Origin of the sequence: Vibrio sp. 11986-1-5, assembly GCF_963878025.1 — a bacterium.
In the GTDB taxonomy this organism is placed as follows: Bacteria; Pseudomonadota; Gammaproteobacteria; order Enterobacterales; family Vibrionaceae; genus Vibrio; species Vibrio injensis.
The window spans coordinates 173,015-230,685 of record NZ_CAWNVW010000022.1 but is presented as its reverse complement, the minus strand read 5'-3'; the positions used below and the strand labels follow the sequence as shown (position 1 = coordinate 230,685).

The following is a 57,671-nucleotide window of genomic DNA, read 5'->3' as shown; positions in this document are numbered from 1 at the left end:
TCGTAAAATAAGAAATCAACATCATAAATACTTTTATCGCCATAGCGGTCGACAAAGTACAACAAACTGTCACCAATCCCATAAATCGCTGGAATGCTCAATTCCATCGGCCCTATTTCACCTTGATAAGCCTTGGCTCCACAACTTAAGGCATGTTGCAATGCGCTTGCTGCATCCTTGACTCGAAATGCCATACCACAGACCGAAGGGCCATGCAGCTTTGCAAAGTCAGCCGCTTGACTATGAGGTTGAGCATTGATGATGAAATTGATATCCCCTTGACGATATAGCCAAGCTTGTTTAGAGCGGTGTTTCGCGATTTCAGCAAAACCTAAAGAAGTGAACAGCTGTTTTAGTGCTTCAATCCCCTGCGCATCCGCTGCCGTGTATTCAACAAACTCAAAACCATCGGTACCAAGAGGGTTACTTATTGATGTCATGTCTAGGTTTCCTTTATAGGGTCGAAATCTCTATTAACCATGGCACGATTCAATAAAGTCGCAACGATCAGCCAATACCTAATACTGCCCCTAAAAAACACCAACAATGTAACATTTTTGTTACATTGAAAAGCCATAATCCGTTTAAGCCGCCAGTGGCTCATCAATCTCGTTGTCATTTTACTGACAAACCTCGCTCGAAAGAGCCGAGTTTAGTGAGTATAAATATCTATACAGGTGTAAAAAATGAAGGATTTAACTACTTAGCAAACTTAATGCAGGGTTATTTTTTAATCTTGCCTTAGATGACGCAACAAATAACGGATTGGTGAAATCAATGATTGCGCACTATCTTTAATCGATACGTGTATACAACCGCATAAAAAAACGGAACCTTCGATAAGTTATGCCTTGTGCCTTGGCTCGCTTGCTCTATAATGCGCAATCTGTGTACAATCCGTTTCAAATTTAAGACGAAGTTAGAAATACAGGTCAAAAGCATTGCAAAATAAAAAAAGAGTCCTACTCAAAAAAATATTATCTGCTTGTCTTATCCCTATCCCGATCGTTTTTTTTTACGCTTACTACACCAGCGTCACAAGCATTAATAGCCAACTGAATACGATTGCTGATTCATACGCCAAACGAATCGATAGTCTGGTCGCTGATCTCCATGATGAAAATGCCAAAGCGTTATACAGCAACAAAAGCTGCGCTCAGATTCAAGAAGACTTACTGTTTGAAAGTTTATTGCGTGAAATGTTGATCGTTGAAGATCAACAGATCGTTTGTTCATCCAAACGAGGAGAAATGCAGTCAGACATCAGCTACTACTATCCAGATGGTATTATCACCAGTAAAGAACGCTTCTTTGACTTGCAAAACGATCCAGCCATGCGCACTTTATTAGTCATTGATGCCGATAAAAACAATTCCTATCGTGGTGCCATTTCTGTTGTCGATCAAGGTTATATTCAAGCTCGTCTCGGTTATCATACCGATACTCGTATCGCGAAATTAATCGTCAAAGTCGGTAATGAATACTATCCAGCTAATAGTAAATTTATTACTAAGCAACATAATGTAAAAGTGAATTCCGCTAATAAACTGTTTACGTTACAAATTGTCGCTAGTGACTCTTTTGTCACCGAACAGATAACCTTTTATCTACTGAGTGCCCTTCCAGCTTCGATTGCGCTGTCTTTCTTTATTTATGCACTATTTTTATTTTTTACTGGCCGAACTAGCCTACTCGATGATCTAAAAAGAGGATTAGAACGACACGAGCTATTTTTAGTCTATCAACCAGTGATCGATAGCCAGAAACAAAATGTGGTCGGCTATGAAGCGTTACTGCGTTGGATTAATCCTAAATTGGGTTTTGTTAAACCCGATACGTTTATTCAAATTGCAGAAGAGTATGGCTTAATTAATAAAGTCACCGATTATGTGATTAATCAAGTCCAAAAAGACGCTCAGTATTTACCTAACCATCAGCAATTACACCTTAGCATTAATGTTCCGCCTTGTTATCTTTCGCATCAAAAACATATTCATCGTTTAATCCTTTGTGCCACTCATCTGGCGACTCAAGGAATTCAATTAGTGGTTGAAATTACTGAACGCCAACTGCTGGATCAAAAAGGACAAGCCGTTTTACATGAACTACGGCAAGCTGGCGTGATGATCTCTATTGATGATTTTGGCACAGGGCAAACCTCGTTATCGGTTCTGCAACATATCGCTTTCGATTATTTAAAAATCGATAAATGCTTTATTGATTCGATTGGCGTGCAATCGGTTAGTGCGCCAATTTTAAACACCATTATTGAGCTGGCTCATCAGCTGAAAGTCAATATCGTCGCGGAAGGAGTGGAACATGCCGCTCAAGCCAAATACCTTGCCAACAAAGGGGTTCAATATCAACAAGGCTATTTCTACTCTAAACCCCTCGATCTTTCGACAATAACAAAGGGGAAAGCATCCTCATCCTAATGAAGACCAGCCAAAACAACACCAAGGTTACACCTTCTGTTGTGATAGGGATTTGCGCAACCAGTGTATATGCGGAACAAATCCCCCTTGCTGATAAAAATGTTGCGCCGTTTGATTAAACTCCCACACCTCAACAAACATTTCTTTGACGCCATAGTCAACGAATGTCTGCTCTAAATGAGCAAGAAGCGAGGCTGCGACTCTTTGTTGGCGATAACAGGGAACAACATATAGCTCATCAATACTGCCCATCGGAATGGGCTGACTGACACTCGAAATTAACTCACAAAAATGCCCAGTAATAAAACCAACGATTTGAGCCCCCTGTTTAGCAACGTAAACCAAACATTCCGGATCATCTAAATAACGGGCAATGCTCTTCTCTTGCTCAATCTCATGAGCGGTTTTGAAATAAGCTGGGCAAGCACGGTGATGCTCGTCGTGTAACTCAAACATCAACTGATTGAGTACTTCTAAATCATTTACCTGAGCCGCTGATAGGATAATTGCTGACATTGTCTTGCCATCACAGAAATAAAAACTATCTGAATTCTATCTAATAAAGGTAAAAAAAAATACGCTCAACACCGATTAGTGTTGAGCGCATGGGTCAGCATCAAAAAGTAAATGGCGCTACTCTGTGGCTGGCGCTTTTACGGTTAATGCATCTCGACGCAGCTTGAGAATAGTCAGTAGCATGGCACAAAGTGCTAGAACACTCATGCCGATATAAACCAAGCTAAAGCCTTGAGCTAACACATGGCTAGCAACTTGCGCCTGCTCAGCGCCATGCTCACTCACCGTCACGTCTTGGGGAACTCGTAGATAGAATAACGCCGAGCAAAATGCCACCCCTAATGCCCCACCTAACTCACGACCAAAATTAAATAACGACATGCCAATACCACGATCGCGAGCAGGCAACACACTTTGCACGACAACGCTGAGTGCGGGCAAGGTTAAGCCAAGTCCAATTCCTGCAAAACCGAGCGCGAAATTAACCCAAATATCATAGTGAATTTGCCATAGCGCAATCATCGCCAAAGCAAAACCTAACGCTACCAACAATTTATAACGAGCAAACTTAGCAACTAACTTACCGCCAACATAAGCCCCCGCCGTGATACAAAACATGAAAATGACCATCACAACACCACTTTGTGATGGAGAAAGCCCCTTCTGCCATTGCAGTTGTAACGGTAAATAAACTAACAGCGCAAACATCAACATTTGCGATCCCATCACCAACATAATGGCGGTTAAGTAGTTGGGTAAACGCGCTAAACGAGCGGGTAAAATAGGATCGCTCACACGTTTTTCTACTAACACGAGCATGACAAGGCTTGCCAATAAAATAAACGCGCCCCAGCCATTCGGCATAAACGAGTGTGATGAAAGCAATAGCAGCAACATGGTAGTGGCGATCATCAATAATCCGGCACCAAGCCAGTCAAAACGGCTATTACGGCGTTTATTCAAGTGGCTGAGGTAACGATTAACCATCCATAATGCTACCAAACCAAGAGGCAAGTTGATTCCAAATACCCAGCGCCACGTTAAATGATCGGCAAAATAACCGCCCAATAATGGCCCAGCAATACTCGATACCGCATACACCGCGGAAATATAACCTTGGTACTTGCCTACTTCACGGGCAGGAATCGAATCCGCAATCACGGTAAAGGCGAGAGCAATTAAGCCACCACCACCAATACCTTGAATAACACGAGCACCAATTAAACTCGGTAAATCAATCGCAAACGTACAGAGCGCCGAGCCAATCATGAAAATGACAATGCTGATATTGAGCATGCGTACCCGACCAAATAGATCGCTCAACTTACCATAAACGGGTAGCACTGCTGTCGCGGCCAATAAGTAAGCGGTAATCACCCAAGTAAGCGCTTTTCCAGCCGATAACTCCTGCCCAATCAAAGCTAAGGGTGTGGTGACAATGCTTTTTTCTAAAGAGCCTAAGGCAATCACCAGCGCTACACTGGCAAATATAATTTTCGGATTAGCTGAATAAGTCGAATCGGTTGACATAAATCCTCTGGTATTAAACGATACCAATACAACATAACGTTATGGGTAAGTGATCAGCGAATGAGCGCAGAGGGTGCGCAGCTTCGGTAACTCAAGATTGAAGAAAATGCAGTCTATCGCGCATCACGATAAGATAACTGAATATCATTCTATCTAAAATAGGATAGAATGGGATCGTCAATTGCAAATATGGGATTATGATGAAATTAGACGATCTGGCGCTTTTTCTTACGGTGGTACGCTGCGGCAGCTTCGCCTTAGCCGCTAAGCAAAAAGCGCTCTCTAGCAGCACTCTAAGTCGCCGAATCCAACAGCTTGAGCATGATATAGGCAGCATCTTGCTGATCCGTAGTAGTAAAGAAATTGTTTTAACCAAAGAAGGGGAACAATTATTTGAGACCTATGCCGAGCTCTTTGCTGAGATCGAATCGAAACAAGAAATCGCCTTACGTGCCAAACAAGAATATCGTGGCACGATTGTCATTAATGCACCGATTATCCCCTTACGTCATCAACTGAGCCCACTTGCATTAGAATTTTGTCAGCAACATCCCAACGTTAATATCCATTTTCAAGTCGGTGCCGGCATGGATTACTTCACGCGTCACGATATTGATATCGCTTTGCGTTTTGGTCCTCAGCCTCATTCCGACTGGGTCGCTCGTAAGCTAGCCAATAATCCATCACAGCTCTGCTCGACTCCCAGTTACGCCGCTACCTTAACCTTAAATCACCCTGAACAGTTGCAATCATTACCGCTACTGACACTGAATACTAAACAGGCTTGGGTGTTTAAACATCGGCTCACCGGAGAACAATTTCAATTTACCCCCCGAGCTCGCTTAAGTTCAGAAGAGTTAGATACGATTTTACAAGCGACACTCCTAGATATGGGAGTCGCTCGTTTACCGAAAGGATTGATTAGCCAAGAACTGACGCAACAGCAATTAGTTCCTTTATTGCCAGAATGGGATATTGAAGGGGCTGATGTTTATTTACTGCACCCTCAACGGCGATTTTTACCAGAAAGGACCCAAGCTTTTATTGACTACATTAATGCACATTGGCCAAGAGTGGCGTTCAGTCATTGGTTAAATACATAATTGACGAGAATAAAACGCCCTTGGAGAAAAACAAAACCTCCAAGGGCGTTATTGATGTTTTATCAACTGAGTGATAAACCGATTTAGCGACTAACCGCTAAAGCGATTATAGAAAATGGAAAGTCGCGTTAAAGGAAAGCACACTGACATCTTTCTTGTCGAGCGTATAACGATGGTAACCCGCGCCTACCGAAAAAGGACCCATAATAAAATATTCAGCGCCTACGCCATACATGATATCGAAACCATCATCATCTTTACTGTTGTTGATTTCTGTTTTCCATGAATGGATACCACCACGCGCATAAATATGCAAAGGGCCAAAATCAATGCTTGGCTTTAGTGCGGCATACATGGTTGAAGCAGAGGTCTCAATACCATTAATTTTAAAATCGCCTAATTTTGTGTAACCACCTTCAACCGCAAAAAATGGCAGAATTCCGGTCCCGACATGCAAATTGTAAGCCGTACTGCTATCACCACGGTAATCAGATTGGCCAACCGATGCACCAGCGTAAACCAAAGCATCTGCCATTGCTGCAGAAGAGGCTCCCAATAGCGCGAGGGCAAGTAACGTTTTTTTCATAATTAACCTTTTGATAGTTGTCTGGCCGCTTGCTGCTAAGCCAATGTTATGCATTACCGGAAATTATAGAATCATCTTCACTGCACCTCAAGGAACGAAAGGACAGATAGTGAATAAAGATCAATAATATATCCGCTTATCATTTGAAGTCACCGCCCGATGGGCGGTGACTTGTAGCTTGCCTAACAGGCATCAATCGCTTGTTTGACCCGTTTATCCGAAATCGGATAAGGCGTGCCGAGTTGCTGAGCAAAATAACTCACTCTTAGCTCTTCAATCATCCACCGGATCTCTTTGACCGATTCAGGCACTGCCATCCCTTTCGGGATTTTATTTAATAAGGCTTTATATTCCTGAACCACAGATTCAATTTTCAACATGTGCAAACGATCTTTATTGGGATCAACTGGCAGCTTTTCCATCCGCCGTTCAATGGCCTTCATGTAGCGCAAAATATCCGCCAGCTTTTTCCAGCCACATTCGGTAGCAAAGCCTTTAAAAATCAGTCCTTCCATTTGTGCTTTGATATCCGATAAAGCAAAAGCCATCGTGAAATCGACTTTGCCTTTCAAACGCTTATTAATGTTGTACGCGGTGGTTAAAATGGTTTCTACTTGCTGGGCAATCTCGACCACCGTATCCCCCAGTTCAGCGCGAACATATTCTTTCAGCGCTTCAAAGGCTTCTGGCTGCCAAACCATGCCCCCATGCTGCTCGATAAGCTTATCAACGCCACAAGCAATACAATCATCAATTAAATCCAGCACTTTACCGTAAGGGTTAAAATACAAGCCAAGCTTGGATTTATTAGGCAAGTTACTGTGTAAGTATTTGATCGGTGATGGCACATTAAGCAAAATTAATCGTCTTTGGCCGGCTTGCATCGCAGTTTGCTGCTCACTTTCCGTTTCAAATAGCTTAATTTCAATGCTGTCTTTATTGTCCACTAGCGCAGGATAGGCTTTAACCTCAAAACCGCCGCGTTTTTGCTGATAAACTTTCGGCAGCTCACCAAACGACCAAGTGTGGAGATCTTTCTGCTCAATATCATCATCCGCCACTTGCGATAAGGTTTCTTGGACCTTAGCTTTCAAACTTTCTTTCAATGCGTATAAGTCTTTATCCTCATTGAGTTTTCGCTGACGGTGATCCACTACCCGATAAGTCACTTTTAAGTGATCAGGCACTTGCTGCCAATTCCAATCTTCGCGCTCGATAGCCACGCCTGTCATTCGCTTCAGCTCTTTTTCCAGCGCATCCAGTAATGGCATGTCTAAGGGCGTGACCCGCGCTAAAAAGGCATCAGCATAGTTTGGCGCTGGTACAAAATTCTTACGCAGCGTTTTCGGTAGCGATTTAATCAAACTGACCACTAATTGATGACGTAACCCCGGAATTTGCCAATCAAAGCCTTGAGGCTCAATTTGGTTAAGGATCGGTAGTGGAATATGCACGGTGACACCGTCACTATCAATGCCCGGTTCAAACTGGTAACTGAGCTTTAACTTAATCCCATTTTGGTGCCAGAAATTAGGGTAATCGAGTTCGGTGATATGGCTGGCATCGCCTTTAACCAGCATCTCTTTTTCAAAATTGAGTAGATCCGGGTTATCACGGCTGGCTTTTTTCCACCAAGCATCAAAATGACGTCCTGAAACCACCTCCGCGCCGACTCGTTGATCATAAAATTGGAACAGCTCTTCATCATCCACCAAGATATCTCGGCGACGCGATTTATGCTCTAACTCTTCTACCTCAAGTAACAAGGCACGATTTTGCTTAAAGAAAGCGTGTTTAGTTTGCCAATCACCTTCCACCAAAGCACTGCGAATGAAAATCTCTCTGCTCAATGGCACGTCAATCGCGCCATAATTCACCGCACGTTTGGCAACGATAGGTACGCCATAAAGAGTCACTTTTTCATACGCCATCACCACAGCACTTTTCTTCGACCAATGTGGTTCGCTGTAACTGCGTTTGATCAAGTGCTTAGCAAGAGGCTCAATCCATTCCGGTTGAATTTTGGCGACAATCCGCGCCCACAGTTTCGAGGTTTCAACCAATTCTGCCGACATCACCCACTTTGGCTGTTTTTTAAATAAACCAGAAGCTGGGAAGATATTGAATCTTGCGTTACGAGCCCCTTGATACTCATTTTTTTCAGCGTCTTTACTGCCGATGTGTGACAGCAGACCCACCAAAATGGCGCTGTGTAGACTGTCATAATTGGCCGGCTGATCGTTGAGCCTATAATCCATTTCACGCATCGATTGATGAATTTGGAAATAAACATCTTGCCACTCACGAACGCGCAAATAATTTAAATAATCCTGTTTACATTGACGACGAAAAGCATTGCTATTCAAGGCCTTTTGCTGCTCTTGTAAGTAATGCCACAGATTGATTAAGGTAACAAAATCCGAGTCTTCATCGACAAAACGGCGATGTTTTTCATCTGAGGCTTGCTGCTTATCACTCGGCCTTTCTCTTGGGTCTTGAATCGATAACGCTGAGGCAATGATCATCACCTCTTTTAAGCAGCCGAGCCGCGGCGCTTCTAGCACCATTCGTGCTAAACGTGGGTCAATCGGTAAACGAGCCAACTGGCGTCCAATCGTGGTCAGGCGTTTTTTCGGGTCGCTGATCTCAGGGTTCATTGCCCCCAACTCTTCCAACAAGCGAACCCCATCTTGAATATGACGTTTGTCTGGCGCTTCAACAAATGGGAACGCCTCGATATCGCCTAAGCCTAACGCGGTCATTTGTAGAATGACTGACGCTAAGTTGGTGCGTAAAATTTCCGGATCGGTAAACTCAGGACGAGATAAAAAATCTTCTTCTGAATAAAGACGAATACAGATCCCTTCTTCAACACGTCCACATCGTCCTTTGCGCTGATTAGCACTGGCTTGAGAAATCGGTTCAATCGGTAAACGTTGCACCTTGGTGCGATAGCTGTAACGGCTGATCCGCGCGGTGCCCGGATCAATAACATACTTGATCCCTGGCACCGTTAATGAGGTTTCCGCCACGTTGGTGGCAAGTACGATCCGCCGGCCGCTATGAGGTTGGAAAATCTTATTTTGTTCACCAGAGGATAAACGGGCATACAAAGGCACAATCTCGGTATCTCGTAACTTACGTTTGGCCAACGCATCCGCAGTGTCACGAATTTCCCGTTCACCATTCATAAAAATCAGGATATCCCCTAAACCTTCAAGGCACAGCTCATCCACCGCGTCAACAATACCTTCGAGTTGATCGCGATCGCTGTCAGTTTCGGAAACCAATGGGCGGTAACGAGTTTCTACCGGAAAGGTTCTGCCTGATACTTCAATGATCGGCGCATTATCAAAGTGTTTCGAAAATCGCTCAGGGTCGATGGTTGCCGAGGTGATGATCACCTTGAGATCAGGGCGACGCGGTAGTAACTGGCGTAAATAACCGAGAATAAAATCAATGTTTAGACTGCGCTCGTGGGCTTCATCAATAATGATGGTATCGTATTGATTGAGATATCGGTCATGTTGAATTTCTGCCAGTAAAATACCGTCAGTCATTAATTTGATTTGGGTTTGTTCCGAGATCTGATCGTTAAAGCGAACCTTATAACCAACCACTCCGCCGAGCTCACACTGCATCTCTTCAGCAATACGATTCGCTACCGAGCGAGCAGCTAAACGACGTGGCTGGGTATGGCCAATCAGCCCATATTTGCCGCGCCCAAGTTCAGCGCAAATTTTCGGTAACTGAGTGGTTTTACCAGAACCGGTTTCCCCTGCGACAATCACCACTTGATGCTGCTCAATCGCCCGCGCAATATCATCCCGCTTTTGACTAACGGGTAACTGTTCTGGGTATTCGATAGTCATCTTTTGCGCTTCTCGCTGCGAAACCACCATCATTGAACGAGCAATATCTAAAGCAATCTCATCAAAGACTGCCGTTCTTGCTTGCTCTTTAACAATTTTACTGGCACCGATGATCCGCTTGTTGAGACGAAAACGATCTTTGATTAAACACTGTTGCAGCGCTTGTTGTAGTGATTTGGCTGTATTGGCTTTTGCCATTGTGTTTTTTTCTGAATGAGGCTGTGACTGAGTCAAAGCGTTACCTATTCTTTTCTTTGCATAAAATTGTCTGAATTGTATCACAAACTTGTGGATTGTTCGGTACTTCGTATTGAGCAAATCATACGGACTTAAGCCACTAACCAGCAAAGAAATGCATTTCGACGATTAATTGTTCGTTTAAGGCCCATTGCATACAAGAAGGTTTAGTTTTATTGTCATTTGGCCGCTAAAATAGAAAGATACCTAACCAAGTAGAAAATATTGTGAAAGCTTCTGAACTGAAACTGAGATTGGATGATCTGCCTGCTGATTGTGACCCTGAAGTCGTTATGGGAGAACTTTGGCTGCCCGAACGTTTAGTCGGCACTCAGCATGATAACGATATGCTGTTTTTGCAATTTGATAATGCTCCTGAAGAAGGAGAAGGCGAAGAAGAAGGCCGCGGCTTTGTCCAGCATGAAATTAATCTGATCCGCGAGCGTATTACTCAATTGCTCAATGAACCTAATCCGCAGAGCGTTCAGGTTGAAGCCTTGGTCGCCCTACTGCTGCTTGCCCATGAACAAAGCAGTTCAGAGTTTGTCGAAATGGTCAGTGACTGGGAACTCTAGGTATTTGAATGGTTCACCACTTAAATCACCACTCTCTTTCACCCTATTCTGTAACGACAAGGGAACTGTGGCTCCATTTTCTCCTCCAATAGTTAGGGTTCACCGATAGCGCATACAGAAAAGGTTTTTTATGTTTAATACTATTACCGCCTTATTTAAACAACTCCTCGACGGGCAAGATCTAAGTCAACCCTCTCCTAGCCCTAATTTTGCTATCGCTTGTTTATTAAGCGAGGTCGCTGGCTCAGATCAAAAAATAACCCCCACAGAACGACAAGCTAAGCTAGCCTTACTGCAACGCTTACTCGCGGTAGAAGAGAATGAAGCACAAGCTTTGATTACCCGTGCTGAGCAGCAAATACGCCAATCGGCATCACTGTATGAATTTACTTCCCAGTTGCGAGATCTAACCCAAGATAAACGATTTGAGTTAATAAAAGCGATGTGGGAAGTGGCCCACGCCGATGGCGAAATTGATCCGCTGGAGGATGTGGTGATCCGTAAAACGGCCGAGTTACTGTACGTTGACCACAGTCAGTTTATTCGCGCGAAATTGATGGTTGTTAATCCGAAAAAATAAAGCGAAGTTCTCGAATTAACGCGACCTTCGCTTGATGGTTTATTTGTTTGCTGTTTTTACTTTCTTTAATGTTGAATTCCACGATGACCTTGATGGGAGCTAAGCAATAAATACACCCATCAAGGCCTCTAAGACCGTTCGTTAATATTTAAACTGATTTAAACGCGAACTCACCGCACTCACCCGATTCGCCGCGTCGCGACTCTCTTGATTCGCCGCGCTGGCACCATTATCAATTTCATTCGCCGCATCATTAATCGCCACAATATTGCGATTAACCTCTTCAGTCACCGCCGCCTGCTCTTCTGCTGCGGTAGCGATTTGATGCGCCATGTCTTGAATACGTTCACTTTGCGCGCGAACCTCTTTTAAAGCATCGACAGCACGTTGTGATAACGCTTGGCAGTTATTACTCTGTTCACGACTTTCATTCACTGTGGCCACCGCTTTTTTACTGCGCTGACGTAAAGTATCAATCATGGTTTGAATTTCATCGGTGGACTGCGCGGTGCGCGTGGCAAGGTTACGCACTTCGTCAGCCACCACGGCAAAACCACGTCCCTGATCGCCAGCACGCGCCGCTTCGATCGCTGCGTTTAATGCTAATAAGTTAGTCTGCTCAGAGATGGCTCGAATGACATCCAAGATTGACCCCACTTGCTCACTTTGCGCTTCCAGCTCTTCTATCTCTTGCGCAGATTTGAGAAGATCATTAGCTAGACGTTTCAATCCTTCAGCACTTTGTTCAACTTCGCGCTGGCTTTGGTTAATTTCTTGCTGAGCTTGAGTCACCGCGCTGGCGGTTTCTTGAGCATTGTCAGAAACGCTGTGTGCGGTAGAGGACATCTCATTGGTTGCTGTCACCACCTGCTCGATTTCTGCTCGTTGATGTCGAATTTGATCGACCCCTTGTTTCGCATAAGAAGCCGAACGCTGAGTACTTTCGGTTAAACCCTCCATTTGTTGTGCAACATCAGAGACTATCGAACGAACATTACCGACAAAGGTATTTAAATGATGAGCCAATTGCCCGGTTTCATCACGGCGATCAATTTTAATCGTTTGAGTTAAATCTCCGCCAGATTGGGTGAGTTTTTCAACCAAACCGACCAGCTTTTGAATCGGACGACTGATTGACAATGCCATAATCCACATCGCGATAATGCCTAGTAGAATGAGTAAACCACCGACCCAAAGCTGGCCTTGAAGGTTAGCGGAGAAGCCCTGATCTAACTGCTGCGAAATCACAGCGGCTTGAGCTAGTGCTACAGAAACGGGCAGGATAACAATAACTTCCCAATGATCATTCACGCCATGAGCACGAAACTGTGCTGATGCAATCACGGAATTATCTTCAATCCGGCTTTGTCCAACCACACGCTTACTGATCAGTGGAGCCACACCCGTCTGCTGGAGGGCTTTACCAACATTTCCGGCTTCTGAACTATCGGCACTCACGATATTTTTCGGGCTGAGGATGATCACTCGCGCTTGACGGTCAATATGCTTTTGGGTATCAGCAGCAATACGTTGCAGGAAGTTTAACGAATAATCGACGCCAACCATACCAACCGCTTTACCATTAACCATCACGGGGGAAACAAAAGAACTCAATAAGGTTTGTACCCCTTGGATATCGTAACTCGCTGGGTCAATCACGCAATTTCTGCCCGTTTCGATAGGGCATAAATACCATTCAGAATTACGTACACCTGTCGCAGAGACGGTTTTATCGTACATATTGCCTAGTGGGCGCATCCCTAATTGCCCCGAAGCTGAACGGTTCCAATAAGGGGCGAATTGACCATTATCTTTACTATGCGGTAACCCGAGAGAGAAAATATCATCGCCATCGAATTGATGCGCTTCCCAGCCAGTATAAATACCCAGCAGATCGGGGTGCTGAAGAAAAACACTGCGCAGCATCTCGGTGACCACTTCACGGGAAGGTCGTTCACCTTCTAAGCTACTCGATAACGACTGTGAGATCAGCATTGCTTGATCAAAACGACTTTTGACTCCAGACGCCTCCTGATTGGCGATAAGTTGCATATTTTGCAACGCTTGACGACGCAGCTCTTGATCAACCTGTTGATTAACAGAAGCGGATAAAGCTTGACTGCTATGATAACTAAAACCAATCACCGCAAGAGTAATTGATAGAAGGGCTAACACACTGAAGGTTAAAACCTGTTGGCGAATACTGGTAAATTTCATCCTGATAACCTTACTTATCCATTGATTACTTCCAGTTTAAGTCAGATTTTTCCTTTGAGCATTGTCATCGCGTTTTTATTGAGAGATTTGCCATAGAAACAACGCAAAAACCAGCTTTAAAGCATGGTTAGTGCCAGTTTAGCGAGGTTATAAGCGTCCACATAACCGGAATGCTGTCGCCCTTCCCAATCAATGCCTTGTGCTTCTTGCGCTGCTCGGTGCCCGATTCGTTTATCTTTTAAACGATGTTGAAGACGGTATAATGTCGCTAAATTGATACATTCGTGGATCGGCATGGGCAGACCTTTTTCAGCGCACTCTTTGGCTAAGATCAAATCGTCTCTTCCCCAACACGCGTAAATCTTCTTACTGCCTCCAAAATTTTTCACCATCGAACGCAACACATCGGCCAATGGGCGTCCTTGTTTAGCCACTGTACGCGGAGTAATACCCGTTAGTTCAACGCAAAACTCAGAAATTTTATCCTGCTCTGGTTGTACATAATATTGAGCTCGCTTAACAATTTTACCCGCGGTGAGATCGATTTCAGCCAACCCCACTTCGATGATCTCTCCGGTAGTGCCGACACCATTCTCATTCCAACAACACATTTCAAGGTCAAAACACACCACTCGGTTGTAGTTCATTCGCTTATTCCGTGATTAGACTCAACTAGCTGCAAATATTACCCAACTCTCTGCCAAAACTCGACGATTAAACCGTAACACCATGATTGGTTGCCGCAATTTTAAAACGATTGTCGACAAACTCAGCAAATCACCACGTTAAGCGCCTAAAAAGCGAACGAATAGTCGTTCTCTCCCCCTGAAAACACCGATTTAACCATGCCTCATCGGTTGAATATGCTAATATCTGCCCTTATTTATCAAGCTATTCTGATCATCAAAATACCGCAGCACGCTGTATTTGTTAGACCTAATATTGAGAATTCATCATGAACTTCGATTTAAGCGCTATGCCAACCACTATCGACATGCTCCACGCTGTCCTTGCTATTTTGAGTCTATTTTTTGTTTTATTACTGATTCTTCGTAAACCGCGTGTGATAGAAACCCTCGTTGAAAAACCGATTGAGAAAATCGTCGAAGTGGAAAAACCGGTGGAGAAGATTATTGAAGTCGAAAAGATTATCGAAGTAGAAAAAGTGGTCGAGAAAGTGGTCGAAGTTGAATCTAAACTTGCCACGACATCGACTGACTCTGCACTGCAATTGCTGGCTATTTTGCAAAAAGAAGCCCGATTCATTGACTTTTTACAAGAAGAACTCAGCGCATTCTCTGACGAAGAAGTCGGTGCAGCGGCTCGCGTTATCCATTCGGGTGGTCAAAAAGTTCTCAAAGAATATCTAACTTTAGTGCCGATTCGTCCGGAAGACGAAGAAACACGCATCACCATTGAACAAGGCTTCAACTCGCAAGCGATTCGTTTGGTCGGCAATGTAACGGGACAAGCACCGTTTACAGGTACGTTGATCCACAAAGGTTGGCAAGCCAGCGCCATTCATTTACCAAAACTGGCTGAGCATTATGATGCCTCGATCATTGCCCCAGCAGAGGTAGAGCTATAATGGAACATCAACACGATCTCTCCACCCAATCATCAGCAACTTTTAGTGTCGGTATTGATTTAGGTACGACTCACTGTGTGATTGCTTATAGCGATACACGAAACGAACACGCGAGTGTACAAGTCATGCCGATTCCCCAGCTTAGCGCACCGGGTAGCGTCGAATCACTCAATCAGCTTGGTTCTTTTGTCTATCAACCCCATGAGCACGAAATGAATCCTGCGTCTCGTGTGTTACCGTGGACAGATAAACCCCATGCCTTAGTCGGAGCGATTGCCCGTAATCTTGGGGCGAAAACGCCGATTCGTTTGGTAGCCAGTGCTAAATCTTGGTTATGCCATGGCGGCGTTAATCGTCGTGAAGCATTTTTACCCGCTGGTAGCCCCGAAGAAGTCGAGAAAATATCCCCTCTCCGCGCTACTGAGCTTTACCTTGAACACTTAAAACAGGCGTGGGATCACGCTCATCCCGATCATCCACTGAGCGATCAAGACGTCACTATCACCGTGCCAGCCTCGTTCGATCCGGCAGCACGAGACCTCACGGCTGAAGCTGCGCGGAATATTGGTTTACACCATCTGACTTTACTCGAAGAACCTCAAGCGGCATTGTATAGCTGGATCGATAATAGCCATGAGCAATGGCGCGATCAGGTCAACGTGGGTGATATTGTATTGGTGGTCGATATTGGTGGCGGAACAACTGACCTATCACTGGTTGAAGTGACCGAAGATGAAGGGACATTAACTTTAAAACGCATCGCCGTCGGTGAGCATATTTTACTTGGGGGCGATAATATGGACCTCGCTCTTGCTTACCATTTAAAAATGAAACTAGCCAAAGAAGGTAAAGAGCTACAACCTTGGCAAGTGCAAGCCATAACTCACGCTTGTCGTGATGCTAAAGAAGCGTTATTGAATGACCATCAACGGCAAGCCATGCCGATTGTCGTACCAAGTCGCGGATCCAAACTGCTCGGTAGCACCTTGAAAACCGAATTAACGCAGCACGACGTTCAACAAATGTTGGTTGAGGGCTTCTTCCCTAAAGTGACGATTAATGATCATCCACAGCAACGTAACCGTGGTGCATTGACCCAAATGGGCCTACCTTATGCGCAAGATGCCGGAATTACTCGCCATATTGCCGCATTTCTTGCCAAACAAGCGAACGCAACCACAGAGGCAACAGACCAAGAATTCAACCCGTTTCTTGGTGGTATGCCCGGCCAAGCATCACCATCAAACGCTTTTATTAAACCAACCGCAATATTGTTTAATGGCGGGGTGTTAAAATCATCCCTTCTGGCAGAGCGTTTGCAAGACACCATAAATCAATGGTTAATCGAGGCTGGCGCTCCAATCGCTAAACGCCTAACTGGTGTTGATTTAGACTTAGCGGTTGCCAGTGGGGCGGCTTATTATGGGGCCGTACGTCGTGGTCAAGGGGTACGGATTCGTGGTGGTATAGCTTCGAGTTACTACGTCGGCATTGAAAGCGCCATGCCAGCGATTCCCGGTATGGCTCCACCGATGGAGGCGCTCTGCGTTGCGCCATTTGGCATGGAAGAAGGCTCGAACGTCGACGTCCCCAGCCAAACTTTTGGTTTGGTGATTGGTCAACCGGTTAACTTTCAGTTTTTTGGTTCGACAACCCGCCGCGATGATATCGCAGGGACTCATCTGGATCATTGGCAAGAGGATGAGTTAGAAGAGCTGCCAGAAATTCAAGTTACCTTACCAGTATCAGAAGGCCGTCGCGAAGGTGAGATTGTCCCCGTCACTTTAGCCGCCCGAGTCACTGAATTAGGCACTTTGCGCCTTGAGGCTATCGCCGCGGATAATGGCCAAACGTGGCATGTTGAGTTCAATGTGCGTGAAGAGGCTCAACCGACCGCTTAGTCATCCATTACCAAACGGCACTTTCAGAGTGTCGTTTTTATTAACGAAAAAGGTTGTCATGACATCTCCTCGTTTTCTGGTGGGCATTGACTTAGGCACCACCAACACTGTCGTCGCGTATTGCGAGTTAAATACAGATTTACAGCATTCTCCAGTGACGCTGTTCGAGATTGATCAATTAATTGGTCCTGGTGAGGTAGTGCGTAAACCACTGTTGCCTTCTTTCCGCTATCATCCGGCAGCCGATCAAGTCAATATTGCTGATCTTACCCTACCTTGGCAACATCAACCGGTCAGCGGTGATCTTCCTCAGGTGATCATTGGTGAATGGGCTCGATCGCTCGGTGCCAAAGTTGAAGGTCGCCAAGTAGCGAGTGCCAAAAGCTGGTTATCTCATCCTAATGTTGATCGACACTCCGCGATTTTACCTTGGGCTGGAGCGAGCGATGTCGAAAAAGTCTCCCCCGTCATTGCCAGTGCCAGTTACCTAAACCATATCCGTCAAGCGTGGAATCACCGCCATCCAGGAGATCGCTTAGAAAATCAAGAAGTTGTGGTCACAGTGCCAGCCTCATTTGATGAAACAGCACGGCAACTCACTCTTTCTGCAGCGCAATTAGCTGGCTTATCTAAAATCATCCTCTTAGAAGAGCCACAAGCGGTTTGCTACGATTGGTATGCTCGGCACTCTGCTACAGCCAGCGAACAACTGCGTGATCTACCGTTGATTTTAGTTTGTGATGTCGGCGGCGGTACCACTGATCTGAGCTTAATTGAAGTCAATCATCAGCAAAGCTTAAGCCTCAATCGCATTGGTGTCGGTGAACATTTAATGCTCGGCGGTGATAACGTCGATCTTGCCCTCGCTCATCTCGCAGAACAACGCTTCAATAATAATCAAAAACTGAGTGCAGCGAGCCTGAGTAAATTGATTCAGCAAACCCGACAAGCAAAAGAACAATTACTCTCTCATGATGCGCCAGAAAACATCAAAATCACCCTACTCGGCAGCGGTTCTAAATTGCTCGGCGGCAGTAAAAGCGTCTCACTCACTCGCCAAGAAGTACATCAGATTGCTCTGGAGGGATTCTTTCCACGGTCTGAATTCTCTCAGTTGCCTGATAAGCGGCGTCGTGCGGTCGTCGAATTTGGCTTGCCCTACGTCGCCGACCCTGCGGTAAGTAAACATATTGCTAAATTTCTTCATCAGCACCAATCTGTAGCAATCTCAGCACTCGATCAACTGACCGCTCACCAAGCGGCCATACCGGTTGGCTTATTACTCAACGGTGGGGTTTTTAATAGCCCGTTAATTACTGAACGTCTTACCCAACTGCTGACCGATTGGCGAGGTGCGCCAATAACGGTGTTAGATAATCCTCATCCTGATTGGGCAGTGGCGCTTGGTGCTGTCGCGTTTGCTAAAGCCCGACGCGGCGCACAACTGAAAATTGGCGGCGGCTCACCTCGTTCGTATTTCTTGCATCTTCCAGAAAAAAATCATTTAGGCAAGGCATTGTGTTTACTCGCTAAAGGCAGTGAAGAAGGACAAGAGATCCGTTTAACGGGTCGGCGCTTCTCGTTAACGTTAGGTGAGCCGGTTCGTTTTAACCTTCTCACCTCCAGTTATGATGCTATTGATGAAAAAACGCCCATACAAAATGGTATGGTCGTCAAGGTTGAACCCGAACGATTGAGCCCTTTACCGCCATACATTATCAGCCTCGACGGTGAGGGGAGCGTTTTACATGCGAATCAAAAAGAACGGATTGAAGTACAGCTTGCTTGTCAGTTAACCGAAGTCGGTACATTGAAAATAGAGTGTGTTCACGTTGACGATGAAAGTAAACGCTGGGAATTAGAATTTGAAGTTCGTCGGCAAACCGAAGCGATGCAGCAACCAGCTTCTCTTCATCCTCGCTTATCAGAATGCAAAGCTTTAATCGCTCGTTTATACAGCGGCAATACCAAAAGTGCAGCGAATAACGAGATAAAAACCTTAACCAAAACCCTTGAGAAACAATTGGGTAAACGTGACGACTGGGATTTTACCACCCTGCGTCATTTATTTGATGTGTTCACACAAGGTCGTAAACGTCGTCGCCGTTCAGAAGCACACGAAAAACATTGGCTACGTTTGGCCGGGTTTACGTTGCGCCCTGGTTTTGGTGATAGCACCGACCCATGGCGCATCGATCAGGTATGGAGTCTTTATCAGCAAGGGATTCAGTTTCAAAATCAACAAGGTTGGAGTGATTGGTGGGTATTTTGGCGACGCATCTCTGGGGGGCTAAATCAAGCTCAACAGGAGCAAATTCTCGCCGACATTGCTAAATACTTGCATCCCGGTGCGATGAAAAACCCACAAACGGCGAAAGTAGCGCAAGAGATGGGCTACGAAGCGATGGTAAGACTCGCGGCATCGTTAGAACATCTGGATGTTGAAGATAAAGTTCTGCTCGCCTCTTGGTTTTTAAGTAAAGCTCTCAACCAAACGAGCTTTACTCAAGCTCACTGGTGGGCATTTGGCCGACTTGCCTCACGTAGCTTATTATACGGAAGTCAACATTCGGTCATTGCGCGTGAACAAGCCGAACAATGGTTACCCACTCTGCTTGAACAAAACTGGCAACAAGAACCGATGATTGCTTTTGCCACCGTGATGATGTGCCGTAAAACGGGTGATCGCTTGTTTGATATTCGTGATTCAATGCGTCGTGATGTGTTAAGTAAACTGAAACACAGTAAGGTTCCTGATGCATGGGTAGCTCTGGTCGATAGCGTCAGTGAGCTTTCCGCGAATGAGTCAAAACGTGTCTTTGGTGATGCTTTACCGTATGGCCTACAGCTGATTGAACATTAATCGTCAGTTGTGACGAAGGTGTTTAAGATCGATAAAGGACAGTCGCGGTAGCTGTCCTTTATTATATTGGTATTTTCACCGCTGTTTATGGATGAGCGGGGAGCCGTATCGTGAATGTCGTTTGCTGAGGATCAGATTCAAGCTTGATTTCATAACCAGCTAAGTCTCTGTAAAACAGCGGGTATTTAGCATAGACAATCATCTTTTAAGCTAAAACAACTTTTCATTCACTGTTTTATGCCGTTTTTTAACATTAGTAACAATTGATCTTGTATTAATTGACCATCGGATAATAATAGTAGGTTCAATCTCCCTAAACGGCTTGAGATGACAAACGGACCGTCTGTTCACACCCCGTAGATAATGTATCTAATGCGTTGAACGCATTGAATAACGCTGAATATTGACAAAGAAACAACCACAACTAATACGCGTAAAAATCAGTCTGTGATTCCCCACATTATCTGCACGCTTTTGGTTGCTATTATTTCTGCGCCCTCAACGTCGCACGTTAGGAAAGCAAAATGTTTGAATCTCGACGCTATCAAATCATCAGGGAGGAGAATGTCTCCAATCCCCCCAAACGCTATCGATAATTTAGGAGAATGTCGTGAAAATATTTTGGCATTTGCGCTGGTTTTTTAGGCTACGCTGGCAACACTATTGCGGTTCTATTTTACTGTTCGTACTTATTTCAAGTATGCAGCTTATTACACCGAAAGCGGTTGGTCATATCGTGGATGGTATCGTCGATAACACCATGACTCGCCATGAAATATTACAATGGCTGGGTGGACTCTTTGTGGTCATCCTTATTATCTATGGTTGTCGAATTCTCTGGCGGATTTGGTTATTTGGTGCCAGTTTTGAACTGGGCAGTATTCTGCGTAATCGTCTCTATCAACACCTCTCACACCAGCCACCACGTTTTTTTGAACGCTATAAAACCGGCGATCTCATGGCGCGTGGCACTAATGACGTGAAAAATATAGTTATGACGGCAGGCGAAGGTGTGCTTACCGCGACAGATTCACTGATCACCGGTATTGCTGTACTGATCATTATGAGTACTCAAATCAGTTGGAAGCTAACCCTAATGGCACTATTGCCTATGCCCTTTCTTGGATTGACGATTTTTTTCATTGTTCGCATCCTTCATCAGCGATTTAAAGTCGCTCAAGAAGCTTTCTCTGATATGTCCGACATGACTCAAGAGTCATTAAATGGTGTGCGTATGTTGCGGGCATTTGGCCTAGAGAACCAAGAACAACAGCGCTTTGAGACGATGGTCAACGAAACTGGGGATAAAAATATTGCTGTTGCTCGTGTCGATGCACGGTTTGATCCGGCGATCCAATTAGCGATTGGCTTATCGTTTTTCATCAGTATCAGCGTCGGCGCTTACCTTGTTGAACAGCAGGAAATCAGCCTAGGCGATCTTACTGCATTCACTATGTACCTCGGTCTGATGATCTGGCCGATGTTAGCATTTGCGTTTTTATTTAATATCTTAGAACGAGGTTCAGCCGCATGGGAGCGCTTGCAAGAAGTGTTTGATCTAGCCCCCAGCATCACTAGTGGCACTCATTCATTACCAAACAAAGCACAATCTCTGACAATTCATATCGAGCAATTTCATTGGGATGAACAACTTCCCGCTACTCTAGAACAGTGTCATATCGTTCTAAAACCCGGGGCTATGTTGGGTATTGCTGGCCCAGTGGGCAGCGGTAAATCGACCTTAGTCGCCTTACTACTGCGGCAACAAGAGTTACAACATGGGGAGATTCGTTATGGTGATGTGCGGATAAAAGAAGCCAAATTGGATCAATGGCGCAGTAAATTTGCCGTGGTGAGCCAATCGCCTTTTCTATTCTCTCGTTCGATATTTGACAATATTGCCCTAGGTTGTCCGAGCGCCACTCAGGAAGAGGTTTATCGAGCGGCACAACTGGCTTGTATTCATGACGATATTTTGAAGTTTCCGGCGGGTTACGATACCGAGGTTGGAGAAAAAGGCATCACGTTATCTGGAGGGCAAAAACAGCGCATCGCGATCGCACGTGCGATGTTATTGAATGCTGAAATATTGATTCTCGATGATGCATTATCAGCGGTGGATGGACGTACTGAGCATACCATCTTGCGTAACCTTGCAACGAGTAACCAGCAGCAATCTTTGATTATCATTGCTCACCGCTTAACGGCTTTGGAAAAAGCCGATGAAATTATTGTCCTTAACCATGGAAAAATAGCCGAACGCGGTCGGCATCAATCATTGCTTGCCAATCACGCTTGGTATGCAGAAATGTATCAATATCAACAGTTGGCTCAAGCGATTGAGGGAGAATAAACATGAGAAAGCAAACCATAAAACGCCTGTTTACTTACCCTCTTTCACAACCCAAACCGATGATCATTGGTCTGTTGTTTTTGTTCATCGCCGCTGTAGCGAATGCGGGCGGGCCTTGGCTTATCCAACACTTTATCGATGAACACATTGCTAAAGGAGATTATTCGCAGCAAGCATTAACTCTATTAGCGGCAGGTTACCTTGGTCTTACCCTGTGCTCAGCACTCTTTCAGTATCTGCAAAGTATTCAATTTAATATTGTCGCCACAGGGGTGATTAAAACCATTCGAAAACAAGCGTTTAACAGTGTCCTTCGACAGCCCCTTGCTGCATTTGACTATACTCCAACCGGCAAGCTCGTCTCACGGTTAACGAACGACACCGAATCGCTACAGCAATTTTATGAATTGCTGATCGCTTCAGTGATCAGAAATATGGTGATGATCTCTGTGATGCTGGTAGTGATGTGGCTACTCAGTTGGCAGCTCACATTAGTGGTACTGGTTCTTTTACCTATCGTCGTTGGATTTATGTTTCTTTTCCAAAAGCTCAGCACCCCCGCATACCGAGTCATGCGAGATCTTCTGACCGATATTAATGGCAATATGAGTGAATCGATTCAAGGCATGAGTGTGATTCAGTTAATGCGCCAAGAACAACGTTTTAACCAACAGTTCAAGCAACTGACTGCCGAGCATTTCAATGCTGGTAAAAAGGTGATTACCTTAAATGGCATTCTTCTTCGCCCATTAATGGATCTGTTGGCTGGTATAGCGTTATTGACCTTAGTGGCTATCTTTGGTTTTAGTGGCACTGAATTGATCGGTGTTGGTGTGCTTTACGCCTTTATTAGTTACCTCGGACGAATAACCGAACCGCTAATCGAAATGACCCAACAATTAGCGTTATTACAGCAAGCCTTAGTTGCCAGTGAACGAATTTTTGAGATGATCGATGCGCCACAACAAACCTACGGAACAGATAACCGACCACTAGCCAGTGGTGCGATCAGCTTCAATAACCTTTCATTCAGTTACGATGGTAAACAAACTGTACTCAAGCAGATTAACTTGACGATTCCTCATCAAAACTTTGTCGCTTTAGTCGGCCATACGGGCAGTGGCAAAAGCACCATCGCTTCATTATTGATGGGCTTTTATCCTGTAGAACACAATGCATTATTAATTGATGGAAGATCTATCGATAGCTTAGATAAAGCAGTATTAAGGCAAGACATCGCTATGGTGCAACAAGATCCTCATGTTTTGCCCTCATCCGTACGTGATAACGTGGCTCTTGGACGCAAGATCAGTGATGAATCAATTTGGCGAGCGTTACATCAAGTTGGGTTAGCTGAACAAATTCAACATTATCCCGAACAATTAGAGACTTTATTGGGACAAGGCCAAACTAACCTCTCGGCAGGACAAAAACAGTTATTAGCTATGGCTCGAGTCTTAGTTGCTAAACCTAAGGTACTTATCTTAGACGAAGCAACAGCCAATATTGATTCAGGAACGGAAGCATTAATTCAACGTAGTCTCCATGCATTACGTCATGACATGACCTTAGTGGTGATTGCCCACCGCCTATCAACCATTATGGAAGCCGATAAGATTGTAGTTTTGCATCATGGTGAACTGGTCGAACAAGGCTCACATCAAGAATTACTGGCTCAAAAAGGACGTTACGCACAAATGTATAAAATGCAGCAAGTAGGTGAACATCTTCGTGATATTGAGCATCAAACACCTCTCGAACCAGTTTGCTAATCCTATGCAGCCTCGATCACCAATCGAAGCTGCATCGCCATTTTCCTCGTCAAGTAATCCAACATATTCCCTTTCATCGAATCGCGACTGAAACACACCATCACTAATGACAAAATACTCGCTATCTTATCAATGATTACGGTATGATAGTCGGCTGTCATGATGACTCACCGTTCAGCTCAAAACCCAATCGGAAGGATAGATCACCTTAAGTAAAGCAGTTGTATGATATGTCTATGAACGCAGATAAATTTATGAATGTATTTCGCCTCCCCGGCTCAATACAAGTTCGTATAGGTCAATGGCAGTCGACCTTTCGTGGTACTTCCGATATTGTTTTACACCAAGCACTGACGATACGTAACCAACAGTATCGCCAAGCTAACTTTTTGCCTCGAGGGTGGTGTTTAACGCCATTTTCTGTCGAGAACATTTCTATTACCCATCATGGTAAATACATCCAAACAACGATGCTCACTATGATCGATCGAAAAGTAGCTTATAAACGAATTTATCTGTCCAGTTTACCTCTTGAGCAAGCTGAACCGACTTTACGTGCGTTTAAAACCGAGTGGATTAAGCAATACAACCTTGTACTGAACAAATATAATCAACAACAGAAAAAACAGTTTATCCGTTTTGCGCAAGAAGAACTGGAAACCCTCTACCCCTCGATACCGAAAGGACAATTTAACTCGGCATTGTGGAATCGCATAGTACGTTCAGAATTAGGTTCTGAGAAAACACAGACCAATCCATATTTTGTGAAAAGCTCTGGTTAATCAAAACGTTTTGCAGTAAACCATTAACGTGAACGGTAGAAAGTCAGTGATCCACTCAACCTTAACAGGCTGAGTGGAATACAAGATCAGTGTTGTACACCGGAAGGGTTATGACTAAATTCGGTTTGTTGATAAATATCAGCCAGTGCTTTGACTTTGTTGGCTCTGGCTTTTCGACGCCGTTTGGGTTCGAACTCTTGCTCAACGTGTTTTAACGTTTGCTCATGTTCTTTAGCGGATTGAATGAACTCAGGGTTTGATATCGCCTGTTGGCGTAGGCGGTTAACGCGTTCTAATGTTTCCCACAACATAGAGACCTCCTTACCACTGGTTATATAACCAGCATAGCTCAGCCTCTAGGCTTGTCAAGCGCAAATACTGTTATTATGCACAGTATTTACACTTTTTTACGCTTAAAACTCTATTTTACTCATGCTTTATCGATAGTTTGCTTATGGAGCAAAGATTGAGTAACCTTTTGATGATGAAGTAAATATTCATCTAGGCCCGCTTTACGTAGATCACAAGCAGGACAAACGCCACAGCCGTCACCGATAATGCCGTTGTAACAGGTCAGCGTTTCGTTACGCACTAAATCCAAAGCTTGATACTGATCCGCTAACGCCCATGTTTCTGCTTTATTTAGCCACATTAAAGGGGTACGAATGGTTAATTGACGATCCATACCTTGCACCAAAGCATGGTTCATCGCTTTGACAAAATCATTTCGACAATCCGGATACCCTGAAAAATCGGTCTCACACACTCCAGTGATGATCGTCTCTGCGCCAATTTGGTAAGCGTAAATACCCGCTAAAGTCAGAAACAAAATATTACGTCCCGGAACAAAGGAATTGGGCAAACCGTTGGCCTGCAATTCATGAGAGACCGGAATATCATCGCGAGTCAGTGAACTGATCGCCAGTTCATTCAACAAGCCAACATCCATCACTTTATGTGCTTTTACGCCCAATTTGAGTGCTAATTGTTGAGCGACTTCAATTTCAAGTTTGTGTCGCTGTCCATAATCAAACGTTATCGCATGAACTTCCTCAAACTCTTGCAAAGCTTGCACCAAACAAGTGGTGGAATCTTGCCCACCACTGAATACCACGACCGCTCTATTCATGTTGGATTCCTTTAAGCAATATTTAAGTATTTATGGGTTTGGATCGATAAACGCCAGTTACGAGCAATACAAGTCTCTATGCATAACTGGGTTGCCCGTGGTTTTTGACTGATCGGCTGTAAAGCAATAATGGTATCAGCACTGACCGTGACTTGCTCTAATAGCGCTTCTAATTGGGCGATGTCTTTTTCTGTCCCCACTGGGTGCTTGATCTCATTGGCTCTTTGCAGCGCCGACGGCACAATTGGCAACTTACCTTTCATTGCGATCTTAGGTGACACTGTCACCCAAGTCTTCACACTGGCTTTAACCTCAAACGTACCACTGGTTTCAATTTGACATTGACAACCTATCGCTTCAAATGCCTCCGTCAACGGAACAAGATCATAAAGGCAAGGTTCACCACCTGTGATCACAATATGTTTGGCTGTATAGCCTTGCTGCTGATATTGAGCGATGATCTGCTCCGCAGAGCCTTGACACCATGTTGGACTATCGCCTTGTTTGGCAATGATTTGATCGAAACTACGCTGATCTTGTGGCTCTGCATCCCAAGTTTGCTTAGTATCACACCAAGCACAACCTACTGGACATTGTTGAAGACGTACGAATACCGCTGGGACACCAGTGAAGACGCCTTCCCCTTGGATGGTTTCAAATATTTCATTCACTTTGTACAAAGTCATTGGCCTATATTTGCGCTGATAAAACGTTAGGTCGCAGACCTTAATAGATGCTCAACTTGAGGTCAATTTAAACCCGCCGATCATCAATAATTTCTCTTTTTAGGCACTGATCTCTTCCTACTTGAAGCGACGTTAGTGTTAACCGCATAACGTTCGTTCACCTAGCTCAATCACACCCTTTCTATAAACTGACTTTAGATTTTCATAAAAAACACGTATCTTGTCATACTTTCAAGCCAAGCGATTTATCCGTTACACGATGGCAAATGTGCTAAAAACGATAAATCCAGCGGTAACTCTCTTTTTAGTCATTTTATTAGGTAACACATGTATAAATTGATCGCGCTCGATATGGATGGCACCTTACTCAATAGCCAAAAGCAGATTTCTCTACGCACTCAACAAGCGATAGCCAAAGCCCGCGAGCAAGGGATAAAAGTGGTCCTCGCTTCTGGTCGCCCACTCGCGGGGATGCAAGATAAACTCGAGTTTTTAAACCTCACCTCAGATCAAGACTATGTATTGCATTACAACGGTTCGATGGTGCAAAACGTCGGTACGGGGGAAGTTATCTATCAACAAATTATTGATGGCCGCTCGGCTAAACGGGTCGCACAATTAGCCAAAGAGCTGGGCGTTAACACCCATGCATTTAGTCAAATTCATGGTTTGATCACCCCGAAAATCAGCCAATATACTGAAGTTGAAGCGACTATAAATGGCATTTCCATCACTGAGATGGACTTTGACCAGTTGGAAGATGATCATCCGATCATCAAAGCAATGATTGTCGCAGAGCCAGCAGTGTTAACCGCAACCATCGCGAAAATTCCGGCTGAGTTCTATCGAGATTTCACGATTGTACAAAGTGCGGCATTCTTTGTTGAATTTCTTAATCCTAAAAGCAATAAAGGGATTGGCGTAAAAGCGATTGCTGAACACTTAGGCATTCAGGCCTCTGAAGTGATGTGTATGGGGGATGCTGAAAACGATCACCATATGTTGCAATATGCAGGACTCGGTATTGCCATGGACAATGCTATGGAAGAAACAAAACGCATCGCGGACCATATTACCTTGAGCAATGATCAAGACGGTGTTGCTGTTGCGATTGAGCAGTTTGCTTTACGTTAAGAAACACCATTTAAAAACCCCCTTATTAAATGATTCGGGGGTTTTTATACTCTCAAACTAGAGTGGTGTTTTAGGTATCAAGGGAATACTACCCTTCGCTACCTTGTTTAAGCACTTTTTCTTGCCCTTGCAAAAGCACATATTCTTGACGTGCCGAAGGGATTAATATCACTACACGCTGCTGAGCCTGTTTTGCACTGGCTAAACGTTCGCTTAATTGACCAGGATGGCTAAACGGTTCGCGCTCAGCATCACGACGGCACAAGTTAACAAACTCATGGTCACAAGAGTCACAAAACAACACCAACTCCGCTTGTTGCATATAACGTAACGCTTTTAGTGAAAGCAACTCAACGTCCGTACCACACTCAATCCATGTCACCTCACCCCGCTCATCAATAGGCTGATTTAACATTTGGCAATACTGTTTTTCTAACGCTTCACGGCTGGTGGCATTTTTAACCGCAGTTTGCGCAAAAAATAGCTCCCAAAACTTACGGCGTTGATCAACGGTAGAGAGATGCTCTTTGATGGAATTACGTTTCGAAGCGCCAAAATCTGCTAATAATGCGAGGTTTTGCGGTAAAACACTTTCGAGGGTTTCACGAATATTGCGGATTAAGACTGGAGAAGCCCCGCCACTGGAGATCGCCAGTTGAATTCGGCCGCGCTCAACCATCGATGGAGTAATGAAATCACAATAAGGCTGATCATCGACCACATTGACTAAGACGCCGACAGACTTGGCATCACGAAATACTTGATGATTGAGATCGGGATTATCAGTGGTCGCCCAGACTTGCACATAATCAGCACTGATAAACTTTGATGAGTAGAAATTTTGAATCCAGTGACAACGGTCCTGCTCAACCCAAGCCTGCAACTGAGGGGTAATATGAGGCGACACTACCGTAATATGAGCACCTGCACGCATCAGAGCTTCAATCTTGCGACACGCCACCTCGCCGCCCCCCACCACTAAAACGGCTTTATTGGACAAATCAAGAAACACTGGAAAATAGCGCATGTTAGTCTTTTACCTTTTAATTCAATCGATTCATGCTAACAAAAAATCAACACTAACAATAGATGGGTTGTTGAAGCAATCTAACATTAATTTGACTTGGTGGAAGTGACTTATCTTATCTACGCTTATAATAACTGACAAATTGACCGAGCGCTTCTGCTCAAAGAGGGAATTTCTTATGGCGAATCGATTGACTACTCTTGTTTGTGCGGTTTCATTATCGTTAACCGCTCATTTCGTTCTTGCATCGCCAACAACCTTAGACCGCGTATTAACCCAAGGAAAACTCACCTGTGGCATCAGCACTGGTTTAGCTGGCTTTTCCGATGCCGATGCTAAGGGCCAATGGCAAGGTTTGGATGTGGACTACTGTCGCGCTGTCGCGGCGGCAGTATTAGGCGATAAGAATAAAGTGGAGTACGTCCCTTTAACCGCTCGCGAACGCTTTAGAGCCCTACAATCTGGACAAGTCGATGTGCTTTCTCGCAATACCACGTGGACATTCGAGCGAGATACTACAATGGGGCTCAACTTTGTTGGCGTTAATTTTTATGATGGGCAAGGATTTATGGTTACTAAAAAATCCGCCATAACCCAACTCAGCCAGCTTAATAATCGCCCTATTTGCGTCCAATCAGAAACCACCACCAAATTGAATTTGGATGATTATTTTCGTCATCACGGCATGAGTTACCAACCCGTTGTGTTTGATACTGCAATACAAATTGCACGCGCCTTCAATGCAGGACGTTGCGTTGCCATCACCGGGGATCAATCTGGGCTGTATGCCTTGCGACTGAACTTAGCGAAACCAGACTCAGCCATTATTCTGCCAGAAATCATTTCCAAAGAGCCGCTTGGCCCCGTGATTCGCGAAGGCGATGACCGCTGGTTAAATATCACTCGCTGGACACTCGCTGCGATGATTAATGCTGAAGAGCTCGGCATTACTTCAGCTAATGTCGACCAACAGCTCAAGTCGGCCAATCCTGAAATCAGGCGCTTGCTCGGTGTGGAAGGCGAAATAGGTCGTCCGCTGGGCCTCAGTAACGACTGGGCTTATCAAATCATTAAACAAGTAGGCAACTATAATGAGAGTTTCCAACGTAATGTCGGAGACGGTTCTCCTTTAGCGATGCCACGCGGACTCAATGCATTGTGGAACGCCGGAGGAATTATGTATGCACCACCTATACGCTAAAAGTTTCTTATTATTACGTCTATTTTAACGTAGAATAAGCGTTACCTATTCACAAGCGCGAGCGTCTCGTTCTAGTATGAACAGCAAACCAAAGTAATATCGTGTTACAACTTGTTCACACTTAATTCGCGCTTTTTGATTATTATTCTCGTAAACAAAAATACAGTTATGGGATTGAAATAGTGAACTTTTCACCCCATTACTGTCTACATAGTTAACTACACCTTCTATGAGGAAGAGTATGAACAGTCCAATATATTCACGCACCTCGTCTTATGACAGTGCTCTACAAACCAACAAAGTGTTAAGAAACACCTACGCGCTACTCTCAATGACCTTATTATGGTCAGCTGTTGTCGCTGGGGTATCAATGGCAATGAACCTACCACGCCCGGGTTTGATTCTTATGCTGGTCGGTTTTTATGGTCTGTTATTTTTAACTGAGAAAAACCGTAACAACAGCCTTGGCCTTGTGTTTACGTTCTTATTTACTGGCTTCTTAGGTTATACGATTGGTCCAATCCTCAACATGTACATCGGTGCAGGTATGGGTGATGTGATCCTAACCGCCTTAGGCGGCACTGCCTTAGCCTTTATGGGTGCATCAGCGTATGCGCTAACCACCAAACGTGACCTCTCTTTCCTTGGTGGCGTACTGATGGCTGGTTTCGTGGTACTACTTATCGGTATTGTGGCAAACATCTTCCTACAAATGCCAATGCTGCACCTAGCAATGAGCGGAATGTTCGTGTTGTTTTCAACCGGTGTTATCTTGTTAACAACTCAGCAAATTGTTCGTGGTGGTGAAACTAACTACATCTCTGCGACCGTCAGCCTTTACGTTTCAATCTACAACCTATTCATCAGCTTGTTGACGATTCTTGGCATCATGCGCGATTAATCGCGACACAACTGAAATCACATTACCTAAAGGCCCGAAAGCTTGCTTTCGGGCCTTTGTTTTCTCTTGAGCAAAAACCAAGCCTCCATTACCCTATGCGCACTTTTCAATTTTGGCGAGAAACTGATGTTCGACTACAACGGTAAAAACATTGCAACCGATGCACAAGGGTATTTACTTGATCACACCCTTTGGGAAGAAGGAATGATAGAGATTCTAGCTAAAGAAGAGGGAATCCTGTTGAGTGATGCGCACTTAGAAGTAATCCATTTTGTTCGCCAATTCTATCTAGAATACCAAACCTCCCCCGCGATTCGTATGCTGGTTAAGGCAATGGAAAAAGCCCACGGACCGGAAAAAGGCAATAGTAAATATCTGTTTAAGCTGTTTCCTAAAGGTCCCGCTAAACAAGCAACAAAGCTCGCTGGCTTACCCAAACCCGCGAAGTGCTTATAATTCACTTTAACAAGGCTACGGAAGGCTGGCAGTGGCTCAGCCTCCCTCATAGGCTATAAAATCTGAAAATCCGATGGCACTGAATCGATGATGACTTGACTGCGCCTCACGTGTTCCACCCGTGCGGTTTTTGGCCCTTGTTGTAGCCACATAAAAAGCTGTTCAACCTGATCAGCTTGACCAACCGCCAGCACCTCAACCTCACCGCTAGGAAGGTTTTTCGCATAACCAAGCACACTTAGCTTCGATGCTTGTAAGGCGGTATGGTAACGAAAGCCAACCCCTTGTACTCTTCCCGACACGATAAACGTCTCGCTTATTAGGTTGTTCATACTCTCCTCCATTTCAAAGTCATTTCCAGTAGAGTATATCTCTCAGCGACTTGCCGTTGTAGGTAGATAACCATTTGGTAACCTTATAGAGAAAAATGAAGGATAGTTATCTCATGAATATCAATAGCGATATAAGTACTGAAGGTGAACGTATAGTTAATGCCGTAGCATTGATAAAGCAAAGTAATACTCTGATTTGCTTTTCACCCCAAGTTGCATGACAATGCCTGCCCATTTTTATTAATCTTTTTGAGTAGCGCAATGACTCCTGCAATCTATCTGGTCAAAGGTCGTGATAAATCTTTACGTCGTAAACATCCTTGGGTTTTTTCTCGTGGCATTAGCAAAGTTGAAGGCGATCCACAACTCGGTGAAACAGTCGATATTTACACGCATGATGGACAATGGTTAGCGAAAGCGGCTTACTCTCCCCACTCTCAAATTCGTGCTCGTGTATGGAGCTTTAACAATGAAAACATTGATAGTGATTTTTTTATCAAACGTATTCAGCAAGCTCAAAAACTGCGCGACGAACTGATTAAGCGTGACGGCGTCACTGGATATCGCCTAATTGCTGCGGAATCGGATGGCTTGCCCGGTATCACGATTGATAAATATGATAACTATTTAGTCTGTCAGCTACTCAGTGCCGATGCCGAATACCAAAAACCGCACTTGATCACGGCACTTAAACACTGTTTTGCCAATTGTCATATTTATGAGCGTTCAGACGTTGCCGTGCGTAAGAAAGAAGGCTTAGAAGAGCGCGTTGGTGTATTACACGGAGAAGTTCCACCAGAAGTGGTGGTGATTGAAGAAAATGGCATTAAAATCCGTGTTGATATTGTTGGTGGCCATAAAACTGGCTTTTATCTTGATCAACGTGACAGCCGTCAGCAATCGATGAAATACGTTAAAGATAAAGAAGTACTCAATTGCTTCTCTTACACCGGTGGCTTTGGGTTATACGCGTTAAAAGGTGGCGCTAAGCGGGTAATTAATGCTGATGTGTCACAACCTGCGCTCGATAATGCAAAAATGAATGCCGAGCTCAATGAATTTGATACTAGCAAAAAACGCGCAGTGTTTTTGAATGCCGATGTATTCAAACTGCTGCGCGAATACCGAGAGCAAGGCACACAATTCGATGTGGTGATCATGGACCCACCGAAGTTTGCCGAGTCTAAAGCTCAGTTGAACGGCGCTTGTCGTGGCTACAAAGACATTAATATGTTGGCGATGCAAATTTTAAAACCCGGTGGCACCCTACTCACCTATTCTTGCTCTGGTTTGATGGATCAAGTCCTGTTTCAAAAAATTATTGCCGATGCAGCGCTGGATGCCGGTCGCGATGTCAAGTTTATCGAACGCTTCGAACAAGCCGCCGATCATCCCGTTGACACGGCATACCCGGAAGGTTTTTATCTGAAAGGCTTTGCCTGCAAGGTTATCTAGACACCATAAAATAACGGCCTCTTTCGAGGCCATTATTTTTCCAATACCACTACACGCTATTACTTGTAGCTTAAGTCTGTCGCCTTACCTTTAAAAATCCGATAGACAACAAAGGTATAAAGCAAGATCATCGGCATAACAATCACTACCCCAATCCCCACCACTAACAAGCTGGCAGTAGACGCGGCTGATTCTTGCGCTGTCATCACACCGGGTACCACATCCGGAAAAAAGCTGTAAGCTAAACCAAGAAAGCTTAAAGCAAAGATCAACATTACCCCAAAGAATGGCCATTGAACGCCCATATCATTCTCTACGGGCACCCGTCTTAAATAACGATCAACCATAAAAATGGTTGCTAACACGACTAATGGCACCGGAGCCAACAGTAACATCTCAGGAAAACTGAACCAACGCTCAGCGACCATCGGATTAAATAACGGATTAACGACACTGACCGCTAGAATACCTAATGCCGCTAACCAACCCGCTCGGCGAGACCAACGTGCAGCGCGTTTTTGTAATTCACCTTCAGTTTTTAAAACTAACCATGCGCCACCAATGTACACGTAAGCCGCAGTGACACACAACGCGCTGAGCAGTGCAAAGGCATAAGCTTGAGTGGAGTCTTCAAAACTCATCACATAGCGACCAATCATGTAGCCTTGAGTCAGTGCCGCGAGCAGTGAACCCGTTTTAAAGCACAAATCCCAGTGATCTTTGTGATCAGCTTTCGCTTTGGCACGAAAATCGAACGCCACACCTCGCATAATCAAGGCGATCAGCATAATGGCAACTGGCATATAGAGTTCGGTAAGGATATAGCTATGAGCAGCAGGAAACGCGATTAATAAGATACCAATACCTAATACTAGCCACGTTTCATTAGCGTCCCAAAAAGGGCCAATCGAAGCGATCATTCGGTCGCGTTGCTGCTCATTGTTACGCGGTAATAAAATACCAACCCCGAGATCATAACCATCAAGGACAGCATACATGAAGACACTAAAACCTAAGAGTAATAGGTAAATTTCTGGTAGATGCGCAATCATATTTATACCTTTTGCTCACTGGTCGTTACTGTTTCTGTGGATGATGAAAACTGTCTGGCTAAATAAAACAGGGTATGGATATAAGCCACCAATAAGACCGCATAGACAACCAAATACATCACTAATGACGTGGCTACGGAGCTACTCGCCACCGTCGTTACCGCGTCTGAGGTTCGTAGTACCCCTTGCACTAACCAAGGCTGACGACCAATTTCTGTCACATACCAACCCGCTAAAGTTGCTACCCAGCCGGAAAACGTCATCGCGACTAAAGTGTATAAGTAAGGTTTCGGTAATGATTGTTGGCGTAGCAATCGCCAAGCACCGTACCAACTCACCAATAGCATCAACATCCCGACTCCCACCATGATCCGAAAACCAAAGAATAAAGGCTTGACCGGTGGATGATCCGGCGCAAACTCATTTAAACCCTGAATCTCACCATTGAGATCATGAGTTAAAATCAAGCTCGCTAGTTTAGGGATCCCGACTTCAAAATGATTACTGCGCGTAACTTCATCAGGCCAAGCAAAAAGCAACAACGGCGCGCCTTGCTCAGTTTCCCACACTCCTTCCATCGCAGCGATTTTCGCAGGCTGATGTTCAAGCGTATTTAAGCCATGTAAATCCCCGACCAAAATCTGCACCGGAATACCGATAGCAGCCAGGATAATCGCCACTTTCATGCCCACTTTCGCAGCATTAAGCTGTGAATTACGTAGATACTGATAAGCCGAGATCCCAGCGATAACGAAGCTAGCAGTAAGCAACGAAGCAAGCAGCATGTGGGCGAGACGATAAGGCATTGAAGGATTCAAAATCACTTCTTTCCAACTGGTTACATGTACAACACCGTCGATTAACTCATAACCCGTCGGCGTATGCATCCAACTATTGAGAACCAAAATCCAAAAAGCAGAAAGTGAAGTACCAATCGCAACCAGCACGGTAGCTAAGGTGTGTACCCATTCCGGAACACGACCCCGTCCAAACAACATCACACCAAGGAAGGTCGCTTCCATGAAGAAAGCGGTCATCACTTCATAACCCAGTAATGGTCCGGCAACATTACCGACTTTTTCCATAAAACCCGGCCAGTTGGTGCCAAATTGGAAACTCATGGTAATACCAGAGACAACCCCAAGAGCGAAGGTAAGCGCAAATACCTTGACCCAAAAATAGTACAAATCAAGCCATAATTGAGCTTGAGTACGAACAAAGCGCCACTTAAAAAACACCATAATCCATGCTAGTGCTATGGTGATGGTCGGAAATAAAATATGAAAACTAATATTGGCCGCAAACTGTATCCGCGACAACATGAGGGTATCTAACATCACGTATTCCTCAATCTAAAAAAACCGTAGGCAACGACACAACGATTATTAACTTACTTGTTAATTACGAGTTCTGCTCCGATTTGGTTTACTCGTGGCAAGTTTTATTCGTGCTGTTAGTGCCTGATAGGGCTGATTTAGATCGGTTCGATATAAAACACAAAGAAGTTTGATGTATATCAAAATTTTGCGGCATAACCGAGGCAAAAGGTGTATCGAATCGATGAGAATGATGACAAAAAGTGAATGAAGCATCACTTGCACAATAAGCGTACGATTATGGCGTCGAAGAGATAGGCCAATCGACCATATCAACAACATCAATACTGTGATGATCCGCTTCCCCCTGCCAACGACTAATGAAACTCAGCTCAGGATCGTATAACGCGGTCTGCTTGGCCAAGCCATTACTAGCCACAACTTGGAAACGTTGCTCTAAAGGCGTTAACGAAGGGAGCAGATAACAGCAAGTCAACTGGTGACTGTTTTGCGCAGCTTGAGCCAGCAATGGGTTATCTGAGATCCGTAAATCATTGGTAAACCAATAAAGAGAACGTATGGACATAAAAAGTAACCGATGATTAAATTTCATATTGATACGCAAATCGAGGAATTATCGATCGATTCAGCAATAAAAAAGGGCAGAAACTCTTCTGCCCTTTTTCCAACCGATAGTGGTGCGAGTTTAAAACTCCGCCGCGAGCTTAATGTACACTTCATCTTTACCCAGCTTACTGTCTAAGCCATGAGCATAACCGATACGAATCGGTAACACATTACCATACAAAACGATCGCATCGACTTGTAACTCAGCACCGATGCCCGTTAATGCGCTGTAGCTTTGCTGAGAATTCCAACTGGAACCAGAATCAACAAACGCGGTCGCAGAAATGTCACCCAAGCCAATTGGCCACAAACCCCAGTTTCGCTCAGCGCGATACAGCAAACGGCTTAGCTCAATACTTTGTGTGGCATATTGCTGGCCCACTTGCGCCGCAGAACCATAACCGCGTAATTTGAGCTCATTACGACCGTAAAGTTGTCCTTCGTCCCCCGTGTAACCACCAAGTTCAAAAGGTTTGGCTTTAGCATCGGCATAACCAGCAGCCAAATGCGTTGTTAAGCGTAAACGTCCGGGCAAATCCCAGTTCGCTTGCCATTGTGCTTGCCACTTCTGTCCTGAGTAATCACCGTCAATGTTGGTTTCCCATACTAAGTCAGCGTAATGTCCCCAAGCGTAACCGAGAATATTCAATAAGCCTTCACGGTTATCCCATTGAATCGCACCACCGGCCAACCATTCATTACTTGCGTCCGCATAGTGAGAACCTTGAGGAGATTTGACCAACGCTTCTTTCTGCCAATAGGTTCCAACGCCAACGTTTAAGTGGTCATCAAACCCATGCCATAAATGGTTACGCTGCAGAGTAAAATCATCCTGACGAACAATACGATCATCTTTACTCGTTAATGCGTTAAATTTAAACTCATGTTCACGACTTAATGTCGCTTGCCAACGGTTATCGTATTGATAACCGAATTGATAAGCAGCCAGTGCATTTTTACTGTCCCACGCTGCCATGATCTCATATTGGTGGCGGCCCAATACATCGGAGCCACTAGTAGCAACACCAAATAACGATTGATTATTATCTGACTGCCAGACCGGCATCCAGTAACGTGGTGCTAACGTTGATAATGGCGAATATGCGATTGGCTGACTTTTCTCTGTCGCAGTGACCGTGGCTATCGGAGCCGCATTAACAGTTTTCGCTACCGGTAGCGTCGACAGCGCTATTTCAGCAAGTCCTTGAGTACTCGTCACACGGCGTAGATGGTAACCATCATGCTCATACGCTTGATAAACAATCCCTTCAGGCCCCGATTGGGGTGAAAATGCTCCACCGATTTCTGCGGTTAATTGTTCAATGATATTGCTTTGTAAATCAAGACGATAAATCTGATAACGCCCAGTATAATCGGCACTAAACAGTAAATCGCCTTGTGCAGTAAAGCTCAGTTGATGTTCGGTAGCCGCGGTTTCAGTCACCGCAATCCAGCTTTGCGTTATCGGATCAAAACGCATAATATTCCACGACTGAAAAGGTGCTTTCACGGCGGCATAAATATCACCGTTTGGTGATACAGCCATATCACCTAATACCCAATTGGGTTCACCCTGCCACAATTGCGTTTGCTTGCCGTTTAATTCGATTTGCCATAGCTCAGCCAGACCTTGTTGGTGACGGACCGCAAAAATGCTTTGCCCATCGTGACTCCAACGTGCTTGTACAAAACGTTGTTGCTCAGTTAACCGTAACCATTGACCATCAACATAACGATACAGATCATTAAAAACACGCCCATCGACATACGAATTGATTTGCGAAACCACTAGCCCTTGCGTCGGATGCGAGTCGATACTGGTTAAGCTTTTGGTACTGATCAGGCTCTGCCATTGACCACGTTTTGCATCCCATTGAGCAAGGTTAGCGCGATCGTCGCCATTTCGACGCCAAGCGAGTAATGTGTCATTGTCATGGGCTAACAAATACTCAAATGGCTGAGCGTCAAGCTCATGGTAAGTAAACGACGTATTCGAAGTCAGTTGATCAGCAAACTGCGTGTTCAAATCGGTACGAAACTCTTCCCAAAGTGCAAAAAAATCTTTTCCAAAAATGTGTCTGGCACTGAGATTTAAGAAAAGCCCCGGAACCAGATAGCCACTATAATCCGTTAAAAAGGCCTGAACAGACTCTTCACCATAAGTTTTGGCTAGGTACTGAACAAAATAAGCACCATACAAATAGTTACTACCAAGGGGCAAACGCTTATTCGCCACCACCACTTGTTCAATATCGGCTAACTGACCGCTCGCCACTTCCATGCGCATCTGCATTGCAAAGTGACTATTATGTAATCGACCCACACCATGATCGTTTTGGCTTTCCATATAGACCGCCAAACCTTCCAGTAGCATCGAGGGGGTAAGAGCATGTGGGAATAAAAGAGGATGACGACCGACAATGCCTCGTCCGATGGTAACAGCACCATCACTCATTTCCATATGGATAATATGAGTGTATTCATGGCGGATCAGTAAATGCAGCCACTCATCATTACCTTCTAAACCATTCACATCGCTAGGTGGATTTATGATCAGACGTATCTGTGCATAAGGCAGTGGCGTTGCCCAGCCATTAGAGTAATCATAATCATCGACAAGTGTGAGATGAGTTCTCTCCACTGGCATTTGTGAAAACTGAGTCGCAAGCTCTTGATGAACCTGCTCCGCAATATCTAATGCGCGCGCTGCACTACTAGCAAGTTCACTGCGAAAATGCACGATAAAGTGCGCCGATTGCTGAGTTTGCCATACCTGCCCGGCTTGATCCCAAGCAACAGGCTCCGCCAACACATGAGGAGAATGAAGTCCAAGACAAGCCATCAGGCCCATAATCGGAGAAAGTGCAAATGTTTTCGACATAGTGAACAACGATCCTATCAATGATTAACAACGTCTATTATAAGAAGAAACATCAAAACCATTCCGTCTTGAAATGTATGGTTTTGTCTTAATCCTAACCAAGCTATGACCGTTTCAACACAGAAGATCTTGCTGAGAGACGACACTGAATGGCAGCTAATGATGATTACCAAAACAGGTAACGCACACTCCAACTCAACACTGGCTCGGTAAAATGCCTATCCATTTGATGATTAACGCCAACCTCTACTGTACTCACCCAATCGGATAAAAACGGCGTTTCCCATTCAACACTTAGGCCAACATCACGCCATGTACCAGAGACATGACGTAATGCTTGATTATGTTTATCTGCATAGCGAGACCAACCATTGATACTCCACTCATCATTAAGCTGATAGGAGCCATCAATCAGCCACTGCGCTCCAACAGCATTTGACCAATCCTTTTGCCATGCTAATGAGGCCGACAGTGATTCCGTAAATAGATAACCGATGCGCAAACTGGAACCGACTCGTGACGATCCCTGCTCTTCGCTCAATAAGACAGGGCCGATAGTAAAATAAGCCTTGTCCGAATATGGCACAGGCAAAGCGATCCCCGCTTCCCCTCCCTGAGCAAAGAGCAGTCCAAACTCCGTCTCTTTTTCATAAGCGATACTCGGTGACCATTGCCATTTGGTTGATGAGTTCACCGCTGGACTATCAATACCAAAACTTGCACCAAGACTAAATTCATCACAACGAACAACGCTGACCCATAGGGTCAGCGTGAACACGACGATAGTTTGGTAACCTAGAATCATCGTTTTATTGAGCATCGGGTAGCCTTTTCTGACGGTAAACATCCTTCCACATCTGATCTTGATGATCACCCATCAGATGACAAATAATGCCTGAGCGTTTAAACAGATAAATGATACCGACTGATAATGAACATAAAGTAAATATCAGCAAGAAATTATTCGGTAAGGTCGTTCCCATCTTCGCTGAAGCCCAAGTAAGTAGCGGTCCCCATAAGAAAATAAAAATCGACTTATGGAAAATAAACACGGTTAATGAGTACATGCCTATCCAATTGAGAGGACGCCAGCTTAAACGGATCCCAGCTTGATGCAGTGTTAAGATTAAACCAATCACTAGAAATTCCGTACCCCAGATCCCGAGACGACCAATAGTATCTTCTGCTAAAGCATGCTCTTCGGCATACACATCATGCAAATCAATCGTCGCCGCTTGACCATTTAAGAAATAGAGTGTTAAAGCCACCAACGCAACGCCCAAAACAAGTTTATTCAGCGCATCACGTTTGTCAGCGTAATGATGCCACACCCACCCGTAGAGGAAACCAAAACACCCACTGGCCATAAACAGGTCTAACCGTGCATCCAACTCATAGCCTGGGTGTACATGGGTTTGCATCCATAGCTCAGCATGCTCAAGTAATGACGTTACCCCAAGCTGACTGACGACAGTACTCAATACGGTTAACACCAACATGCCGCGGATACCAAAAAAGGCGTAAACAATAGAGAAAAAAGCCAGTAACGTCATCCATAGCATGACTGGATAAAATGAAATTGCCTCACCAAAGTTAGGCGCAATAATAAAACCTTCAATATACAACACAAAAATAATGCTCAAAAATAGAGCCAGTTTTTTCACTAGTGTTGCCCGCATATGTTCAGATGATCGCGCCGAGAGATTAAACGCCGCTAACGCCAAATAGACTTGACTCACCCAAGGGATCAACCACGCTGAGACTTGACCGGTAAAACTGTCCATCGGGACAAGTTGCCCCAACATAGGTAAATGTGAACGATATAATGTCTCATAAAAATCGCTCTCTTTAGGAAAAAAATCCACATACCAATAGTTTAAATACCCCGTATAATGTTCAAAGATAGCCATAAAAATGACCAAACCGCGTAAAAAGTCGAGGCCGACTAAACGCGTACGGTTCTCATAGGGTTGTATAGAATTCATGGGACGATACTCGTACTATTAACGTATTGGCCCGAACTATAGTTATTTACTTTTTGTGACACAACTCATGTTTTGTACGCTTATGTATGCAAGCCTTACACAGCGCCACATAATGTACCGTTTTGTCTGCTCCTATTGTATCCACGCTATTTTTAACTGATGATTCACTTATGAAAATTGTACTTATCGAAGACGATGTAAAGCTAGCAGAGCTGTTGACTAGCTATTTGGAAAATAATGAGTTTGAGGTTCATCTAGCTCATGATGGCCTGCAAGCAAGCAGCCTGATTTTGCAAGTTCAGCCTGACTTAGTGATTCTCGACCTGATGCTACCCGGTTTAGATGGTTTATCGATTTGTCGAGACATTCGTAACGACTACAAAGGAAAAATCGTCTTTTTAACCGCCAGTGACGATGACATCGACCATGTCGCCGCTCTTGAATTAGGTGCAGATGACTTTGTGAATAAACCGATTAAACCTCGGGTATTACTGGCGAGAATCCGCATGTTGCTGCGCCGCCAGCAACAAACCGAGTTACCACATCCAGACAATGATCATCAACTTCACTTTGGGCAGCTCAGTATCAATCACAAACTTCGTCAATGCTCTCTTGCCGGAGAAGATATTGTGCTCACCGACAGTGAATTTGACCTTTTGTGGTTACTGGCTAGTCATGCTGAGCAAGTACTTTCACGCGAGTATTTAGTCAAAGAAACCCGTGGTATTGAATACGATGGGCTTGATAGAACCATTGATAACAAAGTAGCTATTTTACGCCGTAAACTTGGGGATAGCTCCTCGGTCCCAAAACGTATCTTAACCTTACGTGGTAAAGGTTATTTATTTGTCCCAGAAAGCTGGTCATAAAGGGAGACTATGAAACGTCTTTATTTAGAGCTTTATCTTGCTCTTGTCGGTATTTTTATGTTCACTTTAGTCAGTTATGTCAGTATTAATGACTGGCTCTCTCCTGATCTTGATTTAGTCGCACGCAGCCAGCAAATTCAAAGTAGTCTTGAGCTTTTGGAGTTTGTGGCCGATCAGCATGGGGTTGACGTTGCCAAAGAAAAACTCAAAGCGATTGCCGATGCAAACTGGTTGATCATTGAGGCGCTGCCTGAAAACTCCCCTTTACTAACGGCTCAAGTTAAGGAGCGGCTGGCCAATCATGGGGTGTTTACCACCGACGACGATGGCTCTATATTTACCTTCAATCCGACCGATACCATCTATCACATCTATCGCGATCCAGAAGCTGAGATTTGGATTGCTTTAGATATCGAAGATTGGGTTATTTTTCTGGTTTTAATGGGTTGCTTTGCCGTATACAGCATGTTGATGATGAAGCTATTTATGTGGCGATTCAAACACCTCGAACAAGTTACTCAAGCCTTAGCCAAAGGTGACTTAAGTATCCGAGCAAAAGAGACAGGTTCCATGCGGTTGGGGACCCTAAATCGTAGCTTCAATGCCATGGCTGATAAAATCTCTCAGCTAATAGAAAGTCATAAAATGCTCACTAACGCGATTGCTCATGAGGTGCGCACCCCACTATTTCGCATTCAGTGCCAGCTTGATATGTTGCAAGATATGCCAGAACAAAAAGATAAATACATTGCTGGTATCGAAGATGATATCCATGAACTCGAAGAGATGATTAACGAACTGCTTCGCTTAGGAAAAATGGAAACCACGCCGTTAACCTTCATCAGCCTCGACCTAGCACAATGGCTACCAACGCAAATTGAAAAATGGCAAATTGAGTCACCAGTCCCCATTGAATTACAAGCGCCACAACTCTGGCCAATACCGTTAGTCGATAGTAATTTATTAAATCGCGCCATTTCCAACGTGGTACGTAATGCATCTCGCTATGCCAAACAACAAGTGAAAATCAGTATCAGCCATGATGATATCGATTGGAAAGTCACGATTGAAGACGATGGCCCAGGGATCCCCGAAGTACATTGGCCACACATTTTTAAACCATTTTATCGCGTCGGTTCTGCTCGAGATAAAGCCAGTGGTGGTTTTGGATTAGGATTAGCGATCGCTGAACAGATCGCTCGTCAACATCATGGGCATCTGATCGTCACCTCAAGCCATAATTTGGGTGGCGCTTGTTTTGAATTCAGTTTACCACTCGACATCAGTGAAGAGAGATAACAAAAAATCGTGAGAAGGAATCGCTCCCTTCTCACGACGTTTATTAAATTTGTTGGCTAATGATTACTGCACGACAACTGGTGGATGATGCTCAATCGCTTGTAAAAACTGACGTAACGTTGCATCGCTGCACTCTCGATAATGTTTATTATCCGGCTTACGGAAAAAAGCACCAATTTCGTTCTTACTAAACTCAAGGCCAACCTTCTGGAAAAGATCCAGTAAATCATCGGCCTGTAAATTTAACGCGATACGGAGTTTCTGCAACACCATATTGTTATTCAAATTTTCTTCTAGCTTTGGCGCTTGGCCTTCACGCTTACCACGTTTGAGGTTAATCAAACCATTTAAAAAACTCGCTAATTGTGAGTCACTCAGTTCAGCAAACTCTGATGCTTGTGGCTTGCTCAGCCAAGAGGCGAATTGTGCTGGTGTCGTCTCATTATCCGCGAGATGAAAAATCTCTAATAGATTTTGGTCGTTAAAAGCAAACGTCGTGCGCAAAGCGCAGAAAATATCATTATTGGTCAAAGTTTTTCCTAGTCTTAGGTACTCCAGCGCTATCAACTTGATCGCTGGCAGGTCGCCATTTTAGCAGACCTGCCCATGATCCCCAATCAATAAACCGGTTAACGAGGTTTATATTGAGTCGGGCAGTAACCACGATCAACTTCAGGTGGCCGTAATTTAAGATGTTTGGTTTCTCGACCACTGACTCTGGCTCGCCATCGTTTAAAACTGCGTGACGCCAAATTACGCCGCATCAAAGTGATAACTTGTGCTTCAGTTAAACCAAATTGATGATAAATCGCCTCAAAAGGCGTTCTATCTTCCCATGCCATTTCAATAATTCTTGAATACTCATCACCAGAAAACATGCTATCGCCCTATTCTTTTTATGAAAATACTCAGCGTAGTACGTTGTCTAAAACAGGATGGATGCTTTTCAAAAATAAAATTTCCCGTTATTACTCTCTATCCCGTTCCCCTAGGCACTCAGCCGAAAAAAGTATCGTTCAGTGGGGTGATATCCCACCAATCAAACATGTCCCTTAATCGGCTGAGCGTTGCTGATAATTTTAAAAAACTTCATCGTATCGACTTATCGATTGTCCGATATATTAAAATAAGCGACCTCTTTTTTAAGTTCGTTGGCTAAACGATTTAGCTCATGGCCCGCTTTTTCATTGGTTGCCATCAATTGGATAGACTCACTCGACATGGATGAGATTTGCCCCATCGCTGAGACCACTTCACCAACCACAGCAACTTGATCATCTGTGGCTGAAACCACTTCTCGAATCCGATGAAGGGTATCTTTCGCTTGTTTTTCTATATTGATGAGCAGGTCGCTGGCTTGTGCTGTTTTTTGGTTACCCTCTTCGACCTGAGGTTGTGTCGCTTGCATTGCCTTAACGCTAATCGCGGTTTGAGACTGCACCTCACTGATCAATGATTCAATTTGCGAGGTAGCTTCACCGGTACGCTTAGCTAATTGACGCACTTCATCAGCCACTACAGCAAATCCTCGACCCGATTCTCCTGCTCGTGCAGCCTCAATCGCAGCATTCAATGCGAGCAGATTGGTTTGTTCTGAAATACCACTGATCACATTTAATATTCCACCAATATCTTTGGTCTTTGCTTCAAGTAACTTGACTTGTTCAACGGTTGAGTTAACCGTAAGAGCAATTTTTTCCATTTGTTTCGCGACCGAGAAGACTAATTCGCGTCCGTGATGAGCATTATCTGTCGTCATGACCGAATTACTTTCGGTTTGTTTAGCAATATCAGCAATTTGATCAATCGTATGACGCATATCTTCTAATCGGGCAAGGGTATCTGCCGTTAAATGAGATTGTTGTTTGGCCGAATTCAATACTCGACTCGAGCCGTCAGAAACCTCCGAAACTTGGCCAACGATCTTAGTTGAAGCTTGAACAATATTACTGACGATAGCGGTTAAAGTTAATGACATACCCGACAACGAATCGAAAATACTGTCTTTCGCTCTTTGCCCGTAGCGGTGAGTTAAATCACCTTTTGATAAGCGTTTAATTGCCAATTGCGCTTCATATGGCTCACCACCCAATGATTGACGAAAGCTTCTCTCAATGACGATAGCGACGAGTAATGAAATCACGATCGCCACTCCCGATAGCAGCAGCATTAAGTTTTGAAAACCACTCGCTTGCTCACGCGCTGCAGGTGTCATTTGTTGATTCAATTCCTCTTGATAATCAATAAACTGATTGATGCTATTCAACCATTCAACAAATGCCGGACGAACCTGATCTAATAACGTTACATTCGCATTAATGTCTCTTTTCTTATCATTAATGATCGATTGCACCATGGGTAAGGTTTTCTGCTGGATTTGTTCGATATTACGTAAAATGGACTGCTCTTTGGGTGTAAATATCACGCCACTGGCGATCATTTTTTGCATGTTATTTTCAGAGTCTTGATAAAAACGCGCTAAGTTTTTTATTTCATTTTCTAGGGCGTTGAGTTCCGCATTATTTCGTGCAATCGCGACATCTCTGATCGCAATTGCGCGATCATGTACACTGCCCCGATAGTTAATCGCATAACGCTGTTTGAGTGAGTTCACGTCGGTGATTTGTGACAAAGTATCGTCAATTAAGTTTACTTTCTGAATACCGAGTATCGTTAACAGCAACATTAAACAGACTAAAATGCCAAAGCCCAGTGCAAGTCGCGTTTTTACTTTCCATTGAGACATAAAGTCCATGGCTTCCTCCAAAAATAAGTATCAATAAATTATTAGTATTTCTTGTTATTAAGCTTGCTGATATTTAATGCAAAAAATAGGCTAAATAGGGTCAACACACCGATGTATCAGACGTTCAGACAAAACAGTTTTTACTGTGCCGTATGCCGAATCAGCGCTGAACAACTTGTACGTAACGCAAACTAAAAAGACCACTTTAGTCTGATTAGGTATAGTGAAATAAAGGGGGCTTCGCTAATAGAATCTACGTATTAATTTGATAGGAAAAAGTAATAATTAACCACTCTGTTTTCTACTGTGCACTTTAACTTATCATCAAAGCGAGCGATTAGACTCGATACTTATTTATTGAACGCTCAATTTTCAAACATTCTGTAACATCGTCGTCATCTAAAAGAGAAATAATTCAGCGTATTCTCGGTATTTTACTACTCAAACACGGCAGTGATAGCGAGAGAGCCTCTTTCTAACGGTGGTTATCATTATGTTTAAATTAAACCAGTTCAACATTAGTACTCGCTTATTTTGCTTAAGTGCCTTACCCATCATCAGCTTACTGATCGCACTTGGACTCTCATTTGAGGCCGCTCAGGAAAAAGACCGGCAATTCACGCGGCTTTATCAACAGCATTTACTACCACTGAGTGATATTTTGGCGACCCACTCTTTACTGAGACAAGAAGGTTTAGATGACTTAAGACGCTATCGCACCGGCTGGGCAAGTCAAAAAGATACCGTAGAAAAAATAGAACAGTTAATAAACCAAGTGGAAACCCACTGGACAGCTTATCAACGGACGCAAAGCGGTGTGCTCGACCCATTAAGTCAACAAGCGGATGAGCAATTGCAAAAAGCTATCGAACTTTATCAGCAGTGGATATCAAGGGCAGGCAGTGATGCAATTATGATCCGAATTCTCAACGAATCAACGTTTGGTAATGAAATTAATCAAGTATTGGTTCCGCTCGGTGACACACTGAATCAATTAGTTAACCAGCAAATTAGTAAAGCCGATGACGTTCAACAAGAAGCAACGCTCTTGACGGCTAGAATGATGCATTTTTATCTCTTTGGTGGAGCCGCTTGGGTTATCTTGCTCACGGCATTCGGCTGGTTGATCCAACGATCCATTCAGCAACCATTACGCCAATTACGTAATAGCATTCAACGCCTTGCTCATTCTTCTAATCTAACAACACAAGTAACAGTGCAAGGAAAAGATGAAGTCGCACAAACCGCGCAAGCGCTCAATACGATGGTTAATAATTTCTGTCACTTGATCATCGAAATTGAAAATAAAAGTGTCGATTTACACCAAAATGCTCAATGTATGCTCGCGGTAAGCGAAACGGTTGAGGACAAAGCCAACACTCAAAGTCGACAAACCGCAAGCGTCACAAAAGCGATGGATGAAATGGAGCAAACCATTCATGCAGTCGGTGAACACACACAATATGCGCAAACCGTGATTGCCCAAGCGGAAGCATTGAGTTCACAAGGAACGAATACCGTACAAAAAGCCAGTACTGGAATAAAAAGCTTAGCAAAATCGATCGATGACTCAGCACAAATCATTCGCCATCTGCATAAAGAATCTACCGAAATATCCCAAGTATTAACCGTCATCCAGACCATTGCTGAACAAACGAATTTATTAGCTCTCAATGCTGCAATTGAAGCGGCACGAGCGGGTGAAGCCGGTCGTGGATTTGCTGTCGTCGCCGATGAAGTGCGTAATTTATCAGGCAATACTGAACAAGCTACCCGTTCGATTAACGATGTGCTTTCTCGATTACAAAAAGGCGCTAATGACGCGGTCACGGCGATGCAATCGGCAAATCAACAAGCTTTAGCCAGTGTTGAATTTTCGGAACACTCTGAACAGGTCCTTAAACACATTCGTCAAGCCTTTGAAGAAGTTGCTCAGGTTAACCAATCGATCACCACGGCTAGCCATCAACAAGCCAGTGTCGCAAAGCAGACTAAAAGTATTATTTATCAGCTAGGTCAAGAAACTCATGGGCTAGAACAACAAGCAACACAAGCAAGAGCGGTCAGTGAGCGGTTAAGTGATGCTTCTCAACAGCTTGGAGAAAAAGTACAGCATTTTACCACCGTATAGGAATGCTGGGGGAGCTTTTGACACTTTGATCTTGATTCGCAAAGAACAATACCCTCAAGTACGATATCGTACTTGAGGGGCGAAAAAGATCGGTTGCTTGATAATCCCTGCAACGACTAAAAATGCATGATCGGCCAATCAGACACTAAAGCTCGTGCTTTAAGCTGTTGGTTTGGATTGGTCGCCACTGGATGGCTGGCAAACTCAAGCATGGCAATATCATTATGTGAATCACTGTAGGCATAACAATCACTAGCACTGATGCCCTGTTCGGCCAACCAACGATTAATTACCGCCACTTTTCCTTCCCGATAACTCAACGGGGTTCGCGCCTGTCCGGTAATAAACCCTTGCCGTGTCTCTATCTCAATACCAATCGCGGCATCAATCGCTAATAACTGCTGCCAAGGGCGCACCAAAAAATCCTCACTGGCTGAAACGATCACGACTCGACGTCCAGCTTGTTGATGCTCTCTGATCAATTGTTGCGCCATCGGATATAACTGCTTGAATAAATGCTGCTGCACAAATGCTTCCGCTGTCTGACTGACTTGCTGATACTCCTTACCGACAAGAGGAGCAAGGGTGAGCTTTAAATAGTCATGCATATCCAGTACACCATGATCGTATTCAGCCATCATTTGCGCATGCTGATGATGCAATGCACTCTCTTTCTTCAGCCAACCTATCTCCGACATGTAATGCCACCACTGTGCTGAGCTATCAGTGGCAATCAATGTGTGGTCTAAATCAAACAGAGCCAGTTCCATATTTTTTCCTAATTAAGAATCCTTAATATAGGATGCCAAGCCAAAATGCGTTTGTATAGCGAGTCTAGCTCGGTCTTAGCCCTATATTTACTAATACCTGTCATGGAAGCTTCATCTTTCTTCTTTATGGTTAAACCACATCCCATTGGAGTTAATCATGAGTCAGTTACCCCCTCTGAATGCGTTACGTGCATTTGAAGCCTCAGCTCGTTTAGGCAGTTTTACCAAAGCAGCCGATGAACTCAATGTCACGCAAGCTGCGGTCAGCCAGCAAGTGAAAATTTTAGAACATCATCTCAAAGCCACATTGTTTATTCGTGAAGCGAAAGGCATTCGACTGACGGATGCCGGACAAAGTTATCAGCCAGTATTAAGCCAAGTTTTTCACTCATTACGGATCGGAACTGAAGACCTGTTTGGTGAGCGAGGTAATAACACCTTATCACTGCGTGTATCCAATACATTTGCTGAGCATTTCCTTGCCCCAAGATTGCCAAATTTTTTAAAAGATTATCCCCGCTTTCGAGTTCGATTATACACCTCACCATGGAGCCAATCTGATCAAAGAAGTCAGCCTGATATTGAAATATACAACGGCTATGGAGACTGGGATGGACGTCAAGTCGAACGGCTAACTCATGAATACTGGCAAGTGGTATGCCGCCCACAAGCCATAAACCATTACGGTAACGTCACTTGTGCCAAACAGTTATTGGATTGGCCACGAGCCGCCATTATTGGTTATCGAGAAACTTGGCTCGATTGGTTTAGTCAACAAGGTATCACTGAGATTGCCGATGCACCTTGCTTAGAGTTCGATACCACTACCCTAGCAATTCAAGCGGTTCGTCACGGTGATATTGCCTTACTGACGCGTAATTTTGTGGTCGCCGATCCTCTTGCTAAAGGTAGCCTCGTGCTGGCGCATCCAGCGAGCATGACCACGACCGGAGGACATTACCTCGTGTGGAAAAAAGGCGATCATCGCCCCAAAGTATTGGCTTTTTGTGATTGGATCCGCCGTGAAGTTGCCAAGCACCATGCAACACAAGCTGATTTATTAGGGCTAACATAAGAAATTCTAAGTCATTTAATACAGCGGCGTAACGGTTTCGTCATCTAACTTGCTTAACGTATTCATAATAAAGTTCACCAAGAATATTCACTCAACAAATACGTTATTAGGAGTTAACCATGTCAGCACGACACATTTTGGCCAAAGGAATACTGGCTCTCTCGGCAAGTTTTTCTTTTATGCTTTACGCAACAGAACTGACCGTCTACACCGCCATTGAGTCAGATGATTTGCGAAAATACGCCGAGCGTTTCAATCAAGCTCACCCAGACATTAAAATTAACTGGGTACGCGATTCAACGGGTGTCATTACGGCTCGTCTATTGGCAGAAAAAAACAATCCTCGCGCCGATGTGGTTTGGGGGCTGGCGGCAACCAGTCTAATGTTGCTGCAAGATGAAGGGATGCTACTGCCTTACTCACCTAAGGGTGTCGAAAAACTATCGCCTAAATTTAAAGACAGTGCACAACCCACTCATTGGGTCGGTATGGATGCTTGGATGGCAGCCATTTGTTTTAATACTATTGAAGCAAAAAAACATAACTTGCCGATGCCAACATCGTGGCAAGATCTTACTAAACCTGTCTATCGCGGCCATATCGTAATGCCAAATCCAGCCTCTTCCGGAACTGGCTATTTAGACGTTTCTTCTTGGTTACAGCTGTTTGGTGAACAACAGGGCTGGGCGTACATGGATAAGTTACACGCTAACATCAAAAATTATACCCATTCCGGATCTCGTCCTTGTGTCCATGCCGCTACCGGAGAAACCGCTATCGGTATTTCTTTTGCCTTTCGCGGTGCACGTGAAAAACAACGTGGCGCCCCCCTTGAGCTAATTTTCCCAACTGAAGGTGTCGGCTGGGATATGGAAGCGACCGCGATCATCGCGGGGACAAAGCAACAACAAGCCGCTCAAACACTGGTTGATTGGTCAATCAGTCAGGCGGCGATGGAAATGTACAATGAAGGGTATGCCATTGTTGCCATGCCTGGTGTGGCGAAACCGGTTCAATACTTCCCAACCAATGCAGAAAGCTTACTGATTGATAATAACTTCCAATTTGCAGCGGCTAATCGTGAACGGATTTTACGCGAATGGGAACGTCGTTACGACGCTAAATCTGAAGCCAAATAATCGATGGATGGTTAACCAGTTTCTGATTTGTCGCAAATAGCGGAGACTGGTTGCCGCCTATTTACCCCTTTTATCCCAGCTTAGTTAAGGAGAACATCATGCGATGCCAAGGCAGCCAACTGGCTCTTGAAAATATCAATAAATGGTTTGGTGAAACCCAAGTGCTAAATAATATTCAATTAACCATTCAGCCTGGTGAATTGATCTGTTTTTTAGGTCCTTCTGGGTGCGGAAAAACGACTTTATTGCGAATTATCGCCGGATTAGAGCAACAAAATAGCGGAACGTTATTACAAGGCCAACGAGACATCAGCACACTGGCCGTCAAAGAACGTGATTTTGGGATCGTTTTTCAATCTTACGCGCTGTTTCCTAACATGAGCTTGTTCGATAACGTTGCGTTTGGCCTACGTTGCCAAGGAACTGAAAGTCGCTTAATTAAACAACGTGTCAATGAGTTACTCGACTTGGTTGAACTCTCCGAACATGCCCATAAATTTCCCGCACAAATTTCCGGAGGTCAACAGCAACGTGTCGCTCTTGCACGAGCGTTAGCACCTGCACCGGGTTTACTATTACTGGATGAACCATTATCCGCCTTAGATGCTAAGGTTCGTGCCCATTTACGTCATGGGATTCGCAGTTTACAAAAACGCTTAGGCGTAACAACGATTATGGTCACTCATGATCAAGAGGAAGCCTTAGCCATGGCGGATCGTATCGTGGTCATGAACCACGGTGTCATTGAACAAATTGGTACTCCAGAGCAAATTTACAACCAGCCTGCCAGTGCTTTTGTTGCCCATTTCATTGGTCAAATGAACTTCATGACGCCGACACAACAGAGCCAGATCCATCGACTTAGTGCGGTACAACAAGCTCTAGCAACACAACATCCATGCCTAGTCGATAAAACCCTACGTATTGCTGTAAGGCCAGAGCATGTTTCCCTCGTTGCGACTCACGAAAGTCATATTCAAGCACAAATTAATCACATCGAGTTTATGGGCGCTTTCTTACGCTGTGCTTTAGTGATCGAAGGCATTACAGAAGAACTTTATGCCGATGTCACCATTAGTCTTGCTCAGCGCTTACAACTGCGTACTGGCGATCATGTGGGCGTATTATTGCAAGCAGAGAGCATTCATTGCTTTGCGGCATAGTGAGTTAAAAAAAGGAAAGCACCATGTTATCAACTAGGATTTCGCAGTCAAAATCCTCTCTCACTTGGTCTCAAGAATGGCGTTTTAACGAACGGTTTTGGTTAACGGCTTTATTCGCAGTTGGTCTACTATTCTTGAGTATCACTTTATTGGGGCCATTATACGCGCTCTTTAGTCGCAGCCTAATGAATGCACAAGGCGAGTTTGTCGGGCTCGCTAATTTCGCGGCGTATATTTCATCGGGCGGGATCACTACCGCGGCCTACCATTCGCTTTGGGTAGCTTCAATGAGCACGGTTATCGTGATTTTTTTCAGTTTTATAGCCGCTTACGCTCTCACACGCACCCGATTACCGGGCAGCCATCTGCTGCGTCTTTTGCTCACGATCCCAATATTGGCCCCTTCATTACTGCCGGCGATCAGCTTAATTTATCTATTTGGTAATCAAGGTATTTTCAAGTTTTTACTCGCTGAGCAGACCATTTATGGCCCAATTGGTATTGTCCTTGGCTCGGTATTTTGGACATTTCCACACGCGCTAATGATCCTCTGCACGGCACTTTCTCATGCAGACGCAAGACAATATGAAGCGGCAGCAAGCTTAAAAGCGTCCCCATGGCGCACCTTTTGGTCTGTCACTGTACCTTCTGCTCGTTATGGCTTAGTCAGCGCCAGCTTTGTCGTCTTTACTTTAGTGATCACCGACTTCGGCGTGCCCAAAATCATTGGTGGTCAATTTAATGTTTTAGCAACGGACATTTATAAGCAAGTGATTGGTCAACAGCCGTTTGAAATGGGTGCAGTGGTCGGCGTGATCCTGTTACTTCCTGCTCTACTGGCCTTTGCCGCCGACCTGTGGGTGCGCAAAAAACAAGTAGCCAGTTTAAATGCACGTTCGGTCCCTTATCAACCACCACGTTCATGGCGTAAAAGTCTATTTGGTATCCTGTGTGTGGCACCAAGTGGCTTATTTATCCTGACTATTCTCGGGATGGCAGGAATGGCTTCATTATTTACCTACTGGCCATACAATTTAGATCTCACTTTCGCCAACTATCAATTTGAACGTTTTGATGCTCATGGCTGGAAGCCTTATCAAAACTCACTGATAATGGCCTCGGCGACCATGATTATTGGCACTACGGTTGTCTTTTTTAATGCGTGGTTAGTTGAACGCACACCACAACCGACTTGGTTAGCCAGAATCTACCAATTTGTCGCATTGCTACCGATGGCAGTACCTGGTTTAGTTTTAGGAATCGCTTATATCTTCTTTTTCAATCATCCTAGTAATCCACTCAATGCCTTTTATGGTGGATTAATGGTAATGGTATTATCAACAGTGGTGCATTTTTATTCGGTCGCACACTTAACCGCAGTGACTTCTCTAAAGCAATTGGATAGTGAGTTTGAAAGCGTTGGCGATTCTCTTAAATCAAGTAGGATTCATCTCTTCTCGCGCCTCATCTTTCCGCTCTCTTTACCAGCGATATTGGATATTGCGCTGTATCTTTTTGTTAACGCAATGACCACCGTTTCAGCCGTAGTGTTCTTGTATGGCCCTCACTCTCGTTTAGCCTCTGTAGTAGTAATGAGTTTAGAAGAAGCGGGCGGAACGGCCCCTGCGGCGGCCATGGCTATGGTAATATTTTTTACTTGTGTTATCGCTAAACTGATTCACAGTGCACTGCATTATGGGCTATCTCGCTCCACCAGCCGCTGGCGAAATAAATAAACCTCGAGCATTAATACATCAAAAGCGCTCCGAAGAGCGCTTTTGATGATGCAGTACTGAGGTTATATCTCGCTATTCGTTACGCTTTTAACATATCGCGCGCAACCGCTTCAGCGACTTTAATCCCATCAATCCCAGCAGATAAAATACCACCAGCGTAACCAGCGCCTTCACCCGCAGGATAGAACCCTTGTAAGTTAATGCTTTGGAAATCCTTGCCACGTTTGATACAGATAGGCGATGAAGTCCGAGTTTCTACGCCAGTTAATAGTCCATCGTCAGAAGCAAAACCTTTGATTTGGCGATCAAAGGCAGGAATAGCTTCACGAATCGCTTCAATAGCAAACGCAGGTAACGCTTTCGATAAATCGGTCAGTTTAATACCGGGAGTAAAAGAAGGTTCAACATCGCCGAGAGCATTTGGCTCACGCCCAGCCAAAAAATCACCTATCGTTTGTGCTGGTGCATCGTAATTGGCACCGCCCAATTGGTAAGCGCCCGATTCCAGTTCACGCTGAAAACGAATCCCTGCTAATGGGTCACCAGGATAGTCACGTTCAGGATCAATACCAACAACGATTGCGCTGTTCGCATTGCGCTCAGCACGAGAATATTGACTCATGCCATTCGTGACCACGCGCCCTTCTTCTGATGTGGCGGCGACCACAGTTCCACCCGGACACATACAGAAGCTGTATACCGTACGACCGTTTTTGCAATGATGAACCAGTTTATAATCGGCAGCGCCCAAAATCGGGTGGCCCGCACTTGGGCCAAAACGCGCTTCATCGATCATCGATTGTTTATGTTCAATCCGAAAGCCAACCGAAAATGGTTTAGCTTCCATATAAACACCGCGTTGATAAAGCATTTCAAACGTATCACGTGCACTATGACCAACGGCAAGTACTACATGACGAGAATGCAGGACTTCACCATTGGACAACGTCACACCAGTGATTCTGCCATCTTGTTGATGAATATCATCAACTCGGGTGCTAAAACGAATTTCACCGCCCAGTTCAAGAATCGTCGCGCGCATTTTTTCGATCATGGTCACCAATTTAAAGGTACCAATGTGTGGCTTACTGACGTACATGATCTCTTTTGGTGCACCAGCAGCAACAAACTCGGTGATCACTTTGCGACCATAAAAGTTAGGATCTTTGACTTGACTGTATAGCTTACCATCAGAGAAGGTCCCTGCTCCGCCTTCACCAAACTGAACATTCGATTCAGGGTTTAATGTCCGTTTGCGCCAAAAACCGAACGTATCTTTAGTCCGCTCACGCACTTCTTTTCCACGTTCAACAATGATCGGCTTAAAACCCATTTGTGCTAACACTAAGCCAGCAAATAAGCCACAAGGACCAAAGCCAATCACCACTGGACGCTCAGTCAAATCAGCGGGTGCTTGAGCAACAAATTTATATTCCATATCTGGTGTGATTCGAACATGAGGATCATCACTAAACGTTGCCAGCAACTCAGATTCATTGGCAACTTCCACATCTAAGGTATAAATCAACTGGATATTCGTTTTTTTACGAGCATCATAGCCACGTTTGAACAGAGTAAAAGAGAGCACTTGCTGTGCTGGAATACGCAGTTTTTTGGCAATCGCCTCGCGTAGTTCACCTTCTTCGTGTGTCAAAGGGAGTCTGATTTCAGTTAAACGTATCATGAAGTGATGTCTCGTATCGGTTGGTGTCTTAGCTAAAGCCATTAAGGCCCGGCTCACAATGGCGCGCATTTTACGAGAATTTGCTTTCTATGTCATACTAAATCCCGATTCAGCAAAGATTTGAGCGCATTGACCGTAACATTCCGTGCAGAGAATGTTGAATTTTGCCTTCGGATCCGTATTATGCCCCTTCTTCGTTTTTGACTGATTAAAGAGCAACCTGTTATGGCGTTTGTGGTCACCGATAATTGTATACAATGTAAATACACAGATTGTGTGGCGGTATGTCCGGCCGATGCCTTTCACGAAGGCCCCAACTTTATGGTCATTAATCCGATTGAGTGCATTGACTGTGGCCTCTGTGTGCCGGAGTGTGATGCACAAGCGATTTTTCAAGAAGATGAGTTGCCCGACGACCAAAAGCTATTTATTGAGCTTAATGCCGAGCTGGCAGAAATCTGGCCAACACAAACCGAAGTCAAGCCAGCTATGGATGAAGCAGGTAAATGGAATGGTGTGCCAAATAAGCTCTCAATGCTAGAGAAATAGCCCGGTCACCTGATTTTGGTCTCACACAACAACACCAGCTGAGCGCTGGTGTTTTGCTTTATACCCAAACAACGTGGAGTAGCCATATCAAATAGCAATAGGGTACACGAAAATAGTGATTAACTATGTTGACGACGCATATTGTCCAAGATAATTCCTGTCGCCATCGCCACGTTCAATGACTCTGCTCCACCAAACGCCGGGATAGTAATTTTATCGGTTACCCATTGCGCAGCCAGTTCGCGGACACCATGAGATTCACTGCCCATCAACAAAATACCTTGGGCACTAAAGGAAGTGGTATGGACACTTTCCCCCTCTAAAAACGCACCATAAACGGGTAAATTGGCTTGTGCCAAGTAATGAGGTAAATCCACCAAACTCACCTGAACGCGACCAAAACTGCCCATAGTTGCACTGATGGTTTTCGGATTATAAGGATCAGCGCAATCGACACTGGCAACAATATGTTTAATCCCATACCAATCTGCGACTCGAATAATCGTACCTAAATTACCAGGGTCAGAAACACCATCTAAAGCAATCATTAAACCTTGTGCTTTGGGGACTTCAATCTTCGGGATCTCGACCACTGCTATCGCGGCATTATTACTAACCAACGTACTGGCTTTGGTCAACTCATCCAATGATGCTTCAGTGCAAGTGTAACTCGCTACGTTCTCAGCGTGTGAGTTTAGAAACTCTGCTGTGGCAAAAACATGCTGAACGTTGAATGCGCTATGGGTTAATTCAAGGACGTTTTTTTCACCCTGAACCAAAAATAAGCCGTGTGCTTTACGCTGTTTTTTTTGTCCTAACGCGCGCAGTAATTTGAGTTGGTTTTTTGAAATCATGATTTTATCCCAGATGAAAGCGCGCCGATTATAAAGTAAAGCGCCCTAGAGCTAAAGAGCGCTAGGGCGTTGTGGCAACAATCGTTACGAAGAAATTCTCTTTGTTTCTACTCTCTTTCCTATTTTTAACCATTTACCTAGTGCACGATAAGGCTGATATTTATCGTATAACCAGTTAAATCCTAAGGTATAAAAGAGGAAAAACGTAATAAAGACCGCTTCTAAAGCTAAGGTTTCTAATAACGACATTTGTAAAAACCAGCCAACAAAAGGAATGGTGATCAGTAATAATCCGCCTTCAAAACCCAGTGTATGACCAATCCGCATCATTAAACCACGTTGAATACGATCACTACCAAACCACTTATCAAAATACACGTTATAAATATAGTTCCATACTGTCGCGGTAACACTCAGGACGATACTCACTAACGCCATATCACCTGTTCCTTTACCAGAAAACCACGAAGCAAGGGGCACCATCATTAATAGTGCAATGATTTCGAAAACCACAGCGTGAAAAATACGCTCATTCCGACCCATGATGAATTACCTCAATTCAAC

General features: G+C 44.4%; 48 protein-coding genes (1 of these 48 cut by a window edge). 23 read left to right on the top strand and 25 right to left on the bottom strand.

The features are described from left to right. Positions 1-440: the 5' portion of a 4-hydroxyphenylpyruvate dioxygenase gene (hppD, locus tag AACS00_RS06915; RefSeq protein WP_110166915.1), read on the bottom strand. 634 nt of this gene lie to the left of the window's left edge; only the first 440 of its 1,074 coding nucleotides appear in the window; the start codon lies at positions 438-440; its stop codon lies beyond the left edge, outside the window. A gap of 501 nt (positions 441-941) precedes the next feature. Here hppD and AACS00_RS06910 point away from each other — a divergent pair. After that, the gene (locus AACS00_RS06910; protein ID WP_110166914.1) at positions 942-2,435 is read left to right on the top strand and encodes an EAL domain-containing protein; all 1,494 of its coding nucleotides are present in this window, start codon (positions 942-944) and stop codon (positions 2,433-2,435) included. 27 nt (positions 2,436-2,462) lie between these two features. On the opposite strand, the gene AACS00_RS06905 is transcribed toward AACS00_RS06910, so the two are convergent. Both AACS00_RS06905 and AACS00_RS06900 read right to left on the bottom strand, forming a co-directional pair. Continuing rightward, positions 2,463-2,951, bottom strand: coding sequence for a GNAT family N-acetyltransferase (locus tag AACS00_RS06905; RefSeq protein WP_110166913.1), 489 nt, complete (start codon positions 2,949-2,951; stop codon positions 2,463-2,465). 117 nt (positions 2,952-3,068) lie between these two features. Continuing rightward, positions 3,069-4,481 carry an MDR family MFS transporter gene (locus AACS00_RS06900; protein WP_110166912.1) on the bottom strand — a complete coding sequence of 471 codons (1,413 nt, stop codon included), beginning with the start codon at positions 4,479-4,481 and terminating at the stop codon, positions 3,069-3,071. Positions 4,482-4,681: 200 nt separating this feature from the next. Between AACS00_RS06900 and AACS00_RS06895 the strand changes: the two genes are divergently transcribed. Then, positions 4,682-5,584, top strand: coding sequence for a LysR family transcriptional regulator (locus tag AACS00_RS06895; protein ID WP_110167046.1), 903 nt, complete (start codon positions 4,682-4,684; stop codon positions 5,582-5,584). Positions 5,585-5,690: 106 nt separating this feature from the next. Here AACS00_RS06895 and AACS00_RS06890 read toward each other — a convergent pair whose 3' ends face one another. Both AACS00_RS06890 and hrpA read right to left on the bottom strand, forming a co-directional pair. Then, positions 5,691-6,170, bottom strand: coding sequence for an outer membrane beta-barrel protein (locus AACS00_RS06890; protein ID WP_072669170.1), 480 nt, complete (start codon positions 6,168-6,170; stop codon positions 5,691-5,693). 182 nt (positions 6,171-6,352) lie between these two features. Next, on the bottom strand, positions 6,353-10,276 hold the full coding sequence (hrpA, locus tag AACS00_RS06885) for an ATP-dependent RNA helicase HrpA (protein WP_110166911.1): 3,924 nt from the start codon (positions 10,274-10,276) through the stop codon (positions 6,353-6,355). A 230-nt stretch (positions 10,277-10,506) separates the two neighbouring features. On the opposite strand from hrpA, the gene AACS00_RS06880 reads away from it, so the two are divergent. After that, the gene (locus AACS00_RS06880; RefSeq protein ID WP_072669172.1) at positions 10,507-10,854 is read left to right on the top strand and encodes a hypothetical protein; all 348 of its coding nucleotides are present in this window, start codon (positions 10,507-10,509) and stop codon (positions 10,852-10,854) included. Positions 10,855-10,984: 130 nt separating this feature from the next. Beyond that, a complete protein-coding gene (locus AACS00_RS06875) occupies positions 10,985-11,434 on the top strand; it encodes a tellurite resistance TerB family protein (RefSeq protein ID WP_110166910.1) in 450 nt (149 codons plus the stop codon). Positions 11,435-11,575: 141 nt separating this feature from the next. Here AACS00_RS06875 and AACS00_RS06870 read toward each other — a convergent pair whose 3' ends face one another. Continuing rightward, positions 11,576-13,651: a methyl-accepting chemotaxis protein gene (locus tag AACS00_RS06870; protein WP_110166909.1), complete on the bottom strand. Its 2,076-nt coding sequence runs from the start codon at positions 13,649-13,651 to the stop codon at positions 11,576-11,578. 116 nt (positions 13,652-13,767) lie between these two features. Then, positions 13,768-14,298 (bottom strand): 3'-5' exonuclease, encoded by a 531-nt coding sequence (locus tag AACS00_RS06865; RefSeq protein WP_110166908.1) that lies wholly within the window; start codon positions 14,296-14,298, stop codon positions 13,768-13,770. A 308-nt stretch (positions 14,299-14,606) separates the two neighbouring features. On the opposite strand from AACS00_RS06865, the gene AACS00_RS06860 reads away from it, so the two are divergent. From AACS00_RS06860 to AACS00_RS06835, 6 genes are all read left to right on the top strand, one after another. Continuing rightward, positions 14,607-15,239, top strand: coding sequence for a DUF2760 domain-containing protein (locus AACS00_RS06860; RefSeq protein WP_072669176.1), 633 nt, complete (start codon positions 14,607-14,609; stop codon positions 15,237-15,239). Further along, complete coding sequence (locus AACS00_RS06855; RefSeq protein WP_110166907.1) at positions 15,239-17,140, top strand: Hsp70 family protein; 1,902 nt, start codon at positions 15,239-15,241, stop codon at positions 17,138-17,140. Before AACS00_RS06860 ends, AACS00_RS06855 begins: the two co-directional genes overlap by 1 nt. A gap of 58 nt (positions 17,141-17,198) precedes the next feature. Beyond that, a complete protein-coding gene (locus AACS00_RS06850) occupies positions 17,199-20,003 on the top strand; it encodes an Hsp70 family protein (protein ID WP_110166906.1) in 2,805 nt (934 codons plus the stop codon). Between the two features lie 610 nt (positions 20,004-20,613). Continuing rightward, complete coding sequence (locus AACS00_RS06845; protein ID WP_072669182.1) at positions 20,614-22,356, top strand: ABC transporter transmembrane domain-containing protein; 1,743 nt, start codon at positions 20,614-20,616, stop codon at positions 22,354-22,356. Between the two features lie 2 nt (positions 22,357-22,358). After that, positions 22,359-24,128 (top strand): ABC transporter transmembrane domain-containing protein, encoded by a 1,770-nt coding sequence (locus AACS00_RS06840; RefSeq protein WP_072669183.1) that lies wholly within the window; start codon positions 22,359-22,361, stop codon positions 24,126-24,128. A 236-nt stretch (positions 24,129-24,364) separates the two neighbouring features. Then, positions 24,365-24,910, top strand: coding sequence for an MSHA operon transcriptional regulator (locus AACS00_RS06835; RefSeq protein WP_110166905.1), 546 nt, complete (start codon positions 24,365-24,367; stop codon positions 24,908-24,910). 86 nt (positions 24,911-24,996) lie between these two features. Here the strand turns inward: AACS00_RS06835 and AACS00_RS06830 are convergent, their stop codons facing one another. From AACS00_RS06830 to queE, 3 genes are all read right to left on the bottom strand, one after another. Then, complete coding sequence (locus AACS00_RS06830) at positions 24,997-25,221, bottom strand: hypothetical protein (RefSeq protein ID WP_004395197.1); 225 nt, start codon at positions 25,219-25,221, stop codon at positions 24,997-24,999. 119 nt (positions 25,222-25,340) lie between these two features. Further along, positions 25,341-26,039, bottom strand: a complete 699-nt coding sequence (gene queC / locus AACS00_RS06825; protein WP_110166904.1) for a 7-cyano-7-deazaguanine synthase QueC — start codon at positions 26,037-26,039, stop codon at positions 25,341-25,343. Between the two features lie 11 nt (positions 26,040-26,050). Then, on the bottom strand, positions 26,051-26,725 hold the full coding sequence (queE, locus tag AACS00_RS06820) for a 7-carboxy-7-deazaguanine synthase QueE (RefSeq protein WP_181397491.1): 675 nt from the start codon (positions 26,723-26,725) through the stop codon (positions 26,051-26,053). Positions 26,726-27,052: 327 nt separating this feature from the next. Here queE and yidA point away from each other — a divergent pair, with 327 nt between their 5' ends. Further along, the gene (gene yidA, locus AACS00_RS06815; protein ID WP_110166903.1) at positions 27,053-27,859 is read left to right on the top strand and encodes a sugar-phosphatase; all 807 of its coding nucleotides are present in this window, start codon (positions 27,053-27,055) and stop codon (positions 27,857-27,859) included. An 88-nt stretch (positions 27,860-27,947) separates the two neighbouring features. Here yidA and AACS00_RS06810 read toward each other — a convergent pair whose 3' ends face one another. Continuing rightward, positions 27,948-28,886 carry a precorrin-2 dehydrogenase/sirohydrochlorin ferrochelatase family protein gene (locus tag AACS00_RS06810; RefSeq protein ID WP_110166902.1) on the bottom strand — a complete coding sequence of 313 codons (939 nt, stop codon included), beginning with the start codon at positions 28,884-28,886 and terminating at the stop codon, positions 27,948-27,950. 178 nt (positions 28,887-29,064) lie between these two features. On the opposite strand from AACS00_RS06810, the gene AACS00_RS06805 reads away from it, so the two are divergent. From AACS00_RS06805 to AACS00_RS06795, 3 genes are all read left to right on the top strand, one after another. Beyond that, on the top strand, positions 29,065-30,087 hold the full coding sequence (locus tag AACS00_RS06805; protein ID WP_110166901.1) for an amino acid ABC transporter substrate-binding protein: 1,023 nt from the start codon (positions 29,065-29,067) through the stop codon (positions 30,085-30,087). A gap of 241 nt (positions 30,088-30,328) precedes the next feature. Further along, positions 30,329-30,988, top strand: a complete 660-nt coding sequence (locus AACS00_RS06800) for a Bax inhibitor-1/YccA family protein (protein ID WP_072669191.1) — start codon at positions 30,329-30,331, stop codon at positions 30,986-30,988. A 126-nt stretch (positions 30,989-31,114) separates the two neighbouring features. Further along, positions 31,115-31,444 carry a TusE/DsrC/DsvC family sulfur relay protein gene (locus tag AACS00_RS06795; RefSeq protein WP_110166900.1) on the top strand — a complete coding sequence of 110 codons (330 nt, stop codon included), beginning with the start codon at positions 31,115-31,117 and terminating at the stop codon, positions 31,442-31,444. 53 nt (positions 31,445-31,497) lie between these two features. Here AACS00_RS06795 and yccX read toward each other — a convergent pair whose 3' ends face one another. After that, positions 31,498-31,776 (bottom strand): acylphosphatase, encoded by a 279-nt coding sequence (gene yccX / locus AACS00_RS06790; protein WP_072669193.1) that lies wholly within the window; start codon positions 31,774-31,776, stop codon positions 31,498-31,500. Positions 31,777-32,037: 261 nt separating this feature from the next. Here yccX and AACS00_RS06785 point away from each other — a divergent pair, with 261 nt between their 5' ends. Continuing rightward, positions 32,038-33,231: a class I SAM-dependent methyltransferase gene (locus AACS00_RS06785; protein WP_110166899.1), complete on the top strand. Its 1,194-nt coding sequence runs from the start codon at positions 32,038-32,040 to the stop codon at positions 33,229-33,231. Between the two features lie 59 nt (positions 33,232-33,290). Here AACS00_RS06785 and AACS00_RS06780 read toward each other — a convergent pair whose 3' ends face one another. The 6 genes from AACS00_RS06780 to AACS00_RS06755 form a co-directional block, all read right to left on the bottom strand. Continuing rightward, a complete protein-coding gene (locus AACS00_RS06780) occupies positions 33,291-34,283 on the bottom strand; it encodes a cytochrome d ubiquinol oxidase subunit II (protein ID WP_110166898.1) in 993 nt (330 codons plus the stop codon). 2 nt (positions 34,284-34,285) lie between these two features. Then, positions 34,286-35,620 carry a cytochrome ubiquinol oxidase subunit I gene (locus AACS00_RS06775; RefSeq protein ID WP_110166897.1) on the bottom strand — a complete coding sequence of 445 codons (1,335 nt, stop codon included), beginning with the start codon at positions 35,618-35,620 and terminating at the stop codon, positions 34,286-34,288. 277 nt (positions 35,621-35,897) lie between these two features. After that, complete coding sequence (locus AACS00_RS16740) at positions 35,898-36,185, bottom strand: deoxyribodipyrimidine photo-lyase (RefSeq protein WP_375152942.1); 288 nt, start codon at positions 36,183-36,185, stop codon at positions 35,898-35,900. A gap of 120 nt (positions 36,186-36,305) precedes the next feature. Beyond that, complete coding sequence (locus tag AACS00_RS06765) at positions 36,306-39,107, bottom strand: TolB (RefSeq protein ID WP_110166896.1); 2,802 nt, start codon at positions 39,105-39,107, stop codon at positions 36,306-36,308. Positions 39,108-39,273: 166 nt separating this feature from the next. Then, positions 39,274-39,927, bottom strand: a complete 654-nt coding sequence (locus AACS00_RS06760; RefSeq protein WP_110166895.1) for a hypothetical protein — start codon at positions 39,925-39,927, stop codon at positions 39,274-39,276. Continuing rightward, the gene (locus AACS00_RS06755) at positions 39,917-41,092 is read right to left on the bottom strand and encodes a hypothetical protein (protein WP_110166894.1); all 1,176 of its coding nucleotides are present in this window, start codon (positions 41,090-41,092) and stop codon (positions 39,917-39,919) included. Before AACS00_RS06755 ends, AACS00_RS06760 begins: the two co-directional genes overlap by 11 nt. Positions 41,093-41,262: 170 nt before the next feature. Between AACS00_RS06755 and AACS00_RS06750 the strand changes: the two genes are divergently transcribed. Continuing rightward, on the top strand, positions 41,263-41,961 hold the full coding sequence (locus AACS00_RS06750; RefSeq protein ID WP_072669201.1) for a response regulator: 699 nt from the start codon (positions 41,263-41,265) through the stop codon (positions 41,959-41,961). 9 nt (positions 41,962-41,970) lie between these two features. After that, complete coding sequence (locus AACS00_RS06745; RefSeq protein WP_072669202.1) at positions 41,971-43,260, top strand: ATP-binding protein; 1,290 nt, start codon at positions 41,971-41,973, stop codon at positions 43,258-43,260. Positions 43,261-43,323: 63 nt separating this feature from the next. On the opposite strand, the gene AACS00_RS06740 is transcribed toward AACS00_RS06745, so the two are convergent. The 3 genes from AACS00_RS06740 to AACS00_RS06730 all read right to left on the bottom strand — a co-directional run bounded on the left by AACS00_RS06740 (position 43,324) and on the right by AACS00_RS06730 (position 46,015). Next, positions 43,324-43,791 (bottom strand): YehS family protein, encoded by a 468-nt coding sequence (locus AACS00_RS06740; RefSeq protein WP_072669203.1) that lies wholly within the window; start codon positions 43,789-43,791, stop codon positions 43,324-43,326. A gap of 98 nt (positions 43,792-43,889) precedes the next feature. Continuing rightward, positions 43,890-44,138 carry a TIGR03643 family protein gene (locus AACS00_RS06735; protein WP_110166893.1) on the bottom strand — a complete coding sequence of 83 codons (249 nt, stop codon included), beginning with the start codon at positions 44,136-44,138 and terminating at the stop codon, positions 43,890-43,892. 224 nt (positions 44,139-44,362) lie between these two features. Continuing rightward, on the bottom strand, positions 44,363-46,015 hold the full coding sequence (locus AACS00_RS06730; RefSeq protein ID WP_072669205.1) for a methyl-accepting chemotaxis protein: 1,653 nt from the start codon (positions 46,013-46,015) through the stop codon (positions 44,363-44,365). A 484-nt stretch (positions 46,016-46,499) separates the two neighbouring features. On the opposite strand from AACS00_RS06730, the gene AACS00_RS06725 reads away from it, so the two are divergent. Then, the gene (locus tag AACS00_RS06725) at positions 46,500-48,137 is read left to right on the top strand and encodes a methyl-accepting chemotaxis protein (protein WP_110166892.1); all 1,638 of its coding nucleotides are present in this window, start codon (positions 46,500-46,502) and stop codon (positions 48,135-48,137) included. A 116-nt stretch (positions 48,138-48,253) separates the two neighbouring features. Here AACS00_RS06725 and AACS00_RS06720 read toward each other — a convergent pair whose 3' ends face one another. After that, on the bottom strand, positions 48,254-48,907 hold the full coding sequence (locus AACS00_RS06720) for an HAD family hydrolase (RefSeq protein ID WP_110166891.1): 654 nt from the start codon (positions 48,905-48,907) through the stop codon (positions 48,254-48,256). Positions 48,908-49,064: 157 nt separating this feature from the next. On the opposite strand from AACS00_RS06720, the gene AACS00_RS06715 reads away from it, so the two are divergent. From AACS00_RS06715 to AACS00_RS06700, 4 genes are all read left to right on the top strand, one after another. Then, a complete protein-coding gene (locus AACS00_RS06715) occupies positions 49,065-49,982 on the top strand; it encodes a LysR substrate-binding domain-containing protein (RefSeq protein ID WP_110166890.1) in 918 nt (305 codons plus the stop codon). A 119-nt stretch (positions 49,983-50,101) separates the two neighbouring features. Then, positions 50,102-51,121 (top strand): putative 2-aminoethylphosphonate ABC transporter substrate-binding protein, encoded by a 1,020-nt coding sequence (locus AACS00_RS06710; RefSeq protein ID WP_072669209.1) that lies wholly within the window; start codon positions 50,102-50,104, stop codon positions 51,119-51,121. Between the two features lie 98 nt (positions 51,122-51,219). Further along, entirely contained in the window at positions 51,220-52,284 is a 1,065-nt protein-coding gene (locus AACS00_RS06705; RefSeq protein WP_110166889.1) for a putative 2-aminoethylphosphonate ABC transporter ATP-binding protein, read from the top strand. Between the two features lie 23 nt (positions 52,285-52,307). Beyond that, complete coding sequence (locus tag AACS00_RS06700; protein WP_110166888.1) at positions 52,308-54,020, top strand: putative 2-aminoethylphosphonate ABC transporter permease subunit; 1,713 nt, start codon at positions 52,308-52,310, stop codon at positions 54,018-54,020. A gap of 79 nt (positions 54,021-54,099) precedes the next feature. On the opposite strand, the gene AACS00_RS06695 is transcribed toward AACS00_RS06700, so the two are convergent. After that, positions 54,100-55,704, bottom strand: coding sequence for an NAD(P)/FAD-dependent oxidoreductase (locus AACS00_RS06695; RefSeq protein ID WP_110167044.1), 1,605 nt, complete (start codon positions 55,702-55,704; stop codon positions 54,100-54,102). Between the two features lie 225 nt (positions 55,705-55,929). On the opposite strand from AACS00_RS06695, the gene fdxA reads away from it, so the two are divergent. Beyond that, positions 55,930-56,253, top strand: a complete 324-nt coding sequence (fdxA, locus tag AACS00_RS06690) for a ferredoxin FdxA (RefSeq protein ID WP_040904355.1) — start codon at positions 55,930-55,932, stop codon at positions 56,251-56,253. A 119-nt stretch (positions 56,254-56,372) separates the two neighbouring features. Here the strand turns inward: fdxA and AACS00_RS06685 are convergent, their stop codons facing one another. Next, positions 56,373-57,107, bottom strand: coding sequence for an RNA methyltransferase (locus tag AACS00_RS06685; protein ID WP_110166887.1), 735 nt, complete (start codon positions 57,105-57,107; stop codon positions 56,373-56,375). 84 nt (positions 57,108-57,191) lie between these two features. Then, positions 57,192-57,650, bottom strand: a complete 459-nt coding sequence (locus AACS00_RS06680) for a PACE efflux transporter (protein WP_040904357.1) — start codon at positions 57,648-57,650, stop codon at positions 57,192-57,194. Positions 57,651-57,671 lie beyond the last annotated feature (21 nt).

Coding starts and splice junctions, on each gene's coding strand:
- AACS00_RS06905 (WP_110166913.1), bottom strand. CDS start 2,951: ATGTCAGCAATTATCCTATCAGCGGCTCAGGTAAATGATTTAGAAGTA.
- AACS00_RS06830 (WP_004395197.1), bottom strand. CDS start 25,221: ATGTTGTGGGAAACATTAGAACGCGTTAACCGCCTACGCCAACAGGCG.
- AACS00_RS06695 (WP_110167044.1), bottom strand. CDS start 55,704: ATGATACGTTTAACTGAAATCAGACTCCCTTTGACACACGAAGAAGGT.
- AACS00_RS06750 (WP_072669201.1), top strand. CDS start 41,263: ATGAAAATTGTACTTATCGAAGACGATGTAAAGCTAGCAGAGCTGTTG.
- AACS00_RS06895 (WP_110167046.1), top strand. CDS start 4,682: ATGAAATTAGACGATCTGGCGCTTTTTCTTACGGTGGTACGCTGCGGC.
- yidA (WP_110166903.1), top strand. CDS start 27,053: ATGTATAAATTGATCGCGCTCGATATGGATGGCACCTTACTCAATAGC.
- AACS00_RS06725 (WP_110166892.1), top strand. CDS start 46,500: ATGTTTAAATTAAACCAGTTCAACATTAGTACTCGCTTATTTTGCTTA.
- AACS00_RS06745 (WP_072669202.1), top strand. CDS start 41,971: ATGAAACGTCTTTATTTAGAGCTTTATCTTGCTCTTGTCGGTATTTTT.
- AACS00_RS06760 (WP_110166895.1), bottom strand. CDS start 39,927: ATGCTCAATAAAACGATGATTCTAGGTTACCAAACTATCGTCGTGTTC.
- AACS00_RS06730 (WP_072669205.1), bottom strand. CDS start 46,015: ATGGACTTTATGTCTCAATGGAAAGTAAAAACGCGACTTGCACTGGGC.
- AACS00_RS06835 (WP_110166905.1), top strand. CDS start 24,365: ATGAACGCAGATAAATTTATGAATGTATTTCGCCTCCCCGGCTCAATA.
- AACS00_RS06785 (WP_110166899.1), top strand. CDS start 32,038: ATGACTCCTGCAATCTATCTGGTCAAAGGTCGTGATAAATCTTTACGT.
- AACS00_RS06875 (WP_110166910.1), top strand. CDS start 10,985: ATGTTTAATACTATTACCGCCTTATTTAAACAACTCCTCGACGGGCAA.
- AACS00_RS06775 (WP_110166897.1), bottom strand. CDS start 35,620: ATGTTAGATACCCTCATGTTGTCGCGGATACAGTTTGCGGCCAATATT.
- AACS00_RS06685 (WP_110166887.1), bottom strand. CDS start 57,107: ATGATTTCAAAAAACCAACTCAAATTACTGCGCGCGTTAGGACAAAAA.
- AACS00_RS06715 (WP_110166890.1), top strand. CDS start 49,065: ATGAGTCAGTTACCCCCTCTGAATGCGTTACGTGCATTTGAAGCCTCA.
- AACS00_RS06700 (WP_110166888.1), top strand. CDS start 52,308: ATGTTATCAACTAGGATTTCGCAGTCAAAATCCTCTCTCACTTGGTCT.
- AACS00_RS06755 (WP_110166894.1), bottom strand. CDS start 41,092: ATGAATTCTATACAACCCTATGAGAACCGTACGCGTTTAGTCGGCCTC.
- AACS00_RS06765 (WP_110166896.1), bottom strand. CDS start 39,107: ATGTCGAAAACATTTGCACTTTCTCCGATTATGGGCCTGATGGCTTGT.
- AACS00_RS06840 (WP_072669183.1), top strand. CDS start 22,359: ATGAGAAAGCAAACCATAAAACGCCTGTTTACTTACCCTCTTTCACAA.
- AACS00_RS06860 (WP_072669176.1), top strand. CDS start 14,607: ATGAACTTCGATTTAAGCGCTATGCCAACCACTATCGACATGCTCCAC.
- AACS00_RS06800 (WP_072669191.1), top strand. CDS start 30,329: ATGAACAGTCCAATATATTCACGCACCTCGTCTTATGACAGTGCTCTA.
- AACS00_RS06710 (WP_072669209.1), top strand. CDS start 50,102: ATGTCAGCACGACACATTTTGGCCAAAGGAATACTGGCTCTCTCGGCA.
- AACS00_RS06805 (WP_110166901.1), top strand. CDS start 29,065: ATGGCGAATCGATTGACTACTCTTGTTTGTGCGGTTTCATTATCGTTA.
- AACS00_RS06735 (WP_110166893.1), bottom strand. CDS start 44,138: ATGTTTTCTGGTGATGAGTATTCAAGAATTATTGAAATGGCATGGGAA.
- AACS00_RS06795 (WP_110166900.1), top strand. CDS start 31,115: ATGTTCGACTACAACGGTAAAAACATTGCAACCGATGCACAAGGGTAT.
- AACS00_RS06855 (WP_110166907.1), top strand. CDS start 15,239: ATGGAACATCAACACGATCTCTCCACCCAATCATCAGCAACTTTTAGT.
- queC (WP_110166904.1), bottom strand. CDS start 26,039: ATGAATAGAGCGGTCGTGGTATTCAGTGGTGGGCAAGATTCCACCACT.
- AACS00_RS06780 (WP_110166898.1), bottom strand. CDS start 34,283: ATGATTGCGCATCTACCAGAAATTTACCTATTACTCTTAGGTTTTAGT.
- fdxA (WP_040904355.1), top strand. CDS start 55,930: ATGGCGTTTGTGGTCACCGATAATTGTATACAATGTAAATACACAGAT.
- AACS00_RS16740 (WP_375152942.1), bottom strand. CDS start 36,185: ATGTCCATACGTTCTCTTTATTGGTTTACCAATGATTTACGGATCTCA.
- AACS00_RS06810 (WP_110166902.1), bottom strand. CDS start 28,886: ATGCGCTATTTTCCAGTGTTTCTTGATTTGTCCAATAAAGCCGTTTTA.
- AACS00_RS06705 (WP_110166889.1), top strand. CDS start 51,220: ATGCGATGCCAAGGCAGCCAACTGGCTCTTGAAAATATCAATAAATGG.
- queE (WP_181397491.1), bottom strand. CDS start 26,725: ATGACTTTGTACAAAGTGAATGAAATATTTGAAACCATCCAAGGGGAA.
- AACS00_RS06680 (WP_040904357.1), bottom strand. CDS start 57,650: ATGGGTCGGAATGAGCGTATTTTTCACGCTGTGGTTTTCGAAATCATT.
- AACS00_RS06870 (WP_110166909.1), bottom strand. CDS start 13,651: ATGAAATTTACCAGTATTCGCCAACAGGTTTTAACCTTCAGTGTGTTA.
- AACS00_RS06720 (WP_110166891.1), bottom strand. CDS start 48,907: ATGGAACTGGCTCTGTTTGATTTAGACCACACATTGATTGCCACTGAT.
- AACS00_RS06890 (WP_072669170.1), bottom strand. CDS start 6,170: ATGAAAAAAACGTTACTTGCCCTCGCGCTATTGGGAGCCTCTTCTGCA.
- AACS00_RS06865 (WP_110166908.1), bottom strand. CDS start 14,298: ATGAACTACAACCGAGTGGTGTGTTTTGACCTTGAAATGTGTTGTTGG.
- AACS00_RS06850 (WP_110166906.1), top strand. CDS start 17,199: ATGACATCTCCTCGTTTTCTGGTGGGCATTGACTTAGGCACCACCAAC.
- yccX (WP_072669193.1), bottom strand. CDS start 31,776: ATGAACAACCTAATAAGCGAGACGTTTATCGTGTCGGGAAGAGTACAA.
- AACS00_RS06900 (WP_110166912.1), bottom strand. CDS start 4,481: ATGTCAACCGATTCGACTTATTCAGCTAATCCGAAAATTATATTTGCC.